The 55,716-nt window shown below is 51.5% G+C and carries 67 protein-coding genes, 1 pseudogene and 1 other annotated feature (1 of these 69 only partly in view); of the genes and pseudogenes, 67 read left to right on the forward strand and 1 reads right to left on the reverse strand.

Annotated elements, in window-relative coordinates; translation table 11 throughout:
* The first annotated feature begins 164 nt into the window (after positions 1 to 164).
* The 8 genes from G5B47_RS23565 to pssA all read left to right on the forward strand — a co-directional run bounded on the left by G5B47_RS23565 (position 165) and on the right by pssA (position 9,702).
* Positions 165 to 1,340, forward strand: coding sequence for a GNAT family N-acetyltransferase (locus G5B47_RS23565; RefSeq protein WP_165103708.1), 1,176 nt, complete (start codon positions 165 to 167; stop codon positions 1,338 to 1,340).
* A gap of 302 nt (positions 1,341 to 1,642) precedes the next feature.
* Positions 1,643 to 2,104 carry a CtsR family transcriptional regulator gene (locus G5B47_RS23570; protein WP_025336706.1) on the forward strand — a complete coding sequence of 154 codons (462 nt, stop codon included), beginning with the start codon at positions 1,643 to 1,645 and terminating at the stop codon, positions 2,102 to 2,104.
* A gap of 29 nt (positions 2,105 to 2,133) precedes the next feature.
* Complete coding sequence (locus tag G5B47_RS23575; RefSeq protein ID WP_165103711.1) at positions 2,134 to 2,658, forward strand: UvrB/UvrC motif-containing protein; 525 nt, start codon at positions 2,134 to 2,136, stop codon at positions 2,656 to 2,658.
* Between the two features lie 29 nt (positions 2,659 to 2,687).
* Positions 2,688 to 3,752, forward strand: a complete 1,065-nt coding sequence (locus G5B47_RS23580; protein ID WP_165103714.1) for a protein arginine kinase — start codon at positions 2,688 to 2,690, stop codon at positions 3,750 to 3,752.
* 35 nt (positions 3,753 to 3,787) lie between these two features.
* The gene (clpC, locus tag G5B47_RS23585; protein ID WP_165103716.1) at positions 3,788 to 6,241 is read left to right on the forward strand and encodes an ATP-dependent protease ATP-binding subunit ClpC; all 2,454 of its coding nucleotides are present in this window, start codon (positions 3,788 to 3,790) and stop codon (positions 6,239 to 6,241) included.
* A gap of 202 nt (positions 6,242 to 6,443) precedes the next feature.
* Positions 6,444 to 7,811 (forward strand): DNA repair protein RadA, encoded by a 1,368-nt coding sequence (radA, locus tag G5B47_RS23590; protein WP_025336702.1) that lies wholly within the window; start codon positions 6,444 to 6,446, stop codon positions 7,809 to 7,811.
* A gap of 11 nt (positions 7,812 to 7,822) precedes the next feature.
* Positions 7,823 to 8,896: a DNA integrity scanning diadenylate cyclase DisA gene (gene disA, locus G5B47_RS23595; protein ID WP_025336701.1), complete on the forward strand. Its 1,074-nt coding sequence runs from the start codon at positions 7,823 to 7,825 to the stop codon at positions 8,894 to 8,896.
* 65 nt (positions 8,897 to 8,961) lie between these two features.
* A complete protein-coding gene (pssA, locus tag G5B47_RS23600; RefSeq protein WP_165103719.1) occupies positions 8,962 to 9,702 on the forward strand; it encodes a CDP-diacylglycerol--serine O-phosphatidyltransferase in 741 nt (246 codons plus the stop codon).
* Between the two features lie 106 nt (positions 9,703 to 9,808).
* Here the strand turns inward: pssA and G5B47_RS23605 are convergent, their stop codons facing one another.
* Positions 9,809 to 10,204, reverse strand: coding sequence for a nucleoside triphosphate pyrophosphohydrolase family protein (locus G5B47_RS23605; protein ID WP_025336699.1), 396 nt, complete (start codon positions 10,202 to 10,204; stop codon positions 9,809 to 9,811).
* Positions 10,205 to 10,461: 257 nt separating this feature from the next.
* Here G5B47_RS23605 and G5B47_RS23610 point away from each other — a divergent pair, with 257 nt between their 5' ends.
* The 59 genes and pseudogenes from G5B47_RS23610 to rplM all read left to right on the forward strand — a co-directional run.
* The gene (locus tag G5B47_RS23610; RefSeq protein ID WP_025336698.1) at positions 10,462 to 11,550 is read left to right on the forward strand and encodes a PIN/TRAM domain-containing protein; all 1,089 of its coding nucleotides are present in this window, start codon (positions 10,462 to 10,464) and stop codon (positions 11,548 to 11,550) included.
* 146 nt (positions 11,551 to 11,696) lie between these two features.
* Positions 11,697 to 12,359: pseudogene (gene ispD / locus G5B47_RS25780) on the forward strand (2-C-methyl-D-erythritol 4-phosphate cytidylyltransferase); the annotation flags it as partial.
* A gap of 33 nt (positions 12,360 to 12,392) precedes the next feature.
* Positions 12,393 to 12,875, forward strand: a complete 483-nt coding sequence (ispF, locus tag G5B47_RS25785) for a 2-C-methyl-D-erythritol 2,4-cyclodiphosphate synthase (protein ID WP_226991843.1) — start codon at positions 12,393 to 12,395, stop codon at positions 12,873 to 12,875.
* 56 nt (positions 12,876 to 12,931) lie between these two features.
* Positions 12,932 to 14,395: a glutamate--tRNA ligase gene (gene gltX / locus G5B47_RS23620; protein WP_165103725.1), complete on the forward strand. Its 1,464-nt coding sequence runs from the start codon at positions 12,932 to 12,934 to the stop codon at positions 14,393 to 14,395.
* A 542-nt stretch (positions 14,396 to 14,937) separates the two neighbouring features.
* Positions 14,938 to 15,630 (forward strand): serine O-acetyltransferase, encoded by a 693-nt coding sequence (cysE, locus tag G5B47_RS23625; protein ID WP_165103727.1) that lies wholly within the window; start codon positions 14,938 to 14,940, stop codon positions 15,628 to 15,630.
* Positions 15,631 to 15,685: 55 nt separating this feature from the next.
* Entirely contained in the window at positions 15,686 to 17,092 is a 1,407-nt protein-coding gene (gene cysS, locus G5B47_RS23630; RefSeq protein WP_165103730.1) for a cysteine--tRNA ligase, read from the forward strand.
* A complete protein-coding gene (locus tag G5B47_RS23635) occupies positions 17,089 to 17,499 on the forward strand; it encodes a Mini-ribonuclease 3 (protein ID WP_165103733.1) in 411 nt (136 codons plus the stop codon). Before cysS ends, G5B47_RS23635 begins: the two co-directional genes overlap by 4 nt.
* A gap of 17 nt (positions 17,500 to 17,516) precedes the next feature.
* Positions 17,517 to 18,287, forward strand: coding sequence for a 23S rRNA (guanosine(2251)-2'-O)-methyltransferase RlmB (gene rlmB, locus G5B47_RS23640; RefSeq protein ID WP_165103736.1), 771 nt, complete (start codon positions 17,517 to 17,519; stop codon positions 18,285 to 18,287).
* Positions 18,284 to 18,805, forward strand: a complete 522-nt coding sequence (locus tag G5B47_RS23645) for an NYN domain-containing protein (RefSeq protein WP_165103739.1) — start codon at positions 18,284 to 18,286, stop codon at positions 18,803 to 18,805. Before rlmB ends, G5B47_RS23645 begins: the two co-directional genes overlap by 4 nt.
* 167 nt (positions 18,806 to 18,972) lie before the next feature.
* Complete coding sequence (sigH, locus tag G5B47_RS23650; RefSeq protein ID WP_025336691.1) at positions 18,973 to 19,617, forward strand: RNA polymerase sporulation sigma factor SigH; 645 nt, start codon at positions 18,973 to 18,975, stop codon at positions 19,615 to 19,617.
* Between the two features lie 491 nt (positions 19,618 to 20,108).
* Complete coding sequence (gene rpmG, locus G5B47_RS23655) at positions 20,109 to 20,258, forward strand: 50S ribosomal protein L33 (protein WP_081755001.1); 150 nt, start codon at positions 20,109 to 20,111, stop codon at positions 20,256 to 20,258.
* Between the two features lie 21 nt (positions 20,259 to 20,279).
* Positions 20,280 to 20,471 carry a preprotein translocase subunit SecE gene (secE, locus tag G5B47_RS23660; protein WP_025336690.1) on the forward strand — a complete coding sequence of 64 codons (192 nt, stop codon included), beginning with the start codon at positions 20,280 to 20,282 and terminating at the stop codon, positions 20,469 to 20,471.
* A 21-nt stretch (positions 20,472 to 20,492) separates the two neighbouring features.
* On the forward strand, positions 20,493 to 21,026 hold the full coding sequence (gene nusG / locus G5B47_RS23665) for a transcription termination/antitermination protein NusG (protein WP_165103741.1): 534 nt from the start codon (positions 20,493 to 20,495) through the stop codon (positions 21,024 to 21,026).
* Positions 21,027 to 21,095: 69 nt separating this feature from the next.
* Positions 21,096 to 21,521, forward strand: a complete 426-nt coding sequence (gene rplK, locus G5B47_RS23670) for a 50S ribosomal protein L11 (protein ID WP_025336688.1) — start codon at positions 21,096 to 21,098, stop codon at positions 21,519 to 21,521.
* Positions 21,522 to 21,605: 84 nt separating this feature from the next.
* Positions 21,606 to 22,298, forward strand: coding sequence for a 50S ribosomal protein L1 (gene rplA / locus G5B47_RS23675; protein WP_025336687.1), 693 nt, complete (start codon positions 21,606 to 21,608; stop codon positions 22,296 to 22,298).
* Positions 22,299 to 22,367: 69 nt separating this feature from the next.
* Positions 22,368 to 22,518 (forward strand) — a sequence feature (ribosomal protein L10 leader region).
* 63 nt (positions 22,519 to 22,581) lie between these two features.
* The gene (gene rplJ / locus G5B47_RS23680; RefSeq protein ID WP_165103744.1) at positions 22,582 to 23,085 is read left to right on the forward strand and encodes a 50S ribosomal protein L10; all 504 of its coding nucleotides are present in this window, start codon (positions 22,582 to 22,584) and stop codon (positions 23,083 to 23,085) included.
* Positions 23,086 to 23,135: 50 nt separating this feature from the next.
* Positions 23,136 to 23,498, forward strand: a complete 363-nt coding sequence (gene rplL / locus G5B47_RS23685; RefSeq protein WP_165103746.1) for a 50S ribosomal protein L7/L12 — start codon at positions 23,136 to 23,138, stop codon at positions 23,496 to 23,498.
* A 126-nt stretch (positions 23,499 to 23,624) separates the two neighbouring features.
* Positions 23,625 to 24,230: a class I SAM-dependent methyltransferase gene (locus G5B47_RS23690; protein ID WP_165103749.1), complete on the forward strand. Its 606-nt coding sequence runs from the start codon at positions 23,625 to 23,627 to the stop codon at positions 24,228 to 24,230.
* A gap of 438 nt (positions 24,231 to 24,668) precedes the next feature.
* Positions 24,669 to 28,217, forward strand: a complete 3,549-nt coding sequence (gene rpoB, locus G5B47_RS23695; protein WP_025336683.1) for a DNA-directed RNA polymerase subunit beta — start codon at positions 24,669 to 24,671, stop codon at positions 28,215 to 28,217.
* Positions 28,218 to 28,422: 205 nt separating this feature from the next.
* Complete coding sequence (gene rpoC / locus G5B47_RS23700) at positions 28,423 to 32,037, forward strand: DNA-directed RNA polymerase subunit beta' (protein WP_025336682.1); 3,615 nt, start codon at positions 28,423 to 28,425, stop codon at positions 32,035 to 32,037.
* Between the two features lie 165 nt (positions 32,038 to 32,202).
* A complete protein-coding gene (locus tag G5B47_RS23705) occupies positions 32,203 to 32,451 on the forward strand; it encodes a ribosomal L7Ae/L30e/S12e/Gadd45 family protein (RefSeq protein ID WP_025336681.1) in 249 nt (82 codons plus the stop codon).
* Between the two features lie 142 nt (positions 32,452 to 32,593).
* Positions 32,594 to 33,013: a 30S ribosomal protein S12 gene (gene rpsL, locus G5B47_RS23710; RefSeq protein ID WP_025336680.1), complete on the forward strand. Its 420-nt coding sequence runs from the start codon at positions 32,594 to 32,596 to the stop codon at positions 33,011 to 33,013.
* A gap of 42 nt (positions 33,014 to 33,055) precedes the next feature.
* Entirely contained in the window at positions 33,056 to 33,526 is a 471-nt protein-coding gene (gene rpsG, locus G5B47_RS23715) for a 30S ribosomal protein S7 (protein ID WP_025336679.1), read from the forward strand.
* A gap of 47 nt (positions 33,527 to 33,573) precedes the next feature.
* Positions 33,574 to 35,652: an elongation factor G gene (gene fusA / locus G5B47_RS23720; protein ID WP_025336678.1), complete on the forward strand. Its 2,079-nt coding sequence runs from the start codon at positions 33,574 to 33,576 to the stop codon at positions 35,650 to 35,652.
* Positions 35,653 to 35,759: 107 nt separating this feature from the next.
* Positions 35,760 to 36,950, forward strand: coding sequence for an elongation factor Tu (gene tuf / locus G5B47_RS23725; protein ID WP_025336677.1), 1,191 nt, complete (start codon positions 35,760 to 35,762; stop codon positions 36,948 to 36,950).
* Positions 36,951 to 37,289: 339 nt separating this feature from the next.
* The gene (locus G5B47_RS23730; protein ID WP_268958534.1) at positions 37,290 to 38,639 is read left to right on the forward strand and encodes a globin-coupled sensor protein; all 1,350 of its coding nucleotides are present in this window, start codon (positions 37,290 to 37,292) and stop codon (positions 38,637 to 38,639) included.
* A gap of 226 nt (positions 38,640 to 38,865) precedes the next feature.
* On the forward strand, positions 38,866 to 39,174 hold the full coding sequence (rpsJ, locus tag G5B47_RS23735; protein WP_006676490.1) for a 30S ribosomal protein S10: 309 nt from the start codon (positions 38,866 to 38,868) through the stop codon (positions 39,172 to 39,174).
* Positions 39,175 to 39,213: 39 nt separating this feature from the next.
* A complete protein-coding gene (rplC, locus tag G5B47_RS23740) occupies positions 39,214 to 39,831 on the forward strand; it encodes a 50S ribosomal protein L3 (RefSeq protein ID WP_025336675.1) in 618 nt (205 codons plus the stop codon).
* A gap of 25 nt (positions 39,832 to 39,856) precedes the next feature.
* On the forward strand, positions 39,857 to 40,480 hold the full coding sequence (gene rplD / locus G5B47_RS23745; protein ID WP_025336674.1) for a 50S ribosomal protein L4: 624 nt from the start codon (positions 39,857 to 39,859) through the stop codon (positions 40,478 to 40,480).
* Complete coding sequence (rplW, locus tag G5B47_RS23750; protein WP_025336673.1) at positions 40,480 to 40,773, forward strand: 50S ribosomal protein L23; 294 nt, start codon at positions 40,480 to 40,482, stop codon at positions 40,771 to 40,773. Before rplD ends, rplW begins: the two co-directional genes overlap by 1 nt.
* Positions 40,774 to 40,801: 28 nt before the next feature.
* The gene (rplB, locus tag G5B47_RS23755; protein WP_042208395.1) at positions 40,802 to 41,632 is read left to right on the forward strand and encodes a 50S ribosomal protein L2; all 831 of its coding nucleotides are present in this window, start codon (positions 40,802 to 40,804) and stop codon (positions 41,630 to 41,632) included.
* Positions 41,633 to 41,707: 75 nt separating this feature from the next.
* Positions 41,708 to 41,986 carry a 30S ribosomal protein S19 gene (gene rpsS, locus G5B47_RS23760; RefSeq protein ID WP_025336671.1) on the forward strand — a complete coding sequence of 93 codons (279 nt, stop codon included), beginning with the start codon at positions 41,708 to 41,710 and terminating at the stop codon, positions 41,984 to 41,986.
* 34 nt (positions 41,987 to 42,020) lie between these two features.
* Entirely contained in the window at positions 42,021 to 42,353 is a 333-nt protein-coding gene (gene rplV / locus G5B47_RS23765; RefSeq protein ID WP_025336670.1) for a 50S ribosomal protein L22, read from the forward strand.
* A 13-nt stretch (positions 42,354 to 42,366) separates the two neighbouring features.
* Positions 42,367 to 43,032 (forward strand): 30S ribosomal protein S3, encoded by a 666-nt coding sequence (gene rpsC / locus G5B47_RS23770; protein ID WP_025336669.1) that lies wholly within the window; start codon positions 42,367 to 42,369, stop codon positions 43,030 to 43,032.
* Between the two features lie 2 nt (positions 43,033 to 43,034).
* Entirely contained in the window at positions 43,035 to 43,469 is a 435-nt protein-coding gene (gene rplP, locus G5B47_RS23775) for a 50S ribosomal protein L16 (protein WP_025336668.1), read from the forward strand.
* Positions 43,459 to 43,659, forward strand: a complete 201-nt coding sequence (gene rpmC, locus G5B47_RS23780) for a 50S ribosomal protein L29 (protein WP_025336667.1) — start codon at positions 43,459 to 43,461, stop codon at positions 43,657 to 43,659. The genes rplP and rpmC overlap by 11 nt, the downstream gene beginning before the upstream one ends.
* 37 nt (positions 43,660 to 43,696) lie before the next feature.
* Positions 43,697 to 43,963 (forward strand): 30S ribosomal protein S17, encoded by a 267-nt coding sequence (rpsQ, locus tag G5B47_RS23785; protein WP_025336666.1) that lies wholly within the window; start codon positions 43,697 to 43,699, stop codon positions 43,961 to 43,963.
* Between the two features lie 39 nt (positions 43,964 to 44,002).
* Entirely contained in the window at positions 44,003 to 44,371 is a 369-nt protein-coding gene (gene rplN / locus G5B47_RS23790) for a 50S ribosomal protein L14 (RefSeq protein ID WP_019908234.1), read from the forward strand.
* Positions 44,372 to 44,487: 116 nt separating this feature from the next.
* A complete protein-coding gene (gene rplX / locus G5B47_RS23795) occupies positions 44,488 to 44,841 on the forward strand; it encodes a 50S ribosomal protein L24 (protein ID WP_081754722.1) in 354 nt (117 codons plus the stop codon).
* Between the two features lie 31 nt (positions 44,842 to 44,872).
* Entirely contained in the window at positions 44,873 to 45,415 is a 543-nt protein-coding gene (gene rplE / locus G5B47_RS23800; protein ID WP_025336664.1) for a 50S ribosomal protein L5, read from the forward strand.
* Positions 45,416 to 45,464: 49 nt separating this feature from the next.
* The gene (locus G5B47_RS23805; RefSeq protein ID WP_010348808.1) at positions 45,465 to 45,650 is read left to right on the forward strand and encodes a type Z 30S ribosomal protein S14; all 186 of its coding nucleotides are present in this window, start codon (positions 45,465 to 45,467) and stop codon (positions 45,648 to 45,650) included.
* A gap of 33 nt (positions 45,651 to 45,683) precedes the next feature.
* The gene (gene rpsH, locus G5B47_RS23810) at positions 45,684 to 46,082 is read left to right on the forward strand and encodes a 30S ribosomal protein S8 (protein ID WP_025336663.1); all 399 of its coding nucleotides are present in this window, start codon (positions 45,684 to 45,686) and stop codon (positions 46,080 to 46,082) included.
* 31 nt (positions 46,083 to 46,113) lie between these two features.
* Complete coding sequence (gene rplF, locus G5B47_RS23815; RefSeq protein WP_025336662.1) at positions 46,114 to 46,656, forward strand: 50S ribosomal protein L6; 543 nt, start codon at positions 46,114 to 46,116, stop codon at positions 46,654 to 46,656.
* An 85-nt stretch (positions 46,657 to 46,741) separates the two neighbouring features.
* Entirely contained in the window at positions 46,742 to 47,110 is a 369-nt protein-coding gene (gene rplR / locus G5B47_RS23820) for a 50S ribosomal protein L18 (protein WP_165103755.1), read from the forward strand.
* 27 nt (positions 47,111 to 47,137) lie between these two features.
* On the forward strand, positions 47,138 to 47,635 hold the full coding sequence (rpsE, locus tag G5B47_RS23825; RefSeq protein ID WP_025336660.1) for a 30S ribosomal protein S5: 498 nt from the start codon (positions 47,138 to 47,140) through the stop codon (positions 47,633 to 47,635).
* Positions 47,636 to 47,649: 14 nt separating this feature from the next.
* Complete coding sequence (gene rpmD, locus G5B47_RS23830; protein WP_025336659.1) at positions 47,650 to 47,835, forward strand: 50S ribosomal protein L30; 186 nt, start codon at positions 47,650 to 47,652, stop codon at positions 47,833 to 47,835.
* Positions 47,836 to 47,876: 41 nt separating this feature from the next.
* The gene (gene rplO, locus G5B47_RS23835) at positions 47,877 to 48,317 is read left to right on the forward strand and encodes a 50S ribosomal protein L15 (RefSeq protein WP_165103758.1); all 441 of its coding nucleotides are present in this window, start codon (positions 47,877 to 47,879) and stop codon (positions 48,315 to 48,317) included.
* Positions 48,317 to 49,618, forward strand: coding sequence for a preprotein translocase subunit SecY (gene secY, locus G5B47_RS23840; protein ID WP_165103761.1), 1,302 nt, complete (start codon positions 48,317 to 48,319; stop codon positions 49,616 to 49,618). Before rplO ends, secY begins: the two co-directional genes overlap by 1 nt.
* A gap of 100 nt (positions 49,619 to 49,718) precedes the next feature.
* Complete coding sequence (locus G5B47_RS23845; protein ID WP_165103764.1) at positions 49,719 to 50,363, forward strand: adenylate kinase; 645 nt, start codon at positions 49,719 to 49,721, stop codon at positions 50,361 to 50,363.
* A 4-nt stretch (positions 50,364 to 50,367) separates the two neighbouring features.
* The gene (gene map, locus G5B47_RS23850; RefSeq protein WP_165103767.1) at positions 50,368 to 51,120 is read left to right on the forward strand and encodes a type I methionyl aminopeptidase; all 753 of its coding nucleotides are present in this window, start codon (positions 50,368 to 50,370) and stop codon (positions 51,118 to 51,120) included.
* Positions 51,121 to 51,130: 10 nt separating this feature from the next.
* Entirely contained in the window at positions 51,131 to 51,439 is a 309-nt protein-coding gene (locus tag G5B47_RS23855) for a KOW domain-containing RNA-binding protein (protein WP_165103770.1), read from the forward strand.
* 2 nt (positions 51,440 to 51,441) lie between these two features.
* Positions 51,442 to 51,657, forward strand: a complete 216-nt coding sequence (gene infA / locus G5B47_RS23860; RefSeq protein WP_006212898.1) for a translation initiation factor IF-1 — start codon at positions 51,442 to 51,444, stop codon at positions 51,655 to 51,657.
* Between the two features lie 134 nt (positions 51,658 to 51,791).
* Complete coding sequence (gene rpmJ, locus G5B47_RS23865; protein WP_003322638.1) at positions 51,792 to 51,905, forward strand: 50S ribosomal protein L36; 114 nt, start codon at positions 51,792 to 51,794, stop codon at positions 51,903 to 51,905.
* 19 nt (positions 51,906 to 51,924) lie between these two features.
* Complete coding sequence (gene rpsM, locus G5B47_RS23870) at positions 51,925 to 52,293, forward strand: 30S ribosomal protein S13 (protein WP_165103773.1); 369 nt, start codon at positions 51,925 to 51,927, stop codon at positions 52,291 to 52,293.
* Between the two features lie 19 nt (positions 52,294 to 52,312).
* Positions 52,313 to 52,708, forward strand: a complete 396-nt coding sequence (gene rpsK / locus G5B47_RS23875; RefSeq protein ID WP_025336652.1) for a 30S ribosomal protein S11 — start codon at positions 52,313 to 52,315, stop codon at positions 52,706 to 52,708.
* Positions 52,709 to 52,837: 129 nt separating this feature from the next.
* The gene (locus G5B47_RS23880) at positions 52,838 to 53,782 is read left to right on the forward strand and encodes a DNA-directed RNA polymerase subunit alpha (protein WP_025336651.1); all 945 of its coding nucleotides are present in this window, start codon (positions 52,838 to 52,840) and stop codon (positions 53,780 to 53,782) included.
* Positions 53,783 to 53,815: 33 nt separating this feature from the next.
* Positions 53,816 to 54,181 carry a 50S ribosomal protein L17 gene (gene rplQ, locus G5B47_RS23885; RefSeq protein WP_025336650.1) on the forward strand — a complete coding sequence of 122 codons (366 nt, stop codon included), beginning with the start codon at positions 53,816 to 53,818 and terminating at the stop codon, positions 54,179 to 54,181.
* A 337-nt stretch (positions 54,182 to 54,518) separates the two neighbouring features.
* Entirely contained in the window at positions 54,519 to 55,298 is a 780-nt protein-coding gene (gene truA, locus G5B47_RS23890) for a tRNA pseudouridine(38-40) synthase TruA (RefSeq protein WP_165103776.1), read from the forward strand.
* Positions 55,299 to 55,515: 217 nt separating this feature from the next.
* Positions 55,516 to 55,716 carry the 5' end (the start) of a 50S ribosomal protein L13 gene (gene rplM / locus G5B47_RS23895; RefSeq protein WP_165103779.1) on the forward strand. Its footprint extends 237 nt past the window's final position, so the window shows 201 of its 438 coding nt (coding positions 1-201); its start codon is at positions 55,516 to 55,518; the stop codon falls past the right edge of the window.

The raw sequence follows: 55,716 nt of genomic DNA on the forward strand, positions 1-55,716 counted from the left end.
TTTTTCTATAGGTGCGCCACGAAGAAAGCTGTTCCGATTTATCTTTAACGATAAGGGAACGGCTTTTTCAATGCAGTTAAATGAGGCATCGCTTCATTTCCGATTTGACAAAGACCCTGGCGTCTGACAAACTCATGATAACCTATTGATATTGAGGTGAGTGTATGGAAATCCGTCAGCTCCGCCCGGAAGAGTTTGACGCAAGTCTGAGTCTTTCCGAGTATGCGTTTCAATACAAGCTTTCGGCCGAAGCCCGGGCGAAGGCGCTGGAGAGATTTAAGCCCGAGCGTGTTTGGGGGATTTTTGACGATAGCGGTCTCGCCGCCAAATTTACGCTGCTGCCGTTTCAATCCTACATACAAGGCCGTCCGCTGCTTATGGGGGGCATCGCCGGAGTGGCGACATGGCCGGAGAATCGAAGACAGGGTCTGGTGGCCAAGCTTTTGGCCCATGCGCTGATTAAGATGAATGAAGCCGGTCAGATGCTGTCCTGTCTGCACCCGTTCTATGTTCCTTTTTACCGTAAGTTTGGTTGGGAAGTGTACTGTGAGTACAAGAAATATACGATTCCTTCCGGTAAATTTCCGGAGAAGGTTCAAGTGGAAGGACGGGTTAAGCGGGATGAGGGGAAACTAGATGTCCTGGATGATCTGTACCGAAAGTTTGCTTCCAAATATAACGGAACTCTAGTAAGAGACAAGGAATGGTGGGAGAAATCCGTGCTGGATGATGACGGTCATAGTGCCGTTTATTATTCGCAGGAGGGCGAAGCGGAAGGCTATGCGCTTTATAAAATCCAGAACCGGGAATTGGTCATCGATGAATTCGTGTATGCCAACGGGCGCGCCCGCAGCGGGCTGTGGAACTATTTTGCCAATCATGATTCGATGGTGACTCAAGCACATTTAAAAATGGTGCCGGCTGACGACGATCTGCCATTCCTGCTGCCAGATCCGCGGATTACGCAAGAAAATCATCCTTATTTTATGGCCCGCATTGTGAACGTTAAGGCATTTGTTGAACAATTGTCATTCGTCGCCACCAGCAGCTTAGGAAGCATAACTCTTTCGGTCGTGGACAGCCTTGCGCCGTGGAATAACGGATTCTGGACTCTCAGCGTAGATGGCCAAGGAAAGCCGTCACTTCAGGCACTCCAAAGTGAGCCCGGAGGAGAAGAAACGGCAGCCTGTGGCATCGGAACGTTAACCACCATGCTGCTTGGATACAAAAGACCGATGGACATGTATCAAGCCGGACTGCTTACGGGTAATATATGTTCAGTATCCTGGTTGGAGGAACGGATTCCGAGGGCTCAAACAGCATTGTTTGATTTTTTCTGATCAAAGACTTGGCTTTCTGAAAAAATATGCTATAATAAGGTATAAGTCAAAGAAAGTCAAAGTCAACAGAGCATGCAGCAGGTGATTACTTATTCGTTCCCGTTTGTTCTTTTTCAAGTATGCGGTGTACAGATTAGGCCACACTAGTAGAGCTTGAACAGAATCTAAATCCAGGCTTGCCAGCCGGTTTTACGCGGGATTCGGCTCTTTGCACTTTGGTTAAAGTTCCTTTAGAGGTCAAGGCCAGTAATGGAACGGTGCCATCGGCTGCATCTGCAAGCTCTGAATCTGGAGGATGAGTGATGCGTAATATCTCTGATATCATTGAACAATATCTGAAGAATATTTTGCATGAAAGTCCCGAAGGCACAGTCGAAATTCAACGCAACGATCTGGCGGACCACTTCTCCTGTGTACCCTCCCAGATCAATTATGTAATCAGCACCCGCTTTACCCTTGAGAAAGGCTACTTGGTGGAGAGCAAACGCGGCGGTGGCGGATATATCCGCATTCAGCGTATTGAGCTTCCCCAGCATTCGGCGCTGCATACGCACCTTAACCAAACGATCGGCTCGGGGATCGACCAGAGTACGGCTGAGGGGCTTATATATCAGCTCGAAGAAGCCGGCTTTTTGACCCGACGCGAAGCCTGCCTTATGCGCGCCGCCATTTCGCGAGAATGCCTTGCGATCAAGCTCCCCCATCGGGACGAGATTCGTTCCAAATTGATGAAGGCGATGCTGATCTCATTGCTTAGCAAATAAACCGGTGTGAGAAAGAAGGTTTCGTATACATGGTTTGTCAAGAGTGCGGTGTAAGACCGGCTACGCTTCATTTCACCAAGATCGTGAATGGAGAGAAGACGGAATTTCATATTTGCGAGAGCTGTGCAAGGGAAAAAGGAGAGCTGATTCCCGGTACGTCAGGCGGTTTCTCCATTCATAGTCTGCTGTCCGGGCTCTTGGATCTGGAGGGGGCAGGCAAAGGGAAAACCGCGGCCGCTTCGACGGCCCAAAGCGTTCGGTGTGAGGAATGCGGCATGACCTACGGGCAGTTCAGCAAGCTCGGACGCTTCGGATGCAGCTCCTGCTACAAATATTTTGACAAGGGGCTCGACCCGCTCTTCAAAAGAGTGCACGGCAGCACTGCCCATGTCGGCAAGGTTCCTAAACGCGCCGGCGCGAAAATTCAGTTCAGACGCCAAATCGATGAACTGAAGGGGCAGCTGCAGCAGGCCATCGAGCAGGAGGAGTTCGAAAAAGCGGCTGAATTCAGGGATCAGATCCGCAAACTTGAAAAAGAAATTGCACAAGAGTAAAGTCTTAAGATATATAGGGGGAATGCCTGATGTCAAATCTCCGGTTTACCGAACAAGCGCTCAGCGAATGGATGCGCAGCGGCGGCAGCCACTCCGAGATTGTAATCAGCAGCCGTGTGCGCATCGCCCGCAATATACAGCATCACCCTTTTCCTCTTCTGGCAACGCAGAATCAGGCCGAGGAAGTCATGAATGTGCTCGCTCCGGTAATCGATCAGGGCAAGGAGACGGGATTTGGCACGTTTCATCTGCTAAAGCTTGATGATCTGGAGGAGCTGGACAAGAAGGTGCTGGTTGAAAAGCATCTGATCAGTCCTAACCTGGTTAATGACTCCAGAGGCGGGGCGGTGCTGCTGAATGAAGACGAGTCGGTCAGCATCATGATCAATGAAGAAGACCATCTTCGGATTCAGTGTTTGTTTCCCGGATTTCAGGTCCGTGAGGCCTGGGAACGGGCTACCGCAATCGATGATATTTTCGAGGCGTCGATCGATTACGCTTTTGACGACAAAAGAGGCTATTTGACCAGTTGTCCGACCAATGTCGGCACAGGCCTCCGCGCTTCGGTTATGGTGCATCTTCCGGCGCTTGTCATGACTCAGCAGATCAATCGTATTCTCTCGGCTGTCAATCAGGTGGGGCTTACGGTAAGAGGCATTTACGGGGAAGGCAGCGAAGCCGCCGGGAATATCTTTCAGATTTCCAACCAGATTACACTGGGGCAGACCGAAGCGGAGATTATCGACAACTTGCACAGTGTGGCTATCCAGATTATCGAGCATGAACGCAATGCGCGCCAGCGGCTGCTGACGGATTCCGCACTGCGGATCACGGACCGAATCATGCGGTCATACGGTATTTTGTCATATGCGGCCGTCATGGATCTAAAAGAAGCTTCCCAGCGTCTGTCGGATGTGCGGCTTGGCCTGGATTTAGGAATTCTGAAAGCTCCATCCATCTCGGTGCTTAATGAGCTGAACGTCAAGACGCAGCCTGGATTTTTGCAGAACCTCTTTGGCGAAAAGCTGAGCTCAACCGAATGTGATATGTACCGGGCAAAGCTGCTCCGGGAAACGTTGGGGACCACACATTAATTATAAATATTTATTACTTATGGAGGTGCAGACTTATGATGTTTGGCAGATTTACGGAACGCGCGCAAAAAGTGCTGGCGCTGGCACAGGAAGAAGCCGTCCGGCTGGGACACAATAATATCGGCACAGAACATATTTTGCTCGGACTTATCCGCGAGGGCGACGGTATCGCCGCCAAAGCCTTGATCGCTCTTGGTCTCGGTCTTGAAAAAATTCAGGACGAGGTTGAAACGCTGATCGGCAGAGGACAGGAGCAGCCGACAAACATTGCGTACACTCCTCGCGCCAAAAAGGTTATCGAGCTGTCCATGGATGAAGCTCGCAAGCTGGGCCACACTTACGTTGGCACGGAGCACATCTTGCTCGGACTTATCCGCGAGGGAGAAGGCGTAGCGGCACGCGTCCTGAACAACCTTGGCATCAGCCTGAACAAGGCCCGCCAGCAAGTTCTGCAGCTGCTCGGCAGCAGTGAGTCCACTTCGAGCCACAGCGGCGGTCCTTCCAATGTAAGCACACCGACCCTTGACGGATTGGCCCGCGACCTGACGGCCTATGCCAAAGACGGACATCTTGACCCGGTTATCGGGCGCAGCAAAGAGATTGAACGCGTTATTCAGGTGCTGAGCCGCCGGACGAAGAATAATCCGGTGCTGATCGGTGAGCCAGGGGTAGGTAAAACAGCAATCGCCGAAGGCTTGGCACAGAAGATTATCAATAACGAGATTCCGGAAACGCTGCGCGACAAGCGTGTAATGACGCTGGATATGGGCTCGGTCGTTGCTGGCACCAAATATCGCGGTGAATTTGAAGATCGTCTCAAAAAGATCATGGATGAAATTCGTCAGGCGGGCAACATTGTGCTCTTCATCGACGAATTGCATACGCTGATCGGTGCAGGCGGGGCTGAGGGCGCCATTGACGCCTCCAACATTCTGAAACCTGCGCTGGCCCGCGGCGAGCTGCAATGCATCGGCGCGACAACGCTGGATGAGTACCGCAAATACATCGAGAAGGATGCGGCTCTGGAGCGTCGTTTCCAGCCCATCACGGTGGATCAGCCTACTCCGGACGAAGCCGTTCAAATTCTTTACGGATTGCGTGACCGGTACGAAGCCCATCACCGTGTAAAAATTACGGATGAGGCGATTGTGCAGGCCGTAAAACTGTCCGACCGCTATATCACCGACCGGTTCCTGCCGGACAAAGCGATCGACCTGATCGATGAAGCCGGCTCGAAAGTAAGGCTGAACTCTTACACGATTCCGCCGAATCTGAAAGAGCTGGAAACGCGTCTGGACGATATCCGCAAGGAAAAAGACGCCGCCGTTCAAAGCCAGGAGTTCGAGAAAGCGGCAGCCCTTCGCGATACGGAGCAAAAGATTCGCGAAGAGCTGGATACAACGAAGAATCAATGGAAAGAGAAACAAGGCCGTACCGATTCCGAGGTTACGCCTGAAGATATCGCTCAAGTGGTGGCAAGTTGGACCGGCATTCCGGTCAACAAGCTGAAAGAGGAAGAAACGGAACGCCTGCTCAATATGGAAGCTCTGCTGCATGATCGTGTTATCGGCCAGGATGAAGCCGTCAAAGCGGTCAGCCGGGCCATCCGCCGGGCTCGCGCGGGTCTGAAAGATCCGAAGCGTCCAATGGGCTCCTTTATCTTCCTCGGCCCGACTGGGGTTGGTAAGACGGAACTGGCACGTGCGCTTGCCGAAGCAATGTTCGGAGACGAGAATGCCGTTATCCGTATCGATATGTCGGAGTACATGGAGAAACACTCCACTTCCCGCCTTGTAGGGGCGCCTCCGGGATATGTAGGCTATGAAGAAGGCGGACAGCTTACCGAGAAAGTACGCCGCAAACCTTACTCCGTGGTCCTGCTTGATGAAATCGAGAAGGCTCACCCTGAAGTATTCAACATCCTGCTGCAGGTGCTGGAAGACGGCCGTCTGACCGATTCCAAAGGACGCGTTGTCGATTTCCGCAATACGCTGATTATTCTGACCTCGAACGTTGGCGCTCAAGCGATCAAACGCAACTCCACGCTCGGATTTACGGCGGTACAGGATGCTGGCGCCGAGTACTCGAGCATGAAGGGCAAGGTCATGGATGAGCTGAAGAAGAGCTTCCGTCCGGAGTTCCTGAACCGGATCGACGAAATCATCGTGTTCCACTCGCTGGAAGAGAAACACATCGCCGAGATCGTTACGCTGATGTCCGAAGAGCTGCGCAAGCGGCTGCGTGAATACGCCGTCGATTTCGAACTGACGGACAATGCGAAAGCTTTCCTGGCGAAAGAAGGATTTGATCCGGCCTTCGGCGCACGTCCGCTGCGCCGCGCGATCCAGAAGCATATCGAGGACCGTCTGTCCGAAGAGATGCTGAAAGGCAATATTTCCAAAGGCGATTTGCTCAAGATTGACGAAGAGAACGGCGAACTGTCCGTGCGCAAGAAAGAGCCGGTATCGCTGGAGAAGGACGCAGAATAAATTTACAGCCTGAAGTGATAGATAGGTAACCAGAAGGAGAGCCTGCTTCCGATTGAGGAAGCGGCTCTCCTTTTTAATTGAGGCGGGCCATTTTCCAATTGCTCTTTCGTTCACAGCCCTTAAATGGTAAACTTTGAATGACAGGAAAATATCCGCGATTTGAAGGAATTGCGGCATGCTTCATCTGTCCGAAGGAGAAATTATGGCTAAGACAAAAACTAAATTTTACTGCGCCGAATGCGGATATGAGTCTCCGAAGTGGCTCGGCAAATGCCCAGGCTGCCAGGCTTGGAACAGCATGGTCGAAGAAACAGAAAGCGTAGTCAAAACCCAGGGAATGAATACCCCCGTTTTTCATAGTAAAGAAAAGCCCCAGTCCATCATAAATATAGAAAGTAATCAGGAACCCCGCATCCTAACCGGCATTGGTGAGCTTAACCGGGTGCTGGGCGGAGGGATTGTGCCCGGCTCCCTCGTGCTTGTCGGCGGCGACCCCGGCATTGGCAAATCGACGCTTCTGCTGCAGACCTCCCATGCGCTGACTACGCAGGGACTGCGCGTGCTGTATATCTCGGGAGAGGAATCGGTACGCCAGACAAGGCTGCGGGCGGACCGGCTTGGAGCCTTGTCCTCGGAGCTGTATGTGCTGTGCGAGACGAATATGGAGGCGATTGAGGAAGCGATTGAGGCCATCCAGCCTCAGTTCCTGGTTATCGACTCCATTCAGACCGTGTTTCTTCCTGAAGTAACGAGCGCGCCGGGAAGTGTATCGCAGGTTCGTGAATGTACGACAAGATTCATGAGAATCGCCAAAATCCGCGGCATCGCCACTGTGCTTGTCGGTCATGTGACGAAGGAAGGCGCAATTGCCGGGCCACGGATGCTGGAGCATATGGTAGACTGTGTGCTCTATTTCGAGGGCGAGCGCCATCACACATACCGGCTGCTGCGTGCGGTCAAGAATCGTTTCGGTTCGACGAATGAGATCGGCATATTCGAAATGGGCGAAATCGGCTTGTCGGAGGTTGAAAATCCGTCCGAGCTGTTCCTGTCCGAGCGGCCCCTCGGCGTTGCCGGCTCCACGGTCGTCGCCAGCATGGAAGGTACGCGGCCGGTACTGGTCGAGCTGCAGGCACTCGTTGCCGCTACGCATTTTCCTTCTCCGCGGCGTATGTCGACAGGGCTTGACAACCAAAGGATGGCGCTTATCATTGCCGTCCTGGAGAAGCGGATGGGCATGTTCTTGCAGAATCAGGACGCTTATCTGAATGTCGCGGGCGGAGTCAAGCTGGATGAGCCGGCCATTGATCTGGCGGTTGCGATCAGTATTGCTTCCAGCTTTCGCGATATCCCGACAAAGCCTTACGATGTCTTTTTCGGAGAGGTCGGACTGACAGGTGAAGTTAGAGGCGTCTCGCGTGCGGAAACGCGGGTCAGGGAGGCGGCCAAACTGGGATTCCGGCGGGTCATTTTGCCCGAGAAAAGCCTGAAGGGCTGGAAGCATCCGAAGGATATCCAGATTATCGGAGTAAATACTGTGGCAGACGCATTAGCGGTCGCGTTAGATTAGGGGGCAGAAGAATGAAAGACCACCAATTGGAAAATATGAACGAACTGCTCAGGCTAGCCGCACCGGGCACATCGTTTAGGGAAGGGTTGGAAAATGTGCTCCGGGCCAAGACGGGCGCGCTGATCGTCGTAGGCTACAGTCCCGAGGTCATGGAGGTGGTCGAGGGGGGATTTTCCATCAATTGCGATTTCTCGCCGAACTATTTATACGAACTGGCCAAAATGGACGGCGCGATTATTCTAAGCGAAGATTTGAAACGGATTCTGTACGCCAACACCCAGCTTATTCCCGACTCATCGATTTCCTCGATCGAGACCGGCATCCGTCACCGGACGGCTGAAAGGGTCGCGAAGCAGACCGGAAAGCTGGTCGTATCCATTTCGCAGCGGCGAAATATCATCACGCTTTATCAGGGCTCCATCCGCTACGCGCTCAAAGACATCGGTGTTATTCTGACAAAGGCCAATCAGGCGATTCAGACGCTGGAGAAGTACAGGGCTGTGCTTACTCAATCGCTGACCAACCTGTCGGCTTCGGAATACGAGGGCATAGTCAGCCTGCCGGAAGTAATCGGCGTTATTCAGCGGGTGGAGATGGTGCTCCGGATCAAGACAGAAATCAAGCGCTTCATCATCGAGCTGGGCAACGAAGGGCGCCTGATTAGCATGCAGATGGAAGAACTGGTTGGAAATACAGAGGAAGAGGCATGGCTTTTGTACAGAGACTATGCCAAGGAAGAGGAAGAGGACAAAATCCGCGAAATCATCGCCGGACTGAAGCGGGCGAGCGACGACGAGCTGATGGACGATAATCATATTGCCCGGCTGCTTGGCTTTTCCGGTACTGCAGTGGCTTCAGAGGAGTCGGTTACGCCGCGCGGCTACCGCCTGCTGAATAAAATTCCGCGGCTGCCGAATGTCATTATTCATAACTTGGTGGAACGTTTCGAAATGCTGCCCAATCTGATGACAGCAAGCATAGCGGAACTGGATGAAGTCGATGGAATCGGGGAGGCTCGGGCCCGGGGAATTCAGGACGGATTGAAGCGGCTGCAAAAGCAAGTTCTTATTGACAGACAAATGTAAATAACATACAATCACGTAATGTTGGAGACATTGAGACTTTACCGAATAAATATAGAGGTGACGAAATGATACAAAAGTCGATTCCGAGTTTATTCACGTTGGGCAATCTGCTGCTCGGAATGTTTGGCATCATGATGGCGCTCGACGGTAAAATCGGCATGGCGGCGATTATGGTGATTATCGCAATGCTTGCTGATGGACTGGACGGACGCGTTGCCCGTGCCCTTGGCGCGGAGAGCGAATTCGGCAAAGAGCTGGACTCGCTGTCGGATGTCGTATCCTTTGGTGTCGCACCCGCTCTCATCATGTACGTGACCAGCCTGCACGATTTGAATAATGCGTTGGCCTGGCCGGTTACCGCCATTTTCCCCATGTTCGGCGCGCTTCGCCTGGCTCGTTTCAACGTCCGTCCGGGCATTCCGGGTTACTTTATAGGCCTGCCCATTCCGGCAGCCGGTGGCGTACTGGCTACGCTGTCCCTGTTCCACAAGGATGTATCCGCTCCTTTTATGGTTGTCGCAACGCTGCTGCTGTCGTACCTGATGGTCAGCACGGTGAAATATCCGAATTTTAAGAAAATCGGCTTGCCGAAAAAAGCGGTTGTCGGAGCTCCGGTTGTGATTGTTATCGCCGTCGCGGTTGCCGTTGTTTTTCCCGAGCAGATTTCCAAAATGATCTTCGGCCTGCTGGCCCTCTATGCCCTGTACGGCTTGAAGCAGAACTTTGACAGACTGGCAGCCAGACGCCGCCGCCGCAATCGAAGACATCGTTCCGACGAAGAGGCTTATCACTCGAAGAACGGATAGTTTGAATAAAAGAGCCGGTTCCACGCTTGAAATGGTGTGGCGACCGGCTCTTGTTTTATGTTTACGGCGGGTTGTATGTGAATAAAAGAACAGCATGATCTTGTCTTTACGACAAATTAAACAGTCCGAGCGTTGCGCATTTCTGGGATTCCTTCACGATAACCTCGTCCATATTGATGCCAAGCAAATTGCACATGGCCGACATGTAGAACAGCTCCCGGCCCAGTTCGGAACCGATTACCTCACGGCAGTTCTCGCACAGCTCTCCTTTAACGTGGGTTCCCGCCTTTTCCTTCGCTTCCTCCAGACTTACGCCGGATTCAAATACCTGCTTGGTGGCATGAAGCTCGATGCAGCCGCATTCCGTGATCGCTTTGACGACGGCGCGGTTGACCGAGGCGCTGCTCTGATCGTTCTTGGACAGCACGTCCAGCAGACTGCGGTGTCTAAGCAGCAGCTCCGAGACCTGGTCCTGAAAAGCCTGCAAACTTGGTGCGCTCATTTCCATTCCCCCCGTTTCATGAAGTATCAGCGTGAAACGGATGCCGCTCCTTCAAAAGACGGCACAGCCGTTCCTTCTTGAATGAGTTCATTATATGCTACCCAAAACCTCCTTTTCAACCGGGAAAAAAGCCGCAAATTCCGGCAAGCCGGTTCTTTGTCCCTCCCCGCTAAAAAAATAGGCCTGGCACGATTACCGTTCCGCAAATTGGAACATACTGGGGAATAGGGCGTGAGAATAAAGGAGGTGCGCAAATCATGTGGAAAAAGTGGATTTTACTATTTGCCGCATTATGCGGTGGCTGGACCGGCTATTCGCTGTACCAAGCTGCGGAGCGGGATTTTCCGGAAGGCATGGCCCGGCTCGGGAACAGCCTGCCGCTTGAAGGAAGTTTTATGTTTGCAGTGCTGGGTGCCATTATTTTTTTGATTGCGGTGGCGTTATGCGCAGATTGGGCGGAAGCTAGACTGCGGGAGACCGCGCTGTACTGTTCGCGGGTGCCAATGGATGAATTGGCTGCCGGGACGGCGGGGCTGCTCGGAGGATTGCTGCTGTCGCTGCTGCTCTATCCTTGCATGGCATGGCTTGGAAGGGCGGGCGACCTGCTTCAGGTGCCGGTTACGGCGGGCCTCGGGTATCTCGGACTGCGGATCGGCCTGGAAAAAAAGGGAGAGCTGGGCGCGCTGTGGGCAACCGGGCGGTTCGGCCCGGCAGAGGAGCCGGAAGGTCCGGCGCCGGAGGAGCATAAAATTCTCGACACCAGCGTCATTATCGACGGACGGATCGCGGATATCTGCAAGACCGGTTTTATTGAGGGAACGATCGTTATCCCAGAATTCGTTCTGGAGGAGCTGCAGCATATTGCGGACTCATCCGATCTGCTTAAGCGGAACCGCGGACGCCGGGGTCTGGATATCCTCAACAAAATCCAAAAAGAACTGGACGTTAAGGTGCTGATCTACGAAGGGGATTTCGAGGAAATCTCGGAAGTGGACAGCAAGCTGGTGAAGCTGGCCAAGGTGCTGCACGGCAAAGTCGTGACCAACGATTTCAATTTGAACAAAGTCTGCGAGCTCCAGGGCGTATCCGTGCTGAACATCAACGATTTGGCCAACGCGGTGAAGCCGGTTGTGCTGCCGGGCGAAGAGATTGTCGTCCAGGTCATCAAGGACGGCAAGGAGCACGGTCAGGGCGTCGCTTATCTGGATGACGGCACGATGATCGTCGTGGAGGGCGGCCGCGAATTCATCGGCACCACGATGGAGGTGCTGGTGACCAGCGTGCTGCAGACATCGGCGGGACGAATGATTTTTGCCAAGCCGAAGCTACTGGAAAAAGCGCAGTAATACCGGGGCGTTTGAACGGTGAACCGTTTGAACGCCTTGTTTTTGTTGGCCGGAGGTTGGGCCGCCAGTCTTGGAAATGCCCGTCAAACGCGTTATGATGGGGGTATAGTGAAATAACCCCACAAGCGGACAGGAGCATAAAAAGAATGGCAAACAGTGTCGGCGTCGTCGTTGTGGCGGCAGGCAGAGGAACGCGCATGGGAACGGCGGAGAGCAAGCAGTACTTGATGCTGCAGGGCAAACCGATTATCGTGCATACGCTGGAATTATTCCAGCGGCACGGTCTGATTTCCGAGATCGTGCTCGTTGCCGGAGCGGAGGATCTGGACCGCTGCCGGAATTGGACTGAAGCATACGGGCTGAGCAAGGTAAAAGCGATTGTTGCCGGAGGAACCGAGCGGCAGCATTCCGTATACCGCGGGCTGGGGCAACTGAGTACGGAATGGGTCATGGTCCATGACGGAGTCAGGCCCTTTGTGCGTCCGGCGGACATCGAGTGCTGCTACGAAGAAGCGGTGCGGACAGGAGCGGCGGTCCTTGCCGTTCCGGTGAAGGATACCATCAAGCAGGTGGACAACCGGGGCAGCGTGCTCTCGACGCCGGACAGGCGAAGTCTGTGGGCCATTCAGACCCCGCAGACTTTTCGTTTGTCCGAGCTGCTGGCGGCTTATGAAGCGGCGGACAAGGACGGCTTTGTAGGCACCGACGATTCCAGTCTCGCGGAGCGGGCGGGAATCGAAGTAGCGGTAGTGGAAGGAAGCTACGGCAACATTAAAATTACGACGCCTGATGATCTGGAATATGCGGAATTCACAGTAAGGCACAAGGAGAGAGGGACAGGCATGATTGCTGTAGGACAAGGGTTTGACGTGCATCAGCTGGTCGAAGGACGGCCATGCATCATCGGAGGCGTAACCATACCATACGAAAAGGGGCTGCTGGGCCATTCGGACGCCGACGTGCTGCTGCATGCGATCAGCGACGCCATCCTCGGCGCGCTGGGGCTTGGGGACATCGGACGGCATTTCCCCGACACAGACCCCGCTTTCAAGGATGCTGACAGCCTGAAGCTGCTGGAGCACGTCTGGGCGCTGGCCAAGGAGCGCGGCTACCGGCTGGGCAATGTCGATTCCACCATTATCGCCCAGAAGCCGAAAATGGCGCCTTATATTCCGCAAATGGCGGAAATTATCGCTCGGGCGCTGGAAGCGGAGCCGTCACAGGTCAACGTGAAAGCGACCACCACGGAGCAGCTTGGCTTCACCGGAAGAGGCGAGGGCATCGCCGCCCAATCTATTGTCTGTCTGCTCCAAAATATGCTATGATCATGAGATGACCGAGATTGAGAGATCAATCCAAATGAAAGAGCGGAGGAACGAAAATGGGAGATCAAGTCCGGGTGCGCTACGCGCCTAGCCCTACGGGACATTTACATATCGGCAATGCCAGAACGGCTTTATTTAATTATTTGTACGCCCGGAACCAGGGCGGCAAATTCATTATCCGGATCGAAGATACGGATGTGAAGCGCAATATTGCCGGCGGTGAAGAAAGCCAGCTGAAATATTTGAAATGGCTGGGGATGGATTGGGATGAAAGCATTGATGTCGGCGGCGAATACGGCCCTTACCGTCAGACGGAACGGCTTGATCTGTACCGCGTGTACTGGCAGGATCTGATCGACCGCGGTCTGGCTTACCGCTGCTACTGCACCGAGGAAGAGCTGGAAGCGGAGCGCGAGGAGCAGACTGCCCGGGGAGAGACGCCAAGGTATTCCGGAAAGCACCGCGATCTGACCGAGGAGCAGCGCGCCGCCTATGAACGGGAAGGACGCGTCGCCAGTATCCGCTTCCGGGTTCCGGAAGACCGTACGTACAGCTTCAATGATATTGTCAAAGGCCCGATTTCCTTCCAGACAACGGATATGGGCGATTTTGTTATTGTTAAGAAGGACGGCATTCCAACCTATAATTTTGCGGTGGCCGTCGACGACCACTTGATGAAGATTACCCATGTGCTGCGCGGCGAGGACCATATCTCCAACACGCCCCGTCAGCTTATGATTTATGAAGCGCTCGGATGGGAAGCGCCGCTGTTCGGTCATATGACCCTGATCGTCGGCGATGACCACAAGAAGCTCAGCAAGCGTAATGAATCCATTATCCAGTTCATCTCGCAATACGAGGATCTGGGCTACTTGCCGGAAGCGCTGTTCAACTTTATTGCGCTCCTGGGCTGGTCGCCGGAAGGTGAGGAGGAGATTTTCAGCAGGGAAGAGCTGATCTCCATCTTTAACGCCGACCGTCTGTCCAAGAGCCCGGCCGTATTCGATACGAACAAGCTGGCGCATCTGAACAACCATTACATCAAGCAGGCCGATCCCGTCCGGATTGCGAATTTGGCCATTCCTCATTTGCAGAAGGCCGGAAGACTGCCGGCGGAGCTCAGCGATGAGCAGCGGGCCTGGGCCGAAAGCCTTGTAGCGCTTTACCAGGAGCAAATGGTGGCGGCTTCGGACATTGTGAATCTGTCGGAAATCTTCTTCCGCACCCATCTGGAGCTGGAGGCGGAAGCGGCGCAGATTTTATTGGAAAGCCAGGTTCCCGAAGTGCTATCCGCCTTTTTGGCGAAAGTCGAAGCAGCTGAAGAGTTTACACCGGCCGCGATTGGGGCATTAATTAAAGCAGTACAGAAGGAAACGGGACACAAGGGCAAGGGGCTCTTTATGCCGATCCGTGTCGCCGTAACCGGACAGACGCATGGCCGCGACCTCAATGCGACGATCGCTCTGATGGGACGCAGCCGGGTCATTGACCGCCTCAAAGCGCAGATTAAAGGAGCCTAAAAGCTTAGGCCTTAGGCATATCCCCTTGTCAGTCCCGATTCTTTTCGCTAAGATAGAAGAAAATATCGAAAAAGCTGCGATCAGGAGAAGTACGCGTATAACAGCCATTTGCAGAGAGAATAACCGCGAAGAGGATCACCTTTTCAGGCTGGGAGTTATTCATGGCACACCGTGGAAGATGCGCCTGTGAGCTGTGCGGTTGAGCGGTTGCTTGATTAAGCGCCGTTAGGCCGCGCCGGAAACATCGCCGTTACGGATGCCAAGAGGGACGAAGAGCCTGCCGCTGATTCAGGCGCGGGTAAGGTTATTGTCCAAGCAGAGTGGAACCGCGCCTAGACGCCTCTGCAGCTTTATGCTGCAGGGGCGTTTTTTGTTGAAATATAAGAACTTGTAAGCTGAGCGCTTATCTATTTGTCTTATATTTCTACGGGAAGCCAGTGCAGCGATTCTTCTAGAAAAATAGAGAGAATACAGAAAAGGCGGATTATCTTCCTCGCACTGCCTGACGACAGGAGGCGAGGAAGCATGGAGGGGGAACCGCGATGCTTGAGCAAATCAAATCGGACATTCAGGCGGTGCTGGACAATGATCCCGCAGCCCGCAACCGGTTCGAGGTTGTTTTTACTTATGCCGGTTTGCATGCGATCTGGGCCCACCGGATTGCCCATCGCTTGTACAGACGCGAGTGGTTTACAGTGGCGCGCATGGTCTCGCAATTCAGCCGGTTTATGACAGGGATCGAGATTCATCCCGGGGCGCGTATTGGCAAAAGGCTGTTTATCGACCATGGGATGGGCGTGGTAATCGGAGAAACTTGCGAGATTGGCGACGATGTCATCATCTATCAGGGGGTCACTCTGGGAGGTACCGGTAAAGAGAAAGGAAAGCGCCATCCGACAGTTGGCAATAATGTGGTTATCGGCTCGGGGGCCAAGGTGCTTGGCTCGTTTCGGATCGGGGATAATTGCAATGTCGGCTCGAACTCGGTCGTGCTGCGTGAAGTGCCGGACAACAGTACGGTCGTCGGCAATCCCGGCCGCATTGTGAAGCGCAACGGGGAGCGGGTAAGGGACAGACTGGATCATACGAAGCTGCCCGATCCGGTCGTCGATTCCTTACGTTTTCTGCAAAAAGAGATCGAAGAGCTGCGTCAGCAAATCGGCGGAGAAGACGGGAAGGAAGCGGAACAGCGCCGGCTTGAAAGCGAGCAGTATTTCGGAGATTATGAAATTTAAACCAGGCAACTGGCAGAGGCCGGGCTAAGGCCGGAAGAGAAAGGATTGAGCAGTAATGGCGCTCTATATTTACAATACGCTGTCGCGGAGCAAGGAAGAATTTGTGCCGCTTGTTCCGGGCAAGGTTAAGATGTACGTGTGCGGACCAACCGTTTACGGGTACATTCATATTGGAAACGCGAGGCCAGTCATCGTGTTTGACATCGTTCGCAGCTATCTGGAGCAGATCGGCTACGAGGTCAATTATGTGGTCAACTTCACGGATGTGGACGACAAGCTGATCCGCAAGGCTGAGGAGATGGGCACGACCGTGCCCGAAGTAGCCGAGATGTTCATCGAAGCTTTCTTAAAGGACAACGAGGGACTCGGCGTACGGCCGGCAACCCGCAATCCGCGCGTGACGCAGAGCATGGATCTGATCATTGAGTTTATCAAGGAGCTCGTGGACAAAGGCTACGCCTACGAGAGCGGCGGGGATGTATTCTACCGTACGGCCAAGTTCGAGAGCTATGGCAAGCTGTCCCGCCAGAACCTGGAGGAGCTGCATTTCGGCATCCGCGTCGAGGTTGATTCGCGCAAGGAGAATCCCGAAGACTTCGTGCTGTGGAAGGCGGCGAAGCCGGGGGAGATTTTCTGGCACAGCCCGTGGGGCGACGGACGCCCCGGCTGGCATATCGAGTGCTCGGCGATGGCCCGCGAATTTCTGGGCGATACGATCGACATTCACGGGGGCGGACAGGATTTGACGTTCCCGCATCATGAATGCGAATGCGCGCAGAGCGAGGCGCTGACCGGCAAGCCGCTGTCGAATTACTGGATGCATAACGGCTTCCTTAACATCGGTGACGAAAAGATGTCGAAATCCCTCGGCAACGGCCTGCTAGTCAAGGATTTCCTCGGCCGCTACAAAGCGGAGGCCATCCGTTATTTCATGCTCTCGACGCATTACCGGAACCCGCTGAATTTCAGCGAAGAGGCACTGCAGTCCGCGGAGAAAAGCGTGGAGCGCATAGCGAGCGCCGTAGGGAACGTCAAGCACCGCATCAGTGTGGCGGGAGAAGGCAATCCGGATGAAGCAAGCGCAGAATTGAAAGCGAAGCTGGACGCCATTGTGAAGCAATATCACGAAAAAATGCAGGACGACTTTAACACGCCGGACGCGATTACAGCCGTATTCGAGTGGGTGAGCGCGGCGAATGTGGCGCTCTCGGACAACGCCCTGGCGCCGGCCGATCTGGCGGCTCTCCTGAAGGCGTTTGAAGAATTGAACTCCGTGCTGCGCCTCGTTCCCGAAGCGGATGAGGAGGACGCGGACGACGAAATCGAGCGCCTGATTGAGGAGCGCGCGGAAGCGCGGAAAGCGAAGAATTGGAGCCGTGCCGACGAAATTCGCGATATTTTGAACGGGATGGGAATTGTGCTGGAGGATACGCCGCAGGGAATGCGGTGGAAGCGTAAATGAGCGAAAGCTGGTTTCCCTATGAGCCATCCAAGCCGGTCAAGCTGATTTCGCCCGTTGTGCTGGCCTATATCGGCGACGCGATTTACGAGGTGGCGGTGCGGCAGTATGTCATTTCGCGTCCCAACCTGCGCCCCAATCACCTTCACCGGGCCGCGACCGGACTTGTGTCGGCCAAAGCGCAGAGCAAGCTGCTCGGCTTGCTTGAACCGGAGCTGACCGATGAGGAGAAGAACATTATCCGTCAGGGAAGAAACGCCAAGTCCGGCACCATACCTAAGAATGCCGATGTGCTGGAATACCGGCACGCCACGGCATTCGAATGCCTGATCGGGTATTTGTATTACACGGGTCAGCAGGCGAGAATGCAGGAATTGATCCACAGCGGCATTCAGCAAATGGAAAGATAGAACCGGGAGGAAACGACATGGTTGAAGAGCACGACAAGACAGAAGAGATACTGGCCGGTAAGCATTCGGTGCTGGAAGCGCTGCGAGCTGGCCGGACGCTCAATAAAATATGGATCGCGGAGAACGCGCAAAAAGCGCTGACGGCTCCCATCGTGGCCGAAGCCCGTCAAGCGGGCGTTATCATCCAGCACGTGGACAAACGCAAGCTGGACCAGCTCGCTCCCGGTGTGCAGCACCAGGGGGTAGTTGCCCAGGCGGCTCCTTACGCATACGCGGAAGTCGAAGATCTGCTGGCCGCCGCCGAAGCCAAGGGAGAGCCGCCGTTCCTGCTGCTGCTGGACGAGATCGAAGACCCGCATAACCTCGGCTCGATCCTCCGCAGCGCCGATTGCACCGGGGTGCACGGCGTTATTGTCCCCAAACGGCGTTCCGCTCAAATTACGGCGACGGTGTCGAAGACTTCCGCCGGTGCGGTGGAATATGTGCCCGTTGCGCGGGTGACTAATCTGGGGCAGACGATCGACCGGCTGAAGGAGCTTGGGATTTGGGTTGTCGGTACGGATGTCGATACGGATCAGGATTTGTTCGCCTCCGATATTTTTACCGGCCCTGTTGCGGTGGTCATCGGGAACGAGAGCAAGGGCATGGGCCGGCTGATCCGCGAAAAATGTGATATCCTGCTCAAGCTTCCGATGCTTGGCCGAATTAACTCGCTTAATGCTTCGGTTGCAGCGGGCGTCATTATGTACGAGGTGGTGCGGCGCCGTCGTTCGCTTTCACGGCAATGAAGGATTGGCGCGATGTGCTGCTGGTGGACGGATATAACATGATCGGCGGCTGGCCGGCGCTCTCCGCGCTCTCCCAGACAGATATGCAGGAAGCGCGCGACCGGCTTCTGAATATGCTTGCCGATTACCAGGCCTATTCCGGTCGGCGCGTCATCGCCGTATTCGACGCCTACCGGGTTCCCGGTCTCGGGCGCTCTTTTGTCCAGGGCAAAGTCCAGGTCTATTTCACCAAGGAAAAAGAAACGGCCGATGAATGCATCGAGCGCCTGGTGGGAGAGTACAGTCATCGCCGGAGGCAGATTTATGTCGCCACCAGCGATTCTACCGAGCAGCATGTCATTTTTGCCCAGGGGGCGCTGCGCGTTTCTGCCAGGGAGCTTCTGCTGGAAGTCGAAGAGATGCAGCGGGAAGTCAAGAAGACCATTGAACCCGGCAACGGCCGTTCATCAAGACACACTCTGGAAGACAAGCTGCCACCTGAAGTGCGTACCCGTCTGGAGAACTGGCGGAGACAATAAGAGGTCAGTAGCATATGTAAGCGAAGTTATAGGAAATTGTAATTTTATGCTATTGATGATGGTATTTGGGCAAACGCTGGTTGACGGTGTAAGGTTAAGTAATATATACTGTTCGTATATTTCACGAAGTAACGATGCGTCCTGCGTTGCAGCCGGGGGGATTCTTGGTGAGTGTCGACCTCAAGGAATTAATGCTGTCCGAGTATGATTTCATAAGCGATGAAGACATTGTCGAAGCTTTTCGGAGCGGTGACGGTGGCGCGCTGGAACATCTGATCAACAAATACCGCAATTTTGTGCGAGCCAAAGCCCGTTCCTATTTTCTGATCGGAGCCGATCGTGAGGACATTGTGCAGGAAGGCATGATAGGCCTCTACAAGGCGATTCGTGATTTCAAGGGCGATAAACTGTCTTCGTTCAAGGCGTTTGCCGAGCTGTGCATCACCCGGCAGATCATTACGGCCATCAAGACAGCCACGCGCCAGAAGCATATTCCGCTCAACTCTTACGTCTCTCTGGACAAGCCCATTTACGATGAGGATTCGGACCGTACTTTGATGGACGTCATCTGCGGATCGCAGGTGCTTGACCCCGAGGAACTGATTATCAATCAGGAGGAATTCATCGGGCTTGAGGACAAGATGGCTGAAATTCTCAGCGATTTGGAACGCAAGGTGTTAATGCTCTATCTTGACGGACGTTCCTATCAGGAGATTGCCGAGGATTTGAAGCGTCACGTGAAGTCAATCGATAATGCCCTTCAGCGGGTGAAGCGGAAACTTGAAAGATATCTGGAAGTGCGTGACAATTAGTGATATAATAAGACCCGGAAAGGCTCGGACACGAGTCTTTTTTTAATTGGACAGATTGGTTGAGTGTTTAGGTAAGGCGGATTTGCTTCATACTGGATATTGGACCAGCGGATTGTTGAAGATGGCAAGGCAAAGACACGCCCTCACGCCGGAGCGGCTATAATCGGTAACATAGGAATTATCGTTGACATTGGGCTTGACATTATGATAAAGTGTTTTAGGTAGGCCCAAATTCGCGGCTTTTTTTGAATTATAAACAAAGTGCCGGCTGTTTGACTGAATCTTTGATTATATTTTAAAAAAAGAGATGCCATTCACAAGTAGGACGGTTAGCTGTTTTTTCTTGAAATATAAGGAAGTGCAAGCTTCGTTTATGTTCGTCGAAGGAACGATACCTGTCTTTTGGGAGCGGCAGAACCCTTTCTCTTGGGATCAATTTTTGCGTCTTTCGGTTCTGCGAATCGGAAGAACGTCTTCGGGAGGTGCACAGCATGCGGGTAATTATCACTTTGGCTTGTACGAGCTGCAAGCAAAGAAACTACGCGACGACCAAAAACAAGCGTAATCATCCCGACCGCATGGAGTTGAAGAAGTTTTGCAAGTTTTGCAACGCGCAAACTCCTCATCGTGAAACTAGATAGTTTGTTGGAGGTGTAGTCGGCGTGAAGAACGGTTTTAAGTCTTTGTTTTCCTTTTTCACTGAGAGCTGGACTGAACTCAAAAAGGTTCGATGGCCCAGTCGTAAAGAACTGACAAACTATACTATGATCGTTCTCGGTACAATTATAGTAGTCGCGCTTTATTTCTGGGTTCTGGACATCGGTATTTCCGCTGTGATCGAAGCGATTATTTAGAGAGGTCCCAGGTGGCTTGATATGGAAAAAAGATGGTACGTCGTTCATACCTACTCTGGGTATGAGAACAAGGTCAAAGCCAATTTGGAAAAGCGCGTTGAGTCCATGGGCATGGAAGACAAAATATTCCGCGTTCTTGTTCCTATGGAAGAAGAAGTGGTAAACAAAGACGGCAAGAAGAAGTCTGTCATGCGTAAAGTTTACCCCGGATACGTTTTGGTGGAAATGATCCAGACGGATGATTCCTGGTATGTTGTCCGCAACACGCCGGGCGTTACCGGATTCGTAGGTTCGACAGGTTCGGGTTCCAAGCCGACCGCTCTGCTTCCGGAAGAGGTTGAACAAATTCTGAAGCATATGGGCATGGTTGAGCCGAAGCCGAAGATTGATTTCGAAATCAAGGAATCCGTACGCATCATGGTTGGTCCTTTTGCGAATTTTGTGGGCTCCGTGGAAGAAATTTTGGCTGACAAGAGCAAGATCAAGGTTCATGTTAACATGTTTGGAAGGGAAACCCCGCTGGAGTTGGATTTCACTCAAGTGGAGAAAATATAACACAAGGGTTTCTTGTGAACGGACGACTTGTCGTTCGTAGTCCAGTACTGCGTCAAGGAGGTGTCACTCATGGCTAAAAAAGTTATTAAAGTGGTGAAACTGCAGATTCCTGCAGGGAAAGCGAACCCTGCGCCTCCGGTAGGTCCGGCGCTCGGTCAAGCAGGTGTCAACATCATGGCATTCTGTAAGGAATTCAACGCCCGTACCGCCGACCAAGCCGGTCTCATTATCCCGGTTGAAATCTCGGTATTCGAAGATCGTTCCTTTACGTTCATCACCAAAACTCCTCCGGCTGCCGTTCTGCTCCGCATCGCTGCGAAAGTAGAAAAAGGCTCCGGCGAACCGAACAAGAAAAAAGTTGCAAAGCTGAACCGCGCTGCAGTGCGTGAAATCGCTGAGCAAAAAATGCCCGACCTGAATGCTGCATCCGTAGAAGCGGCTATGCGCATGGTTGAAGGTACTGCCCGCAGCATGGGCATCACGATCGAAGACTAATATTGGGTTTTCGTTCATACGGCCTTTCAAGGCCGCAATATGTGGGAGGATATTCCGCTAATACCACAAAGGAGGAACATTTTCATGGCTAAACATGGTAAGAAATACCTGGAAGCTGCCAAGCTGTTCAACAGCGAAGCAACTTACGAGCCTTCGGAAGCCGTTGAGCTTGTGAAGAAGGCGGCAACTGCCAAATTCGACGAAACCGTTGAAGCGGCCGTTCGCCTGGGCGTTGACCCTCGTAAACAAGACCAAGCCGTTCGTGGCGTTGTTGTCCTGCCTCACGGCACAGGCAAAACCCAACGCGTGCTTGTATTTGCGAAAGGTGACAAAGCGAAGGAAGCGGAAGCGGCTGGCGCTGATTTTGTTGGCGATCAAGATATGATCAACAAAATCCAACAAGGCTGGTTCGAGTTCGACGTCTGCGTAGCTACACCTGACATGATGAGCGAAGTCGGTAAACTGGGCCGTCTGCTCGGCGGTAAAGGCCTTATGCCTAACCCTAAAGCCGGCACGGTTACATTCGATGTTGCCAAGGCTGTTCAAGAAATCAAAGCCGGTAAAATCGAGTACCGTCTGGACAAAGCGGGTCAAATCCACGCGCCAATCGGCAAAGTGTCTTTTGACGCTGCTCAACTGAACGAGAACCTGAAAGCACTCATCGACGCGCTGAACCGTGCGAAACCGGCTGCAGCCAAAGGGGTATACCTCAAAGGCATCGCCATTTCTTCGACAATGGGACCAAGCGCTCGCGTGAACACAGCCGTTTACAGATAATTAGGGATTGACTCTCGGGGCAATCTTTGATAATCTATAACAGTTGTGACCATTTATGGGTTTTCGACTAAACTTTGAATATGCTTACCGTAGACAGTAGGTGCCGCAAGGCTTAATTTCCTACCGAGGTGTTATGATAGAAACAAAGGAAGCGGCGCGGCCGTGTACTTACCGTTTTATCAAGCCTTCGTGAATCTGCGGAGGCTTTTCTAATGCCTGCGTAGGATCCGGCGGAGCTTTTCCGTTAAAAGTACGCCGTATAAATTATCAGGAGGTGTAATCATTGGCAAATGCTAAAGTAATTGAAGCTAAACAGGAAGCGGTTGATGTCGTTACCGGCAAACTGCAAAACAGCATCACGACTGTTGTTGCAGACTACCGCGGATTGAACGTTGCCCAAGTGACCGAGCTGCGTAAACAGCTTCGCGAAGCGGGCGTTGAGTTCCAAGTCCTGAAGAACACGCTGCTTCGCCGCGCAACTGCTGCGGCTGAGCTGTCCGAGCTGGACGAAGTTCTGACAGGCCCTACAGCTATCGCTTTCAGTGAAAATGATGCGGTGGCGCCGGCCAAAATTTTGAACGATTTTGCCAAAAAGAACGACGCTTTGAAATTGAAAGGCGGCGTTGTAGAAGGTAAAGTGGTAAATGAGGCCCAAATTAAAGCACTGGCTGAGCTTCCTTCCCGCGAAGGACTGCTGTCCATGCTGCTTAGCGTTCTTCAAGCACCGATGCGCAACTTCGCGCTGGCAGTCAAGGCTGTTGCGGACAAAGAAGAGCAAAGCGCGTAACACAAACCGGAATTTCAATATAAAAATTTCAATATAATGGAGGTTTAATCATGAGTAAAGAAACAATTTTGGAAGAAATCAAGGGCATGAGCGTCCTGGAACTGAACGAACTGGTTAAAGCAATCGAAGAAGAATTCGGCGTAACTGCAGCAGCTCCTGTAGCCGTTGCTGGCGGAGCAGCCGTAGCAGCTGAAGCTGAGCAAACAGAATTCGACGTAATCCTGACAAGCGCTGGCGCTTCCAAGATCAACGTAATCAAAGTCGTTCGCGAAATCACTGGCCTGGGTCTGAAAGAAGCCAAGGAACTGGTAGACAACGCTCCAAAACCGATCAAAGAAAAAGTAAGCAAAGAAGATGCCGACGCTACGAAAGAAAAGCTGGAAGCAGCTGGCGCAGCTGTAGAAGTGAAGTAATTCGGCATTACAACTTTGGGAGCGAAGTGATTCCTTCCATCCATCGCAGCCCCTTGAACATGTTCAAGGGGTTTGCTGTATCCACGGGATGGGTAGGAGCGATCCAAAGGAAGAGGAGGAATGGGCATGTCCCAGCATTATTACTCGCGGAAGCCGGAGGTTCAGCATGACAGACGCACCCTCAGCGCGGTACTCCGGGGCCGAACGTTTCGTTTTACAAGCGATGCCGGTGTGTTCTCCAAAGGAGATGTGGATTACGGAAGCCGGGCGTTGATTGAAGCTATGGAAATTCCCGACGGATCCTCGGTGCTTGATGTGGGCTGCGGCTACGGACCGATCGGTCTTGCGGCGGCGCACTTGGCTCCCAAAGGCATAGTGACGATGCTTGATATCAACAGCCGGGCGGTTGAGCTTGCGCGTGAGAACGCTAAACTGAACGGAATTTCAAATGTCAAAATCCTGGAGAGCGATATATTCTCAGCGGTAGCCGGCCAGACCTTTGATATTATTTTGACCAATCCTCCGATTCGCGCCGGAAAAGCGGTAGTTCACCGGATTTTTGAAGAAGCCTATGAACATTTGAATGAAAACGGAGCACTCTGGGTCGTCATTCAAAAAAAGCAAGGGGCGCCGTCGGCCGCAGCCAGGCTGGAAGAGTTGTTTGGAGAGGTAAAGGAGATCGGGAAGGATAAAGGGTACCGAATTTTAAAGGCCGAGAAGATGACCCAATAAATTTGAATAAAATTTCTGAGGACATTATTGACAGCGAGTGTTGGTAGTGTTATTATTATAAAATGTCAGTATTAAAATAGGCTCCTTGTCTTTAGTTTGCTGAAATGTCAAGCGTCATTATTGTCGACGGCAGGCGCATGCCGAGTGGCAAGTTTGCGCGTAAAACGCCTTGAAAAGCCGTATTCCTTAAGAAGGTGAGGTGGTGGGGCGAAAGACGCATAAACACACGCTTGTTGACGTATATTATGTACGTTTTGGGCAAATCTACTGAAGATGGAGTACTACTACCCATGAAGAAGTGCGCTCTTTTTTCGAAGATTTCGATAAGGGCTTTTCTTTATTTGGGGGATGAATCCCTGCTGTATGGTTCCATTATACGGTTACAAACAGGGGTTCGCAATCAATTTTTAAGTAAGTAGACATGAGGGGTGAGTAAAGTTGGCAGGACATCTTGTTCAGTATGGTCGACGCACTCGGCGAAGCTATGCAAGAATTAACGAGGTACTCGAGGTCCCGAACCTGATTGAAATCCAACAAAAATCATACGATTGGTTTTTGGAGGAAGGGCTGCGTGAAATGTTCCAGGACATCTCGCCGATTCAGGATTTCACGGGCAACCTGGTGCTGGAGTTCATTGATTACAGCTTGGGCGAACCGAAGTATACGGTGGATGACGCCAAAGAACGTGACGTGACGTATGCGGCGCCGCTTCGGGTGAAGGTGCGACTCATCAACAAGGAGACCGGAGAGGTCAAGGAACAGGAAGTGTTCATGGGAGATTTCCCGCTGATGACGGAGACCGGTACGTTTATTATTAACGGTGCGGAACGGGTAATTGTCAGCCAGTTGGTTCGCTCTCCTAGCGTCTACTTTAGCACTAAAGTGGATAAGAACGGCAAAAAAACCTATACCGCCACAGTCATCCCGAACCGCGGAGCCTGGCTAGAGCTGGAGACCGACGCGAAGGACATCATGTATGTCCGGATCGACCGTACACGTAAAATTCCGGTTACCGTGCTGCTGCGTGCTCTCGGATTCGGCAGCGACGCCGAAATTCTGGATCTGCTTGGCAATGATGAATATATTCGCAATACCCTGGATAAGGACAACACGGACTCCACGGAAAAAGCGCTCATCGAAATTTACGAGCGTCTTCGTCCGGGCGAACCGCCGACACTCGATAACGCCAAGAGCTTGCTCGTCGCGCGTTTCTTCGATCCGAAGCGTTACGATCTGGCGAACGTGGGTCGCTACAAAATCAACAAGAAGCTGCACATCAAGAACCGTCTTTTCAACCAGCGTCTGGCTCAGCCTTTGGTGGATGAGTCGACCGGGGAGATTCTGGGCGAAACCGGTCAAATGGTCGACCGCCGTCTCCTTGATAAACTGCTGCCATACTTCGAGCAGCAGGATATGGCTGCGAAGACTTACCGCGTAAGTGGAGGCGTGCTCGATAATGAGGATATTCCTCTTCAGACGGTCGAGGTGTTCTCGCCGATTGAAGAAGGCCGTGTGATCAAGCTGATCGCTAACGGCAATATTGATAAATCGGTCAAGCATATCACCCAGGCTGATATTATCTCCTCAATCAGCTACTTTATTAATCTGCTTCACGGCATCGGCAATACCGATGATATCGACCATTTGGGTAACCGTCGTCTGCGTTCCGTGGGCGAGCTTCTGCAGAACCAGTTCCGTATCGGTCTTTCCCGGATGGAACGCGTAGTGCGGGAGAGAATGTCGATCCAGGACGCGAACGCGATCACGCCGCAGGCGCTGATTAATATCCGTCCGGTTATCGCGTCGATCAAGGAGTTCTTCGGAAGCTCCCAGCTGTCGCAGTTTATGGACCAGACGAATCCGCTTGCGGAGCTGACGCATAAACGCCGTTTGTCCGCGCTGGGTCCGGGCGGTCTGACACGTGAGCGCGCGGGCTTTGAGGTACGCGACGTCCATCACAGTCACTACGGCCGGATGTGTCCGATCGAGACCCCGGAAGGTCCGAACATCGGTCTGATCAACTCCCTGTCGACTTTCGCCCGCATTAACGAGTATGGCTTCATCGAAGCGCCGTACCGTTGGGTCGATCCGAAGACGGGACAGGTCACTGAACAAATCGATTACCTCACAGCAGACGAGGAAGATAATTACGTAGTCGCTCAGGCGAATGCCGAGTTGACGGAGGAAGGCGCGTTTGCGGATGAGATGGTTATCGTCCGTTACAACAAGCTGTCCGACAACATCACGACAATGCCGAGCAGCCGAGTAGATTACATGGACGTTTCGCCAAAACAGGTTGTATCCGTCGCGACGGCGCTCATTCCGTTCCTTGAGAACGATGACTCCAACCGTGCGCTGATGGGTTCCAACATGCAGCGGCAGGCCGTTCCGCTGCTCATTCCGAAAGCGCCGCTCGTCGGCACGGGAATGGAGCATAAATCAGCTAAAGATTCGGGCGTATGTATCGTTTCCAAATACGACGGCATCATCGAGCGCTCGTCGGCCAACGAAATCTGGCTGCGGCGCGTTGAGACCGTCGACGGCAAAGAAGTTAAAGGCGACATTGTTAAATATAAATTACACAAATTTATGCGTTCGAACCAAGGAACCTGCATTAACCAGCGTCCTCTGGCCAAGAGAGGCGATATCGTCAAGAAAGGCGACATCCTGGCAGACGGTCCTTCCACGGAAATGGGCGAATTGGCCCTGGGCCGCAACGTTGTCGTTGCGTTCATGACGTGGGAAGGCTACAACTACGAGGATGCCATCCTGCTTAGCGAGAAGCTGGTTAAAGAGGATGTATACACTTCGATCCATATCGAGGAATACGAATCCGAAGCGCGGGATACAAAGCTCGGACCGGAAGAAATTACGCGCGACATTCCGAACGTGGGCGAGGAAGCTCTTCGCAATCTGGATGAGCGCGGCATTATCCGAATCGGTGCCGAAATTAGCGCTGGCGACATTCTCGTCGGCAAGGTTACGCCAAAAGGCGTAACGGAGCTGACGGCGGAAGAACGTCTCCTGCATGCCATCTTCGGCGAGAAGGCACGCGAAGTGCGCGATACCTCCCTCCGTGTTCCTCATGGTAGTGATGGTATCATCGTCGATGTCAAAGTGTTTACTCGCGAGAACGGCGACGAGCTGCCTCCTGGCGTAAACCAGCTGGTTCGTGTCTATATCGCCCAGAAGCGTAAAATTTCCGAAGGCGACAAAATGGCCGGACGTCACGGCAACAAGGGTGTCGTAGCCCGTATTCTGCCTGAAGAAGATATGCCGTTCCTGCCGGACGGAACGCCGGTGCAGGTTGTGCTCAACCCGCTGGGCGTTCCTTCGCGGATGAACATTGGTCAGGTGCTTGAAGTTCACCTTGGCTTCGCGGCCATGCGCCTGGGTATCCACGTCGCAACGCCGGTATTCGACGGAGCGCGTGAGTACGACGTCTTCGACACGATGGAAGAAGCCGGAATGCAGCGCAACGGTAAGACCATCCTGTATGACGGACGGACAGGTGAGCGTTTCGAACGCGAAGTTACCGTCGGCGTCATGCACATGATCAAGCTGGCGCACATGGTTGACGATAAAATCCATGCCCGTTCCACGGGACCATACTCGCTCGTTACGCAGCAGCCACTCGGCGGTAAAGCCCAGTTCGGCGGACAGCGTTTCGGGGAGATGGAAGTGTGGGCGCTTGAAGCCTACGGTGCAGCCTATACGCTGCAAGAGATTCTTACGGTTAAATCCGATGACGTGGTTGGCCGTGTGAAGACCTACGAATCCATTGTCAAAGGCGAGAATGTGCCGGAGCCGGGCGTTCCTGAGTCCTTCAAAGTATTGATCAAAGAGCTTCAGTCTCTCGGTATGGACGTCAAAATCCTGAGCGGCGACGAGCAAGAGATCGAAATGAAGGAACTGGACGACGAGGATGAGACTTCAAGCGACAAGCTGAGCCTCAATCTGGAAGGTGCGGAAGTCGGAGTGGAATAAATAATCCTCATAAAGTAAACGGGTTCTTCAAAGGTGGTGTCAATTCCCCTGCGGAGCCCGCGAACGGTTGAGGATGACAATAAGCGGCGGCGCCATCCTGTGAGTAGGATGGCCTTCCGCTGTATGACCGCAGCTTCTCCCGCTGCAAGGAGTCGGGAGAGGAACGGCGACACCAAATCAGGATCAGGTTAAGGAGGGTTGCTCCTTGTTGGACGTTAACAATTTTGAATTTATGAAAATCGGGCTGGCTTCCCCGGAGAAGATTCGTTCTTGGTCCCGCGGAGAAGTTAAGAAACCGGAAACCATCAACTATCGCACACTCAAGCCGGAGAAAGAGGGTCTTTTCTGCGAACGGATCTTCGGACCGCAAAAGGACTGGGAGTGTCACTGCGGCAAATACAAACGCGTCCGTTATAAAGGCGTAGTCTGCGACCGCTGCGGCGTTGAAGTTACACGCGCCAAAGTGCGCCGCGAGCGTATGGGCCATATTGAGCTCGCCGCTCCGGTATCCCATATCTGGTATTTCAAAGGCATTCCGAGCCGCATGGGTCTGGCTCTTGATATGTCCCCGAGATCGCTTGAAGAGATTATTTATTTCGCATCCTATGTTGTAACCGACCCTGGCGATACGCCTCTGGAGAAGAAACAGCTGCTGTCCGAGAAGGAATACCGCAGCTACCGCGAGAAGTACGGTTACGGCTTCCAGGCGAGCATGGGCGCAGAAGCGGTCAAGAAGCTGCTTCAGGATCTGGATATCGAAAAAGAGCTGGAATTCCTTAAGGAAGAGCTGCGCACCGCCCAAGGCCAACGCCGCAACCGTGCGATCAAGCGCCTTGAAGTCATCGAAGCTTTCCGCAACTCCGGCAACAAGCCAGACTGGATGATCATGGACGTTCTCCCGGTTATTCCGCCGGAACTTCGTCCGATGGTACAGCTGGACGGCGGACGTTTTGCTACGTCTGACCTGAACGACCTGTACCGCCGCGTAATCAACCGCAACAACCGTCTGAAAAGACTGCTTGACCTTGGCGCTCCGGATATCATCGTGCAGAACGAGAAACGGATGCTTCAGGAAGCTGTCGACGCTCTGATCGACAACGGTCGCCGAGGCCGCCCGGTAACGGGTCCAGGCAACCGTCCGCTGAAATCGCTCAGCCATATGCTGAAAGGTAAGCAGGGCCGTTTCCGGCAGAACCTGCTCGGTAAACGGGTCGACTATTCCGGCCGTTCCGTTATCGTCGTAGGTCCTTACCTAAAAATGTACCAATGCGGTCTGCCCAAGAAAATGGCGCTGGAGCTGTTCAAGCCGTTCGTCATGAAAGAGCTGGTCAACAAGGGGCTTGCCCACAACATCAAGAGCGCGAAACGTAAAGTTGAGCGCGTAAGCCCGGAAGTTTGGGACGTTCTTGAAGAGGTAATCAAAGAGCATCCGGTTCTCCTGAACCGTGCCCCCACGCTTCACCGTCTCGGTATCCAGGCGTTTGAACCGATTCTGGTGGAAGGCCATGCCATTCGTCTTCACCCGCTCGTATGTACGGCGTACAACGCCGACTTTGACGGTGACCAAATGGCCGTACACGTTCCGCTTTCGGCTGAAGCGCAGGCGGAAGCCCGCATCCTGATGCTGGCGTCGGGCAACATTCTGAACCCGAAAGACGGTAAGCCGGTTGTTACCCCTTCCCAGGATATGGTTCTCGGTTCCTTCTATCTGACCATGGACAACAAGGAAGAAAAGGGCAGCGGCATGATTCTCCGTACCGTGAACGAAGCGGTTTCCGCTTACCAGCGCGGCACTGCAGGTCTTCATGCGCGTGTAGCCATTCCGGTCAAGGCGCTTAACAAGACCAGCTTCACCGAGAAGCAGCAGAATGCCATGCTGATCACAACGGTCGGCAAGATCATTTTCAACGAGATTTTCCCGGAAAGCTTCCCGTACATCAACGAAGCGACCCGTGACAATCTGCTGCAGGGAACGCCTGAGAGATATTTCATCTACGAAAAAGGCGCCAATATCCCTGAACTGCTCGATGCGGTTCCGATTGCGGGCGCTGTCGGCAAAGAATATCTGGGCTCTATCATCGCCCGTTGTTTCGAAATTTACCATACGACCAAAACATCGGTCATTCTTGATAAAATCAAGCAGCTTGGCTTCACTTACTCTACCCGTGCAGGTGTAACGATCGCCGTATCGGACGTAATCGTGCCAGAAGAGAAGAAAGCCATTCTGAAAGAGTCCGAAGAGAAGGTCGACATTGTTGCCAAGCAGTACCGCCGCGGTCTGATTACCAATGAAGAACGGTATGACCGTGTAATTGAAATCTGGTCCAAGACCAAAGACGATCTGACGAACGTCCTCATGAAGTCGATGGACCGTTTCAACTCCATCATGCTTATGGTTGACTCCAAAGCTCGGGGTAACAAGTCGCAGATCACCCAGCTGGGCGGCATGCGCGGACTGATGGCGACGCCGTCGGGCCGTATCTTCGAACTTCCGATCAAAGCGAACTTCCGCGAAGGTCTGACCGTCTTGGAGTACTTTATCTCCACTCACGGCGCGCGGAAAGGTCTGGCCGATACGGCGCTTCGTACCGCCGACTCCGGTTACTTGACCCGTCGTCTCGTCGACGTGGCCCAGGACGTAATCGTCCGCGAAGAAGATTGCGGCACGGATAAAGGCTTTACCGTCAGCCGCATTCAGGACGGCAAAGAGGTTATCGAGGATCTGTACGACCGTATTGAAGGGCGGTACTGCTTTGAGACGGTCCGCCATCCGGAGACGGGTGAAATCATCGTGCACCGGAACGATCTGATCGATTCTGACAAAGCGGAAGAGATCGTTAATGCCGGAGTAAGCAAGCTGCAAATCCGTTCTGTGCTGAGCTGCCGCGCCCGTCACGGCGTCTGCAAGAAATGCTACGGACGCAACCTGGCGACCGGCAAGCACGTTGAGATCGGCGAAGCCGTCGGCATTATCGCCGCGCAGTCCATCGGTGAACCCGGAACACAGCTTACCATGCGTACGTTCCATACCGGGGGCGTTGCGGGCGACGATATCACGCAAGGTCTTCCGCGTATTCAGGAGTTGTTCGAGGCCCGTAATCCGAAAGGCCAGGCGACAATCAGTGAAATCGACGGCGTGATCAAGGAAATCCGCGAAGCGAAGGACCGCCGCGAAATCGAGGTTCAAGGCGAAGCGGAATCCAAGGTGTACTCCATCACTTACGGTTCCCGCCTGCGCGTAAGCGAAGGCCAGGAGATCGAAGCCGGAGACGAGCTGACCGACGGCTCCATTGACCCGAAAGAGATGCTGCGCATCAAGGGTATCCGCGGGGTGCAGAACTACATTCTGCAGGAAGTACAGCGCGTATACCGGAACCAGGGCGTAGAAATCAACGACAAGCACGTTGAAGTCATGATCAAGCAGATGCTTCGCAAAATCCGGATCATCGACGCTGGCGACACGAATCTGCTGCCCGGATCGTTCGCGGATATCCATGAATACGAAGCGGCCAATAAGGAAGCGATCCTGTCCGGCAAAGAGCCGGCCGTGGCGAAGCCTGTGCTGCTGGGTATTACCAAAGCATCGCTTGAAACGGACTCCTTCCTCTCCGCGGCATCGTTCCAGGAGACAACGCGCGTGTTGACCGACGCCGCCATCAAGGGCAAAGTCGACCAACTGCTTGGTCTCAAAGAGAATGTTATTATCGGTAAGCTGATTCCTGCCGGAACGGGCATGAACCGCTACCGTAATGTAAAACTGATCAACCCGGAAGAAGAGCAGGATGAAGTGGAAGCTTTAGAAACGGTTCCTGCCGAATAAGCAGGGTCATACTGCCTGACTAATCGCGCCGAGACTTCTCATGAGTCCGGCGCGGTTGTCTGCAGTGAGATTTTTGGATTAGTTCTTGACAATGCATATTGTTGGTGCTAATATGTTAAAGGTGCGTGAGTATCCTTGTTATCTTTGTTCATTGGAGGGTTTATAATGACTGATGATAGAGGATTACGGGACGCTCAGATCAAGATCGGCACCAAGCAAACCGTCAAAGCGGTTGAGATGGGCCAAGCCGCAGAAGTCTATGTGGCGGAAGACGGAGATCCCAAGCTTACTTCCAGAATCGTGAGTCTTTGCAATAAGCACGGCGTCAAGTTGACTTATGTCGATACGATGCAGCAGTTGGGCAAGGCGTGCGGGATTGAAGTAGGCGCAGCGATGGCAGCCGTCTTAAAATAATAGCGTAAGGAACTGTTTTTGTGTCGAGGTGAGCTTCGGCGGCAAAAACTTTTCATTTGTTCTTTTATGAACCGCCTGGGTCTGTGGGCTTAACAAAGTGGTTTCTAAGAGATCATTATTAGAGGAAGGGGGTGGCACAACAATGCCAACTATCAATCAATTGGTTCGTAAAGGCCGTCAAGCCAAGATCGAAAAATCGAAATCGCCTGCACTGCAAAAAGGATTCAACGCCCTGAAGCGTGAGGCTACAGATTTGAGCGCTCCGCAAAAACGCGGTGTGTGCACTCGTGTAGGTACAATGACTCCGAAGAAACCGAACTCCGCACTTCGTAAATATGCCCGTGTTCGCTTGACGAACCGCGTAGAGGTGACGGCTTACATTCCGGGTATCGGACACAACCTGCAAGAGCACAGCGTGGTGCTGATCCGCGGAGGCCGGGTTAAGGACCTTCCGGGTGTTCGTTACCACATCGTTCGCGGCGCGCTGGATACAGCAGGCGTGAACAACCGGATGCAAGCTCGCTCCAAATACGGCGCGAAACGTCCGAAAGTTAAGAAATAATGAATGAACAAATAAGAACAATCTAACGAAAGGGGGATATCCATGCCACGCAAAGGTCCAGTTTCCAAAAGAGACGTACTGCCGGATCCGGTGTATAACAGCAAACTGGTTACTCGTCTGATTAACCGTGTAATGCTGGATGGTAAAAGAGGTGTCGCTCAAAGCATTCTGTACAATGCGTTCAAGTTGATTGAAGAACGTACGGGCAAAGACCCAATGGAAGTTTTCGAAGCGGCAATCAAGAACATCATGCCGGTTCTGGAAGTTAAAGCACGCCGTGTCGGCGGTGCCAACTACCAAGTGCCGATCGAAGTAAAACCGGAGAGACGTACTTCCCTGGGATTACGTTGGCTCGTTAACTACTCCCGCAACCGCGGTGAGAAGACGATGGAAGAACGTTTGGCGGCCGAGATCATCGACGCTTCCAACAACACAGGCGCTTCCGTTAAGAAACGTGAAGACACGCACAAAATGGCTGAAGCGAACAAAGCGTTTGCTCACTACCGCTGGTAGGATCAAGGTCAATCAAATAACTTCATTTTTGAAGGGAGACCCCATTCATGGCAAGAGAGTTCTCCTTGAAAAATACACGTAATATCGGGATCATGGCTCATATTGACGCCGGTAAGACAACCACCACGGAACGGATTCTTTTCTATACAGGCCGTACGCACAAAATCGGTGAGGTTCACGAAGGTGCGGCAACGATGGACTGGATGGAGCAAGAGCAGGAGCGCGGGATTACGATTACTTCCGCTGCTACCACGGCTGCGTGGAAAGGTCACCGCGTCAACATCATCGATACCCCGGGACACGTTGACTTCACCGTTGAAGTTGAACGTTCCCTTCGTGTATTGGACGGGGCAGTAGGCGTTTTCAGTGCAAAAGAGGGCGTTGAGCCTCAGTCTGAAACCGTTTGGAGACAGGCTGACCGTTATGGCGTTCCACGGATCGCTTATGTTAACAAAATGGATATCATCGGAGCGGATTACCTTAACGTAGTTAAGGATATGCGCGAGCGTCTGCAAGCAAATGCGGTTGCCATTCAGCTGCCGATCGGTGCCGAGAACGACTTTATCGGCATCATCGACCTGATTGAACAAAAAGCCCATATGTACAAAGACGATCTTGGCCGTGATATTGAAGTGACGGATATCCCGTCCGAATTCCTGGATCAAGTCGAAGAGCTGCGCAACGAGCTCATTGAGAAAGTTGCTGAACTCGACGAAGATCTGACCATGAAATACCTGGAAGGCGAAGAGATTACCATTGACGAAATCAAGGCTGCACTTCGCAAAGGCGTAGTGGACGTTAAGATTTTCCCGGTAATCTGCGGCTCTTCTTACCGTAACAAAGGGGTTCAGCTGATGCTGGACGCTGTTATCGATTTCCTGCCGGCTCCGATCGATGTTCCATCGATCAAAGGTCATCTTGAAGATGGCACGGAAGCAGAGCGTCACTCTTCGGACGAAGAGCCGTTCTCCGCGCTGGCATTTAAAATCATGACCGATCCTTATGTTGGTAAGCTGACGTTCTTCCGCGTATACTCCGGTATTCTGGAGTCCGGTTCTTACGTTCTGAATGCCACTAAAGGTAAACGTGAGCGTATCGGCCGTATCCTGCAAATGCACGCGAACAGCCGTCAGGAAATTTCCATCGTGTATTCCGGCGATATCGCTGCAGCCGTAGGTTTGAAAGACACAGGCACAGGTGATACACTGTGTGATGAGAAGAATCCGGTTATTCTCGAATCGATGAACTTCCCGGATCCGGTTATCGAAATCGCAGTTGAACCTAAAACGAAGGCCGACCAAGACAAAATGGGCGTTGCCCTCGGCAAGCTGACCGAAGAAGACCCGACGCTGCGCGCGCACACCGACGAAGAAACGGGACAAACGATTCTGGCCGGTATGGGCGAGCTTCACTTGGATATCATTATCGACCGTATGCGTCGTGAATTCAAAGTGGAGACCAATGTTGGTAAACCGCAGGTTGCTTACCGCGAAACGTTCAGAGCTCCGGCTCGCGTCGAAGGTAAATTCGTTCGTCAGTCCGGCGGTCGTGGTCAATACGGTCACGTATGGGTTGAATTTGAGCCTCTCGAGGCAGGTACTGGCAGCCAGTTCGAAAGTAAGGTTGTCGGCGGTTCCGTACCGAGAGAATACATCGCTCCTGCGCTTGCAGGTATTGAAGAGCAAATGAAGAACGGCGTTATCGCTGGCTTCCCGCTCGTTGATGTCAAAGCAACCATCGTTGACGGTTCTTACCATGATGTCGACTCCAACGAAATGGCGTTTAAGATTGCCGGTTCGATGGCGCTCAAAGCAGCTAAAGACAAGTGTAAACCTGTCCTGCTTGAGCCAATCATGAAAGTGGAAGTTACAGTGCCTGAGGAATACATGGGCGATGTTATGGGTATGCTGAACTCCCGCCGCGGACGGATCGAAGGTATGGATTCCCGCGCCGGTGCTCAAATTATCCGTGCGAAAGTGCCTCTTTCCGAAATGTTCGGTTATTCCACTACCCTGCGTTCCGGTACACAAGGCCGCGGCGTATTCTCGATGGAACTCTCCCACTATGAAGAAGTTCCTAAATCCATCGCGGACGAGATCGTATCCAAGAACAAGGGTGCAGAGTAATCCTAGTTTAACTTGCCGTCCGGTTGTTTCCCGTCAGTCATCCCAGAAGTAGCTTAAGATCGGGCGGCTCCAATAATAAGAACCCATATTAAGGAGGATTTGTTCAAATGGCAAAGGCTAAGTTTGAACGTACTAAACCGCACGTTAACATCGGTACTATCGGTCACGTCGACCATGGTAAAACGACTCTGACTGCTGCAATCACAACTGTATTGTCCAAAAAATACGGCGGTGCCGCTGTAGCATTCGACCAAATCGATAAAGCTCCGGAAGAGCGCGAACGTGGTATCACGATCTCCACAGCTCACGTTGAATATGAAACTCCTAACCGTCACTACGCACACGTAGACTGCCCTGGACACGCCGACTATGTTAAAAACATGATCACCGGCGCAGCGCAAATGGACGGCGCTATCCTGGTTGTATCCGCAGCGGACGGCCCAATGCCGCAAACTCGCGAACACATCCTGCTGTCCCGCCAAGTAGGCGTTCCTTACATCGTCGTATTCCTGAACAAATGTGACATGGTTGAAGACGAAGAGCTTTTGGAACTGGTTGAAATGGAAGTTCGCGACCTGCTGAATGAATACGAATTCCCGGGCGATGACACTCCGATCACTCGCGGTTCCGCTCGTGAAGCTCTGCAAAACCCTGACGGCGAATGGGCTGCCAAGATCGTTGAAATGTTCGAAACGATCGACACTTACATCCCGCTGCCAGAACGCGACACTGACAAGCCTTTCCTTATGCCTGTCGAGGACGTATTCTCCATCACTGGCCGTGGTACCGTTGCAACTGGTCGCGTAGAACGCGGAACAGTTAAAGTAGGCGACGAAGTTGAAATCGTTGGTATCCAAGAAGAAACGAAGAAATCCGTCGTTACCGGCGTTGAAATGTTCCGTAAGCTGCTTGACTCCGCTCAAGCTGGCGACAACATCGGCGCTCTGCTCCGTGGTGTTGACCGTAACCAAATCGAGCGCGGACAAGTGCTGGCTAAACCGGCTTCCGTTAAGCCGCACACTGAGTTCACTGCTCAAATCTACGTCCTGACCAAAGAAGAAGGTGGCCGTCATAAGCCTTTCTTTACTGGATACCGTCCTCAGTTCTACTTCCGTACAACTGACGTAACTGGTATCATCAACCTGCCAGAAGGTACTGAAATGGTTATGCCTGGCGACAACATCACAGTTACTGTTCAACTGATCTCCCCGATCGCTATCGAAGAAGGAACTAAGTTCTCTATTCGTGAAGGTGGCCGTACAGTTGGAGCCGGTACTGTAGCTTCTATCCAAAAATAAGTTCGATTCTTCTCTTTTGAGAAAGATCAGAACTTGCCGAACAAGGATTCTTCTGCGGAAGAATCCTTGTTTTTTTATGTCTCGAATATTAGCTGAGAACTCCACTCTATAGATCCCCAACTGAAGGATTTTCCACCAGATCAAAGAAAATAAAATTTTAAATATTAGAGTCACTTCTATTCACAAAAGAAATCAAATTACCGAAGATAAGGATATAAACGAATTTCAACATAATCTTCTCGAATTCGACAATAATCAACACAATTCTGTTACAGAATGCCTCGAATCCGATATCATTCAACAAAATTCTATTAGATACAGTCAAATGGGAGTGAAAGTATGGGAAAATGTCCGTTCTCTTTTTTACATGGTTTATCCCCAAAGCACAAGAAGCTAGTCTCCCGTGACAGCAATTCATTTATCCACAGTAACGGACAATCAGCGGCCTTAAGTTCTTTTCATAAGATAGAAGGCCGAGAAGAATTAAATGAACAGATGCGAATGATTGATTTGACAGAGGCTGATCTGGAGCTGCTGTTCAAGCTAAAACCCGCTATCGAGCGTAATATTGACAAGATTACTGATGGTTTTTATAATTCGGTGCTCGGTGTAGATAAGCTGGAGCAGATCATTCTGGAACACAGCAGCATTGAGCGCTTGAAGCAGACTTTACGCGACCATATCGTTGAAATCTTCGACGGCAGTGTTGATAGTCACTACATAGCGAAACGATTGACCATTGCCAAAATTCATAAAAAGGTTGGGCTTGAGCCCAAGTGGTATTTATCAGCTTTTCAAAATCTGCAAAACGAGTTTATCGGCGTGATCTATGATGAAGCTTTAGACGACAGGGAACGGCTCAAGATGGTGCGAACGGTTACCAAGCTTTTGAACCTGGAGCAGCAGCTCGTGCTCGAAGCCTACGAAAAAGAGAATATTCGGGAAAAAGAAGAGCAGTACGAAATGGTGAAGAATGAGCTGAAGCAGAAGATTGCCGAATTCAGCGGAGAGCTTATCGACCTTAGTATCGATACCAACGCGGCAGTCGAGCAGCTTGTGGCCAGCAGCAATGAAGTCAATGATACCTTCCGGCGCACCGCTTCTTCGGCTCTTGACTCGCAGGAAATGGCAAAAGGCGGCCGTGAGCTGCTAAGCAAGCTGAATGGGCAGATCGCCCATATTTTTGAGAGAACAACTGAAATGGAGCGCTCGGTTAGTGAACTTAGCCAATTCTCCAGACAAATTCAGAAGATCGTCGGCGCGGTGCAAGAAATTGCGGATCAAACAAAAATATTATCTCTCAACGCAACGATAGAAGCGGCCAGGGCCGGCGAGCATGGAAGAGGATTCAGCGTGGTGGCTCAGGAAGTCAATCGGCTGGCGGAGGATACGAAGAACACGGTAATACGCATAGGGGAGCTGACAGCTCAATCCGGCGGTTTAAGTGCCCAAGTAGTAAATGAAATTCGCAAAGTGCAGGAACTGACGGAAAGCGGCAAGCTGCAGTCGGATGAGACAAGCCAGCTGTTCTCCGACATTTTGGATACGATGCATAGCAGCACCCAAGAGATTGTAACCGCTCAGGAAGAAATCCGGACGCTGATTCATACAATAGAAGGAATCGGATCGACAACGGCTCAAACAGCAGCATCGGCGGAATATTTCAAGTCAGCAACAGCCAATTTATAGCATAGAGAAGTACACCGGAACAGCGCGTGAATAAAATCATGCGTTGTTTTATTTTATGCTTGCATTGGGCAAAAAGATTCTATATAATAATAAATGTTGTTCTGCGACGTTGCGATGATGTGAGAGGTTACTGACACACCCGGCTCCTTTGCCATGAAGCCTGTGGTCAGAAAATTTTCACGGAGTATGTCCGATAATAAATTGGGCGATAGAAGGAGGGACTAAAATGGCAAAGCAAAAAATTCGTATCCGCTTGAAAGCATACGACCACAGAATTCTTGATCAATCCGCTGAGAAGATTGTTGAAACAGCAAAACGTTCCGGTGCAGGTGTGTCCGGGCCGATTCCGCTGCCAACTGAGAAGCAAGTTATTACTATTCTCCGTGCGGTGCACAAGTACAAGGATTCCCGTGAGCAGTTCGAAATGCGTACTCACAAGCGTCTGATCGACATTGTGAATCCAACGCCTCAAACTGTGGATGCCTTGATGCGCTTGGACCTGCCGTCCGGTGTAGATATCGAAATTAAATTGTAATTCTTCTATTAGAAACAGGAAAAGAAAAGAGGTGTCAACATGAAAGGTATCTTAGGAAAAAAACTCGGTATGACTCAAGTGTTTACTCCTGAAGGTAACGTAATCGCGGTTACGGTTATCGAAGCGGGTCCTTGCGTCGTACTGCAAAAGAAAGACCTCAATACCGACGGGTATGAAGCAGTGCAGTTGGGCTTTTCCGATAAGAAAAACACCAACAAGCCTGAACAAGGTCACGCCCAGAAGGCAAATGCAACACCTAAGCGCTACGTTCGCGAAATTCGCGGTGTTGACCTCGGGGCACTCGAGGTTGGACAAGAGCTGAAGGCTGACGTCTTCGCAGAAGGCGAATTTGTTGACGTAACCGGAATTTCCAAAGGCAAAGGCTTCCAAGGCGTTATCAAACGCTGGGGACAAAGCCGCGGACCAATGGCTCACGGTTCCCGCTACCACAGAAGACCGGGTTCGATGGGTTCCATCCAGGCCAACCGTGTTCCTAAAGGCAAGCGACTGCCAGGACATATGGGCCATGATACGGTAACAATCCAAAAGCTCGAAATCATCAAGGTGGACACAGAGCGTAATGTGCTGCTGGTTAAAGGCTCCATTCCGGGACCTAAGAACAGCTTCGTGAAGGTTAAAGAAACCGTTAAGAAATAACTTTTGAAGAAAGGAGGAACATGAAATGCCAAAAGTAACACTTTTCAATATCAGCGGTAATGAAGTTGGTGAAGTTGAACTGAGCGACGCGATTTTCGGTATCGAGCCGAACACTCACGTGCTCAATGAAGCAGTTCTTCTGCAAAGAGCTTCCCTGCGCCGCGGTACACATAAAGTTAAAGGACGTTCTGAAGTTCGTGGCGGCGGACGCAAGCCTTGGAAACAAAAAGGTACAGGTCGCGCTCGTCAAGGCTCGATTCGTTCTCCTCAATGGAAAGGCGGCGGCGTTGTCTTCGGACCGACTCCTCGCAGCTATTCCTGGAAACTGCCTAGAAAGGTTCGTCGTCTGGCGATCAAATCCGCACTGTCCTCGAAGGTTATCGAGAGCAACATCATCGTGCTGGATAGCCTGACGCTGAATGCTCCGAAGACGAAAGAATTCGTAGCCATTCTGAACAACCTGAAGGTAGCTGAAAAAGCCCTGATCGTAGCTCCTAGCTATGACGACAATGTAGCTCTCTCCGCCCGCAACATCCCTGGAGTGAAGTTCCTGGCGGCTGATGGCATTAACGTTCTTGACGTGCTGACGCACGACAAACTGATCATCACCAAAGATGCAGTTTCTAAGGTAGAGGAGGTGTTCGCGTAATGAAAGATCCTCGCGATATCATCAAACGTCCGGTGATTACGGAACGCACATCCGACTACATGAGCGATTTGAAATATGCTTTTGAAGTGGACATTCGTGCCAACAAGACCGAAATCAAGCAGGCTGTAGAGGCCATATTTAAAGTGAAAGTCGTTGCTGTGAACACACTGCGCGTGCCTGGAAAGCTGAAACGGTACGGACGCTACTCCGGATACACTCCGGAATGGAAGAAAGCTATCGTTAAGCTCAGCCCGGACAGCAAGCCGCTCGAGTTCTTTGAAGCGGTAGAATAATATCCTGTAAAGCAAGGAGGGAAACAAAGTGCCAATCAAAAAGTACAAACCGACTTCCCCGGCAAGACGCGGAATGTCCGTGTCTACGTTTGAAGAAATCACAACAAATCAGCCGGAGAAATCGCTGCTGGCGCCGCTGAGCAAAAAAGCGGGCCGCAATAACCAAGGTAAAATTACGGTTCGTCACCATGGCGGCGGACACAAGCGTAAATACCGTATCATCGACTTCAAGCGGACGAAAGACGGCATACCAGGCAGCGTTGCTACGATCGAGTATGACCCGAACCGCACATCCAATATTGCCCTGATTCACTACGCTGATGGAGAGAAACGCTACATCATCGCTCCTAAAGGTCTGAAAGTTGGGGATAAGATCGAATCCGGTCCTGCAGCAGACATCAAAATCGGTAACACTCTTCCGCTGGCCAACATTCCTGTAGGTACAGTTATCCACAACATCGAGCTGAAGCCTGGCAAGGGCGGCCAATTGGTTCGCGCAGCCGGTACGGAAGCGCAGTTGCTCGGTAAAGAAGACAAGTACGTTTCCGTGCGTCTCTCTTCCGGTGAAGTTCGCAGAATTCTGAGCGTATGCCGCGCTACAATCGGTTCCGTTGGCAACGAAGACCACGAACTGATCAAGATCGGTAAGGCCGGACGCAGCCGCTGGCTGGGTCAACGTCCAGAAGTTCGCGGTGTTGTAATGAACCCGAACGATCACCCTCACGGTGGTGGTGAAGGACGTGCTCCGATCGGACGTAAATCGCCATTGTCTCCTTGGGGCAAACCGACCCTTGGCTACAAGACGCGTAAGAAAAACAAAGCTTCTGATAAATATATCATTCGTCGCCGCACGAAATAAGACGCTTCAAGGTGAGCTTGAACCCGCGAAGCGTCGAATCGCGGCTTGAACATTTGATGAAGGGAGGATTCATACATGAGTCGCAGTTTGAAGAAGGGGCCTTTTATCGACGGCTACCTGCTGAAAAAAGTTGAAGACTTGAACGTTTCGGGTAAAAAAGTAGTCATCAAGACTTGGTCCCGCCGCTCAACCATTTTCCCTCAATTTATCGGACATACGTTTGGCGTGTATGACGGCCGTAAACACGTGCCTGTATACGTAACGGAAGATATGGTAGGTCACAAGTTGGGCGAGTTCGCACCGACGCGTACTTACAAAGGCCACGCGGGTGACGATAAGAAAACGAGAAGATAATTACAGATTCTCTGCTTAGAGAGGAGGGAAAATAATGCAAGCAAAAGCGCATGCAAGATCGGTACGGATTTCCGCTCGTAAAGCGAAACTGGTTGTTGACTTGATTCGCGGCAAGCAAGTGGGAGAAGCAATCGCAATCCTTCGCCACACTCCGAAATCCGCTTCCCCGGTGGTTGAAAAGCTGCTGAACTCGGCGATCGCCAATGCCGAGCATAACTATTCGCTGGACGTAAACAAGTTGTTCATTAGCGAGGTTTTCGTTAACCAAGGTCCAACGATGAAACGGTTCCGTCCGCGCGCGATGGGTCGCGCAAGCCGGATCAACAAACGCACCAGCCACATTACTTTGGTGGTATCTGAGAAATAAGGAGGGATAACGTGTGGGTCAAAAGGTAAATCCAGTCGGACTGCGGATCGGTATTATTCGTGACTGGGAATCCAAATGGTATGCAGGAAAAGATTTCGGAACTCTTCTTCTGGAAGACGTCAAAATTCGGGAATACCTCAAAGGCAAACTGAAAGAATCCGCTGTTTCCCGCATTGAGATTGAAAGAGCGGCCAGCCGCGTGAACGTTACGATTCATACCGCTAAACCGGGTATGGTTATTGGTAAGGGCGGCGCTGAAGTTGAAGTACTTCGCAGCGCGGTTACTCAAATCGCAGGCGGCAAGAAAGTACACATTAATATCAATGAAATCAAACACCCTGAGCTGGACGCTATTCTCGTTGCCGAGAGCATCGCACAACAGCTGGAGCGTCGCGTATCGTTCCGCCGTGCGCTGAAACAAGCAATCCAAAGAACAATGCGTTCCGGAGCAAAAGGGATTAAAACCTCTGTCAGCGGTCGTCTTGGCGGCGCCGAGATCGCTCGTACGGAAGGCTATAGCGAAGGAACAGTTCCACTTCATACGCTTCGTGCCGATATCGACTACGGAACGGCTGAAGCTCATACGACTTATGGCCGCATCGGCGTAAAAGTATGGATCTATCGTGGAGAGGTTCTTCCTACGGCTAAGAAACAAGCTGCTCAGGAAGGAGGCAACTAATCATGTTGGTACCAAAACGCGTTAAACACCGCAAACAACAACGCGGTCACATGAAAGGTATGGCTAAAGGCGGCACCGAGCTGAACTTCGGCGAATTCGGTCTGCAAGCTCTGGAGCCATCCTGGATCACTAACCGTCAAATCGAAGCGGCTCGTATCGCGATGACTCGTTACATCAAACGGGGCGGTAAAGTTTGGATCAAGATTTTCCCTGACAAGCCGATTACTCAAAAGCCTCTCGAGGTTCGGATGGGTAGCGGTAAAGGTAACGTTGAGAAATGGGTAGCCGTAGTTAAACCGGGCAAGATTATGTTCGAACTCGGAGGCGTGTCGGAAGAAATCGCTCGTGAAGCGATGCGTCTTGCCGCTCACAAGCTGCCAATCAAGACTAAGTTTGTGAAACGTGAAGAATTGGGTGGTGAAGCAAATGAAAGCTAATGAACTTCGCAACTTGACCACTGCCGAGATTGAACAAAAGATTGCTGGCTTCAAAGAAGAGCTCTTTAATCTGCGTTTTCAACTGGCAACAGGCCAACTGGACAACCCGACTCGGATTCGTGATGTGCGTAGAGAAATAGCTCGTGCTAAAACCGTTATCCATGAAAGAGTACTTGGGATCGCTAAGTGAACGGATAGGATGATCTGTATCAGGAAGGAGGCTAATTATGAGCGAAGAACGCAACGCGCGTAAAGTGCAAATCGGTAAAGTTGTCAGCGACAAAATGGACAAAACGATCGTGGTTGCCGTTGAAACTTACAAAAAGCATGATCTGTACCACAAGCGCATCAAGTACACCAAGAAATTCAAAGCGCATGATGAGAACAATACCGCCCAAATCGGTGATACTGTGAAAATCATGGAAACTCGTCCGCTCTCCAAGGACAAACGCTGGAGACTGGTTGAAGTGGTGGAAAAAGCGGTTATCATCTAACGCGTTACCTGACCATTTTTCCGAAAGGAGGAAATAATAATGATTCAACCATTTACACGCTTGCATGTAGCTGACAACTCCGGTGCGAAGGAACTGATGTGTATCCGCGTACTGGGTGGTACTGGACGTCGGACAGCTGCTATCGGCGATCTGATCGTTTGCTCGGTAAAACAAGCAACACCAGGCGGCGTTGTCAAAAAAGGTGATGTAGTAAAAGCGGTGGTTGTGCGCACGAAGCGCTCTGTACGCCGTAAGGACGGATCTTACATCGCATTTGACGAAAACGCAGCAGTAGTTGTAAAAGACGACAGAAGCCCACGCGGAACACGTATTTTCGGACCAGTAGCCCGCGAACTTCGCGACAAGGATTACATGAAGATCGTTTCCTTGGCACCGGAAGTTATCTAATAGACTCCCCTAAAAGTGACGAGAAGCTCCGAAGCTGATTCCGGTACTTTTCGGGGGCCCCGATAGAGATCGTTTATAATCATGCTTGCAAAGGCTAGTCATAGGAGGTGTAACAAATGCCTAGAGTGAAAAAAGTTCTGGAATCCCATAACAACAAACTGCATGTCAAGAAAGACGACGTAGTTATGGTGATCAGCGGAAAAGACAAAGGCAAGAAAGGCCGCGTCATCGCTGCGTATCCGCGTAAAAACCGCGTACTGGTAGAAGGCGTGAACATGGTGAAGAAGCACCAGAAGCCTAACCAGTTGAATCCGCAAGGCGGCATCATTGAGCAGGAAGCTGCGATCCATGTTTCCAACGTTATGCACATCGATCCGAAGAGCGGCAAAGTAACCCGTATCGGTTACAAAGTGCTGGACAACGGCAAGAAGGTTCGTGTAGCGAAAAGATCCGGAGAGATCATCGACTAATAGAGTGCTTAAGAAAGGAGGTTAACTCTTCATGGCAGCAAGAATGAAAGAACGTTTTCTGAACGAGATTACGCCGGCTCTGATTCAGAAGTTTAACTATCAAACAGTTATGCAAGTGCCGAAAATCGAGAAGGTTGTTATCAACATGGGCGTAGGCGACGCTGTACAAAACTCGAAGGTGCTTGATTCCGCTGTGAATGATATGCAGCTGATCGCCGGCCAAAAACCGGTTATCACCAAAGCCAAGAAGTCTATCGCAGGTTTCAAACTGCGTGAGAACATGCCGATCGGCGTTAAAGTAACTCTTCGCGGTGACCGCATGTACTACTTCCTGGACAAATTGTTCAACGTAACGCTTCCGCGCGTTCGTGACTTCCATGGTGTATCGACTAAAGCCTTCGACGGCCGCGGTAACTACACACTGGGTCTGAAAGAACAACTGATTTTCCCTGAGATCGAATACGACAAGGTGGACAAAGTCCGCGGTATGGATATCGTAATCGTAACAACTGCAAAGACGGATGAGGAATCCCGCGAGCTGCTGGCTCAACTGGGAATGCCTTTCGCGAAGTAAGGTTCGGTCGTCCAATTCTCCGAAACTGTTTGGGAGGTGTCAGGCTAAAGTGGCAAAAACTTCGATGAAAGTTAAACAACAACGCGCGCCGAAATTCAAAGTTCGTGCATATACACGTTGCGAACGTTGCGGTCGTCCACATTCGGTACTGCAAAAGTTCAAAATTTGCAGAATTTGTTTCCGTGAATTAGCTTATAAAGGCCAGATTCCTGGCGTGAAAAAAGCAAGCTGGTAAGAAGTTTATATACGGGAAGGAGGTTAACACCAAATGACTATGTCTGATCCTATCGCAGATATGCTTACTCGTATCCGTAACGCCAACATCGTGCGTCACGAGACAGTAGAGCTTCCTGCATCGACATTGAAAAAACAAATCGCCGACATCCTGAAGCGTGAAGGCTTCATCCGCGATGCGGAGTTTGTTGAAGATAACAAACAAGGGCTTATCCGTATTTTCCTGAAATACGGCCCGAACCAAGAACGTGTTATTTCCGGTCTGAAAAGAATCAGTAAGCCGGGCCTGCGCGTGTACACGAAGAGCAACGAAGTTCCTCGCGTACTCGGCGGACTGGGCATCGCGATTATCTCCACTTCTAAGGGAGTTATGACCGACAAAGAAGCTCGTCAAGCTAAATCCGGCGGCGAAGTACTCGCTTACGTTTGGTAATCACGTCACAAGATAAGGAGGTGCAACACACATGTCTCGTATTGGTCGCAAACCAATTACAGTGCCTAGCGGTGTAGACGTGACGGTGAACAACACTGTCATTACCGTTAAAGGTCCTAAAGGTACTTTGACTCGTGAACTTCATAAAGACATGAAGGTTACGGTTGAAAATAACGAAATTCTTGTTGTTCGTCCTTCGGACAACAAATTGCATCGTTCTCTTCACGGCACGACCCGCTCCGTTGTCAACAACATGGTAAGCGGCGTGACCGAAGGTTTCTCCAAATCTCTGGAGCTGGTTGGGGTCGGATATCGTGCAAACAAATCCGGAGATAAAATCGTTCTGAACGTCGGCTACTCCCATCCGGTTGAAATCACTCCGGAACCGGGCATCGAGTTCGAAGTTCCTGCCAACACGAAAATTATCGTAAAAGGCATCGACAAAGAACGCGTAGGCGCTTATGCCGCGAAAATTCGTTCTGTACGCGAACCTGAGCCATACAAAGGCAAAGGTATTAAATATGAGGGCGAACGTATTATCCGTAAAGAAGGTAAAGCCGGTAAGAAGAAATAAGCCGGCTCGCCTTGAACATAAGATGCTTGCCGCGTCTTAACGTGAAGCTGCCTTAAGGCAAACTGAAGGGAGTGAAAAGGAAGTCATGATTACCAAAGAGGACAAAAACAAAGCTCGTGTGAAAAGACACCTGCGTGTACGTAAGAAAATCCAGGGTACTGCTGAACGTCCGCGCCTGAATGTGTTCCGTTCTTCGAAGCACATTTACGCTCAACTGATCGACGATGTGAGCGGCGTAACGATCGCATCCGCATCGACGCTTGATAAAGAACTGAAAGATTCCATCGGCAACGGCGGCAGCGTTGAAGCTGCAAGCAAAGTCGGCCAACTGGTCGCTGAGCGCGCCAAAGCAAAAGGACATACCGCTGTTGTATTCGACCGCGGAGGCTACTTGTACCATGGACGGATTCAAGCGCTCGCTGATGCAGCTCGTGAAGCTGGTCTTGAATTCTAGAAACATTCTTAAAAGGAGGTTAACGACTTGCGTGTAGATCCAAACACTTTAGAGCTGACAGAAAGAGTTGTCCACATTAACCGCGTTGCTAAAGTTGTAAAAGGCGGACGCCGTTTCAGCTTCAGCGCACTGGTTGTTGTCGGCGACGGCAAAGGCTGGGTTGGTGCGGGTATCGGTAAAGCCGGCGAAGTACCGGATGCGATCCGCAAAGGCATCGAAGATGCTAAGAAAAACCTGATCCAAGTTCCACTCGTAGGAACAACGATTCCTCACCTGGTCAACGGACATTTCGGCGCTGGACGCGTTCTGCTGAAACCGGCATCGCAAGGTACTGGTGTTATCGCGGGCGGACCTGTTCGCGCGGTACTGGAACTGGCCGGTGTAGGCGATATTTTGACAAAATCTTTGGGTTCTTCGAACTCCATGAATATGGTCAATGCAACTTTGGAGGGATTGTCCCGTCTGAAGCGCATTGAAGAGGTCGCGAAACTTCGCGGCAAATCTGTCGAAGAGCTTCGCGGTTAAGGAGGGGAACGTCAATGGCAAAACTGCAAATTACCCTCGTTCGCAGCTTAATCGGACGTCCGGAAACACAACGTGTGACCGTTAAGACGCTCGGCCTGCGTAAACTCAACTCGTCTGTGGTTCAAAACGATAGTCCTGCGGTTCGCGGAATGATCAAAAAAGTGAGCCATCTCGTATCCGTAACTGAAATTGAAGGCTAAGACGCCTTTACCCCATTAATAGACATAAGGAGGTGCAAACGATGAAGTTACATGAACTCGCTCCGGCTCCAGGATCCCGCAAAGAACGCAACCGTGTAGGTCGCGGTACTTCCAGCGGTAACGGCAAAACATCCGGCCGTGGTCATAAAGGTCAAAACTCTCGTTCCGGCGGTGGTGTACGTCCGGGCTTCGAGGGTGGCCAAAACCCACTCTATCGTCGTCTGCCTAAGCGTGGTTTCGTCAATCCTACCCGTAAAGAGTATGCGATTGTGAACCTTGAGGAACTGAACAGCTTCGCTGAAGGAACGGAAGTTACTCCTGCGCTGCTGGTTGAAACCGGCGTAGTGAAGAACACGAAGAGCGGCATCAAAATCCTCGGCAACGGTGAACTCACTGTAAAACTTACGGTTCAAGCAAACAAGTTCTCTCAATCTGCGGTAGAGAAAATCGAGGCTGCCGGCGGTAAAACCGAGGTGATCTAATGTTTAAGACGCTTAAGAATATATGGCATGTTGAAGATTTGCGCAAAAAAATTCTGTTTACCCTGTTCGTGTTTATCATTTACCGCATCGGTTCGTTCGTGCCGGTTCCCGGCGTGGACAAAACGGTGTTTGAATCGATGGGCAATGAGGCTGGCAATGCCTTGCTAAACTTGTTCAACACGTTTTCGGGCGGAGCGCTTAAAAACTTCTCCATCTTTGCGATCAGTATTTACCCATACATTACCGCATCCATTATCGTACAGCTTTTGTCGATGGATGTAGTCCCGAAATTTGCCGAATGGGCAAAGCAGGGTGAACACGGTAAAAAGCAGCTGGCGCAAATTACCCGGTACGGTACAGTAGTGCTGGCTCTGATTCAGGGTTTTGCAACCTCTATCGGTTTCAACCGAATGTATGGTACGCAAATGATGCCGAATGCAACGATTGCCGATTATCTGCTCGTTGCCATCATTTTGACGGCAGGCACTTCATTTCTGATGTGGCTTGGCGAGCAAATCACCGAGCGGGGTATCGGAAACGGGATTTCGATCCTGATTTTTGCGGGAATCGTCGCAGGCATTCCGGGATATTTTACGGCAACGGCACAATCGAGCTTTATCCAGCCGGGGCAGACTTTCCTGAATATTCTTAAAGTCGTGGTCGTTGCAATTGTAATTGTGGCGATTATTACGGGTGTTATCTTCGTACAGCAAGGAATTCGGAAGATACCCGTACAATATGCCAAACGCGTTGTCGGCAACAAAATGTACGGTGGACAAAATACGCACATTCCGCTTAAAATCAATGCGGCGGGCGTAATCCCTGTTATCTTTGCCGTATCGCTGCTTCAATTCCCGATTGTCATTGCCAACTTTTGGTCGACGCATTCCTGGGCGCAGTGGATTAGCACTCACCTCTGGTATGATAAGCCGCTCGGTATGGTCCTTTACGTGATCATGATCATCGGATTCACGTTCTTTTACACGTTTGTCCAGATGAATCCGCAGCAGATGGCCGACAATATGAAAAAGAACGGCGGTTACATTCCCGGCATTCGTCCGGGTAAGGCGACGGAGAAGTATTTGACCAGGGTAATGTCCCGTCTGACGATGTCGGGCGCGCTGTTCCTGGCCGTCATCTCTGTGCTTCCGGTATTCTTCGGCTCTTTGTCCGGTTTGCCGCGGTCGGTACAGATCGGCGGCACCTCGCTGCTTATTGTTATCGGCGTCGCACTGGATACGATGAAGCAGATCGAGAGCCAATTGATTAAACGCCATTACAAAGGCTTCATTAACAAATAGGCGATAGGTTCCGGTGAAGCGGCTCATCATTTGACTTCCCGGCGCCTATTGTGCTGTTTCTTGCCTGGTGGCGATTCTGTTAACTGGGGAGAGACGTAACGTGAACATCCTTTTCATGGGCCCGCCTGGGGCAGGCAAGGGAACACAAGCTGCTGTTATCGTAAAGGAACTGGGTATCCCGCATATCTCGACGGGAGACGCTTTTCGTCTCGCGATCAAGCAGGGGACTCCTGTTGGTCTCAAAGCCAAATCCTTTATCGATCAGGGCTTGCTTGTACCGGATGATGTAACGATTGGAATTGTGGAAGAGCGGCTGCAGCAGTCCGATTGCGAAAAAGGTTTTCTATTGGACGGCTTTCCAAGAACTCTTTCGCAAGCGGAAGCGCTGGATGAGCTTCTTGCCCGCATGAACACTTCTCTGGATCATGTCATCAATTTGAACGTGGACCGCGGTCTGCTGATGGCCCGTCTGACCGGACGGCGGATCTGCACGGTGTGCGGAGCCTCGTATCATTTGATCTTCAACCCGCCGAAGCAAGAAGGCGTCTGCGACATTGACGGCGGAGCGCTGTATCAGCGTCCGGATGACAATGAAGAAAGTGTAGGCAAACGCTTGGATGAGTATGACAACAAGACGGCGCCGCTGCTTCACTTTTATGAGAGTAAAGGTCTTTTGCGTCAGGTGAACGGGGAAAACGAAATCGACGTCGTTTCCGCCGAAATTGTGTCTTTACTGCGAGGTTAGTGTAATGATCATTTGTAAGTCCGAACAGGAACTTGCCTTTATGAGAGAAGCGGGACGAATTGTTGCCGAGACTCACCGTCTCATGGCGCAGGCCATTGAGCCTGGAATTACGACCGGAGAGCTCGATAGAATCGCCGATCAATACATTCGCAGTCAAGGTGCCGTACCGTCTTTTAAAGGCTACAACGGTTTTCCTGCCAGCATTTGCGCTTCAGTCAACGATCAGTTGGTGCATGGATTTCCCGGCAAACGCAAACTGGTGGAGGGCGATATCGTGTCGCTTGACATCGGGGCGCAGTACAAGGGATACCACGGCGACTCGGCTTGGACCTATGGGGTGGGACAAATATCCGAAGAAGCCCAGCGGCTCTTGGATGTAACGGAAGGCTCCCTGTACGCAGGCCTTGAGCTGATTAAGCCGGATGTGCGCTTGTTTACAATCTCCCACGCTATCCAAAAATATATCGAAGAAGCCGGATTCTCGGTGGTACGCGAGTATGTAGGTCATGGTGTTGGGGCAGAACTGCATGAAGAACCGCAAATTCCGAACTATGGCATAGCAGACCGCGGACCGCGGCTGAAGGCAGGCATGGTGCTTGCCATCGAGCCGATGGTTAACGCGGGCAAACGTTATGTCCGAACGCTGGAAGATAACTGGACGGTCGTGACGGTGGACGGCTCTCTGTGTGCTCACTTTGAGCATACGGTGGCGGTTACGCCGGACGGCATGGAAATTTTCACGAAACTGAATGCGTAGGTGATCTTTGTTGAATACCGAGAGCAGCCCGCAGGTCGGTCAATTGGTGAAAATACTCAAAGGCAAGGAAGCCGGAGAGATTGCCGTGGTCATCGCTATTTTGGACAGCAGGTTTGTGTATATTGCGGATGGGGACAAACGAAAGTTTGACGGGCCGAAGAAGAAGAATATTCTTCATCTCGAGTTCACTCCGATCATTAGCAGCGAGGTTGTGAACAGTCTGAAAGAAACCGGCCGGGTTACAAACGGAAAGCTGCGATATGCAGTGTTGGATTACATGCGTTCCGCCGGAATAAGCGCGATGAAGAAAGGAGAATAACTGTGGCTAAAGAAGATGTCATTGAGGTGGAAGGCACCGTCATTGAACCGTTGCCGAACGCAACGTTTAAGGTTGAACTCGAGAACGGCCATCAAATTCTTGCCCACGTATCAGGTAAGCTGCGGATGCACTTTATCCGTATTTTGACCGGGGACAAAGTGGTTGTGCAGTTATCGCCTTATGATTTAACTAAAGGCCGTATAACTTACCGTAAATAGATGGGAACTACGATTAAAGTTTGCTTTATGCGGAACGGTAGCGTATGCTTTTTAAGCCAGTTTTACTACAGGTAAAACTGAGCAGGAGCTTCAAAGCCAGTTTTACTGCGTAAAACTTTGAGGAGGTAATAAGCATGAAGGTAAGACCTTCTGTAAAGCCCATTTGCGAAAAATGCAAAGTCATCCGCCGCAAAGGGACTGTAATGGTAATTTGCGAAAATCCGAAACACAAACAAAAACAAGGTTAAGAAGGGGGTGTAGCGTAAAATGGCTCGTATAGCTGGTGTGGATTTGCCACGTGACAAACGCGTTGAGATCGCCTTGACTTATATTTTCGGAATCGGTAGAACGACTTCCTTGAAAATTTTGAAAGAAACAGGTATCGATGTTAACACACGTGTCCGTGATTTGACGGAAGATGAAGTGAGCAAACTGCGTGAAACGATCGACAAATCGGTCAAAGTGGAAGGCGACCTGCGTCGTGAAATTTCCTTAAATATTAAACGTCTTACCGAGATTGGCTGCTACCGCGGTGTTCGTCATCGTCGCGGCTTGCCTGTTCGCGGTCAACGTACCAAAACGAATGCCCGTACCCGGAAAGGCCCGCGTCGTACGGTAGCAAACAAGAAGAAATAATAAGGGGTGATAAGAGACAATGGCTAAACCTAAAAAAGTCGTACGTACCAAACGTCGCGACCGTAAAAATATCGAATCCGGAGTGGCACATATCCGTTCCACGTTCAACAATACGATCGTTACCATCACGGATCCTCACGGCAACGCTATTTCCTGGGCAAGCTCCGGCGGCCAAGGATTTAGAGGCTCCCGTAAGTCGACTCCGTTCGCAGCTCAAATGGCGGCAGAAGTTGCAGCCAAGGCAGCAATGGAGCATGGCATGAAGAGTGTTGAAGTTATGGTTAAAGGACCGGGCGCGGGCCGCGAGGCAGCCATCCGTTCCCTTCAAGCCGCTGGTCTTGAAGTTAACCTCATTAAAGACGTCACTCCGGTTCCGCACAATGGATGCCGTCCGCCGAAACGTCGCCGCGTATAGTGAATCAGCGATGTAAATGTGGTATAAAACCGGCACCATCTGCTAATAATGGTTGTTTAGGCATACTACATGATACACCTGATGGGGTGACAGTTTCATATAGGAGCGACGTTGAAGGAGGGTACACTCGTGATAGAAATCGAAAAGCCGAAGATTGAGACCGTAGAAGCCAATGATGAAGGAACCTATGGGAAATTCGTAGTAGAACCGCTGGAACGTGGATATGGCACGACTCTGGGGAACTCGCTTCGCCGGATCCTGTTGTCCTCCCTTCCGGGAGCCGCAGTGACCTCGGTCCAAATTGACGGCGTTCTGCATGAGTTCTCCACCGTTCCCGGCGTAATGGAAGACGTGACCGAAATCATTTTGAACCTCAAAGCTCTTTCCCTGAAGATTCATTCAGACGAAGAGAAAGTGTTCGAGATTGATGCTGAAGGGGAAGGCGTCGTAACCGCAGGCGACATTCGTGCGGATAGCGATGTTGAGATCCTCAACCCGGACCTTCATATTGCAACACTGGGACCAGGCGCGAGACTTCACATGCGTATATTTGCTGGCCGTGGTCGCGGCTATGTCCAAGCGGACCGTAACAAGCGCGAAGATCAGCCGATCGGCGTGATTCCGGTTGATTCCATTTACACTCCAATTTCCCGAGTGAACTACACCATCGACAACACTCGTGTCGGTCAAGTGACCAACTACGACAAGTTGACACTGGAAATCTGGACGGATGGCAGCATCAGACCGGAAGAGGCAGTCAGCCTTGGAGCCAAAATTTTGAATGAGCATCTTGTTTTGTTCGTAGGCCTTACGGATGAAGCGAAGGATGCCGAAATTATGGTTGAGAAAGAAGAAGACAAAAAAGAAAAAGTGCTTGAGATGACAATCGAAGAGCTGGATCTTTCGGTCCGTTCCTACAACTGTCTCAAACGTGCCGGCATCAACACGGTGCAGGAGCTTACCACGAAAACGGAAGAAGATATGATGAAAGTCCGCAACTTGGGCCGCAAATCTTTGGAAGAAGTACAGGAAAAGCTCGAAGAGCTCGGTTTGGGTCTGCGTACCGAAGAATAAGCGATAGATTGACGAAGTAGAGGAGGGAAAAACATGGCATACCAAAAGTTGGGCCGTGATTCCAGTGCGCGTAAAGCATTGTTCCGCGACTTGGTAACGGACCTGTTCTTATATGAGCGCATCCAAACAACGGAAGCGAAAGCGAAGGAAGTTCGTTCCATCGCCGAAAAACTGATTACGAAGGCTAAGAAGGGCGATCTGCATGCCCGCCGTCAAGTCGCTGCATTCGTGCGTCGCGAAACTGCTGACGGAGAGCAAGACGCAATTCAAAAGCTGTTCGCTGAAATCGCACCGCGCTACACAGAACGTGCAGGCGGATACACTCGTATCCTAAAGCTCGGACCTCGTCGCGGCGACTCGGCACCTATGGTTTATCTTGAACTGGTAGACCGTGCCTAGTAAAGGCAGCAAGCATTGATTTCCCGATTGCCCCCTGTGCCCGTTCTCCTTTCGGGGATGGATGGAATGGGGGATGATCCGTGTTATTGTATCAGTGGAATATGGCCCGCTTCTTCTTTCGGCTTGCTTTAACAAGACCCTGCTTTGGGAAGCTCTTTATTGAGCATTGTTACAAGCTGAGAGAGACGGCGTCATGTCCCGGCTCCTACCGACGGCGTGATCTACCGGATATCTGCATAGGTGTCCGCCAGTCGTGCAGTAAACCGCGGAAATCCGCTTGTTCAATGGAAGGAGCTCCCGAAGGGGCTTCTTTTTTTTGAGAAGGAAGGAGTACCGAATGCGCAATCTATTCATGAAAGTCACCTATGACGGTACGAACTATGATGGCTTTCAGACCCAGCCCGGAGGCAATACGGTTCAGGATATGCTCGAACGGGCTATTACCCACTTGACCGGCGAAGTAGTGAAGATTATCGCTTCCGGCCGTACGGACGCCGGTGTGCATGCCTATGGGCAGCCCTTTAATTTCGAAACGACCTCGCTTATACCGCTGGAACGCTGGTGCCTGGCATTGAATGCCCGTCTGCCGGAAGATATCGTCGTTACAGAAGCGCATGAAGTGCCGCTTACCTTCCACTCCCGCCGGGGAGCCAAGCGGAAGACTTATCGCTATACTATCAATGGCAACCGGTTCCCGGACCCTTTTCAGCGGCGCTATCAGTTTCATCATCCGGTAGCGCTCGATGTGAAGGCGATGGAGCAGGGACTTAAGCCTCTGATCGGAACTTACGACTTCACTTCCTTCGCCTCGCGCAAATCGACCAAGGCCTCTCATGTCCGTACGATTTACGAGGCGCATATGGAGATTGACCGGAGCATGTGCCGGCCGGACTCGACCGATCAGGGGGTCATTCATACTTATATTACAGGCAGCGGTTTTTTGCAGCATATGGTCCGGATAATCATGGGTACGCTGATTCAAGTGGGAGAGGGCAAGCGCAGACCGGAGCAGATTGCGGATATTCTGGCAGCATGTGACCGGGCGGCTGCGGGACCGACGGCGGTGGCCAAGGGCCTGGCTCTTTGGAATGTCAGTTACGAGGATGCCGGGAATTGACGGCTAATTTATTAGCGAAAAAAAGTTACTAAACCGCCGAATAATCCCTTGCACTCGTTATGTTTATCCTGTAAAATAAAAGTTGTGTTTTCTTGATGGCTATCCCACAGCCCCGATCAAGATAACCCCAAAATTGCTTTACCCAACAATTAAAATGTACTTTCGATGAGAAATCAGATATACGAGATTTTCGTACGAGAACGAGGAGGAAATATTCATGCGTACCACCTACATGGCGAAGCCGAACGAAGTAGAACGCAAATGGCATATTATCGATGCCGAAGGCAAAACACTCGGCCGTCTGGCAAGTGAAGTTGCTGCTCTGATCCGCGGCAAACACAAACCGCAATTTACACCTCATGTTGATACTGGCGACTTTGTTATCGTTATCAACGCTGAGAAGATCTACCTGACTGGC

Source organism: Paenibacillus apii (assembly GCF_011043685.1).
GTDB lineage: Bacteria > Bacillota > Bacilli > Paenibacillales > Paenibacillaceae > Paenibacillus_AQ > Paenibacillus_AQ sabinae.

Coding starts and splice junctions, on each gene's coding strand:
- cysS (WP_165103730.1), top strand. CDS start 15,686: ATGGCGCTCTATATTTACAATACGCTGTCGCGGAGCAAGGAAGAATTT.
- rplL (WP_165103746.1), top strand. CDS start 23,136: ATGAGTAAAGAAACAATTTTGGAAGAAATCAAGGGCATGAGCGTCCTG.
- rplC (WP_025336675.1), top strand. CDS start 39,214: ATGAAAGGTATCTTAGGAAAAAAACTCGGTATGACTCAAGTGTTTACT.
- clpC (WP_165103716.1), top strand. CDS start 3,788: ATGATGTTTGGCAGATTTACGGAACGCGCGCAAAAAGTGCTGGCGCTG.
- rpsG (WP_025336679.1), top strand. CDS start 33,056: ATGCCACGCAAAGGTCCAGTTTCCAAAAGAGACGTACTGCCGGATCCG.
- G5B47_RS23730 (WP_268958534.1), top strand. CDS start 37,290: ATGGGAAAATGTCCGTTCTCTTTTTTACATGGTTTATCCCCAAAGCAC.
- rplQ (WP_025336650.1), top strand. CDS start 53,816: ATGGCATACCAAAAGTTGGGCCGTGATTCCAGTGCGCGTAAAGCATTG.
- rpmJ (WP_003322638.1), top strand. CDS start 51,792: ATGAAGGTAAGACCTTCTGTAAAGCCCATTTGCGAAAAATGCAAAGTC.
- rpsJ (WP_006676490.1), top strand. CDS start 38,866: ATGGCAAAGCAAAAAATTCGTATCCGCTTGAAAGCATACGACCACAGA.
- disA (WP_025336701.1), top strand. CDS start 7,823: ATGAAAGACCACCAATTGGAAAATATGAACGAACTGCTCAGGCTAGCC.
- rplO (WP_165103758.1), top strand. CDS start 47,877: ATGAAGTTACATGAACTCGCTCCGGCTCCAGGATCCCGCAAAGAACGC.
- rplA (WP_025336687.1), top strand. CDS start 21,606: ATGGCTAAACATGGTAAGAAATACCTGGAAGCTGCCAAGCTGTTCAAC.
- rplW (WP_025336673.1), top strand. CDS start 40,480: ATGAAAGATCCTCGCGATATCATCAAACGTCCGGTGATTACGGAACGC.
- rplR (WP_165103755.1), top strand. CDS start 46,742: ATGATTACCAAAGAGGACAAAAACAAAGCTCGTGTGAAAAGACACCTG.
- rplP (WP_025336668.1), top strand. CDS start 43,035: ATGTTGGTACCAAAACGCGTTAAACACCGCAAACAACAACGCGGTCAC.
- rpsM (WP_165103773.1), top strand. CDS start 51,925: ATGGCTCGTATAGCTGGTGTGGATTTGCCACGTGACAAACGCGTTGAG.
- gltX (WP_165103725.1), top strand. CDS start 12,932: ATGGGAGATCAAGTCCGGGTGCGCTACGCGCCTAGCCCTACGGGACAT.
- G5B47_RS23635 (WP_165103733.1), top strand. CDS start 17,089: ATGAGCGAAAGCTGGTTTCCCTATGAGCCATCCAAGCCGGTCAAGCTG.
- G5B47_RS23565 (WP_165103708.1), top strand. CDS start 165: ATGGAAATCCGTCAGCTCCGCCCGGAAGAGTTTGACGCAAGTCTGAGT.
- G5B47_RS23610 (WP_025336698.1), top strand. CDS start 10,462: ATGTGGAAAAAGTGGATTTTACTATTTGCCGCATTATGCGGTGGCTGG.
- rpmD (WP_025336659.1), top strand. CDS start 47,650: ATGGCAAAACTGCAAATTACCCTCGTTCGCAGCTTAATCGGACGTCCG.
- rplN (WP_019908234.1), top strand. CDS start 44,003: ATGATTCAACCATTTACACGCTTGCATGTAGCTGACAACTCCGGTGCG.
- rpmG (WP_081755001.1), top strand. CDS start 20,109: ATGCGGGTAATTATCACTTTGGCTTGTACGAGCTGCAAGCAAAGAAAC.
- ispF (WP_226991843.1), top strand. CDS start 12,393: ATGATTGCTGTAGGACAAGGGTTTGACGTGCATCAGCTGGTCGAAGGA.
- secY (WP_165103761.1), top strand. CDS start 48,317: ATGTTTAAGACGCTTAAGAATATATGGCATGTTGAAGATTTGCGCAAA.
- G5B47_RS23690 (WP_165103749.1), top strand. CDS start 23,625: ATGTCCCAGCATTATTACTCGCGGAAGCCGGAGGTTCAGCATGACAGA.
- rpsS (WP_025336671.1), top strand. CDS start 41,708: ATGAGTCGCAGTTTGAAGAAGGGGCCTTTTATCGACGGCTACCTGCTG.
- G5B47_RS23705 (WP_025336681.1), top strand. CDS start 32,203: ATGACTGATGATAGAGGATTACGGGACGCTCAGATCAAGATCGGCACC.
- rplD (WP_025336674.1), top strand. CDS start 39,857: ATGCCAAAAGTAACACTTTTCAATATCAGCGGTAATGAAGTTGGTGAA.
- fusA (WP_025336678.1), top strand. CDS start 33,574: ATGGCAAGAGAGTTCTCCTTGAAAAATACACGTAATATCGGGATCATG.
- tuf (WP_025336677.1), top strand. CDS start 35,760: ATGGCAAAGGCTAAGTTTGAACGTACTAAACCGCACGTTAACATCGGT.
- nusG (WP_165103741.1), top strand. CDS start 20,493: ATGGAAAAAAGATGGTACGTCGTTCATACCTACTCTGGGTATGAGAAC.
- rplK (WP_025336688.1), top strand. CDS start 21,096: ATGGCTAAAAAAGTTATTAAAGTGGTGAAACTGCAGATTCCTGCAGGG.
- pssA (WP_165103719.1), top strand. CDS start 8,962: ATGATACAAAAGTCGATTCCGAGTTTATTCACGTTGGGCAATCTGCTG.
- rpmC (WP_025336667.1), top strand. CDS start 43,459: ATGAAAGCTAATGAACTTCGCAACTTGACCACTGCCGAGATTGAACAA.
- G5B47_RS23570 (WP_025336706.1), top strand. CDS start 1,643: ATGCGTAATATCTCTGATATCATTGAACAATATCTGAAGAATATTTTG.
- truA (WP_165103776.1), top strand. CDS start 54,519: ATGCGCAATCTATTCATGAAAGTCACCTATGACGGTACGAACTATGAT.
- rpsL (WP_025336680.1), top strand. CDS start 32,594: ATGCCAACTATCAATCAATTGGTTCGTAAAGGCCGTCAAGCCAAGATC.
- G5B47_RS23580 (WP_165103714.1), top strand. CDS start 2,688: ATGTCAAATCTCCGGTTTACCGAACAAGCGCTCAGCGAATGGATGCGC.
- G5B47_RS23605 (WP_025336699.1), bottom strand. CDS start 10,204: ATGAGCGCACCAAGTTTGCAGGCTTTTCAGGACCAGGTCTCGGAGCTG.
- radA (WP_025336702.1), top strand. CDS start 6,444: ATGGCTAAGACAAAAACTAAATTTTACTGCGCCGAATGCGGATATGAG.
- map (WP_165103767.1), top strand. CDS start 50,368: ATGATCATTTGTAAGTCCGAACAGGAACTTGCCTTTATGAGAGAAGCG.
- rplF (WP_025336662.1), top strand. CDS start 46,114: ATGTCTCGTATTGGTCGCAAACCAATTACAGTGCCTAGCGGTGTAGAC.
- rpsH (WP_025336663.1), top strand. CDS start 45,684: ATGACTATGTCTGATCCTATCGCAGATATGCTTACTCGTATCCGTAAC.
- rpsK (WP_025336652.1), top strand. CDS start 52,313: ATGGCTAAACCTAAAAAAGTCGTACGTACCAAACGTCGCGACCGTAAA.
- rplX (WP_081754722.1), top strand. CDS start 44,488: ATGCCTAGAGTGAAAAAAGTTCTGGAATCCCATAACAACAAACTGCAT.
- rlmB (WP_165103736.1), top strand. CDS start 17,517: ATGGTTGAAGAGCACGACAAGACAGAAGAGATACTGGCCGGTAAGCAT.
- cysE (WP_165103727.1), top strand. CDS start 14,938: ATGCTTGAGCAAATCAAATCGGACATTCAGGCGGTGCTGGACAATGAT.
- G5B47_RS23575 (WP_165103711.1), top strand. CDS start 2,134: ATGGTTTGTCAAGAGTGCGGTGTAAGACCGGCTACGCTTCATTTCACC.
- rpsQ (WP_025336666.1), top strand. CDS start 43,697: ATGAGCGAAGAACGCAACGCGCGTAAAGTGCAAATCGGTAAAGTTGTC.
- G5B47_RS23645 (WP_165103739.1), top strand. CDS start 18,284: ATGAAGGATTGGCGCGATGTGCTGCTGGTGGACGGATATAACATGATC.
- rplE (WP_025336664.1), top strand. CDS start 44,873: ATGGCAGCAAGAATGAAAGAACGTTTTCTGAACGAGATTACGCCGGCT.
- rplV (WP_025336670.1), top strand. CDS start 42,021: ATGCAAGCAAAAGCGCATGCAAGATCGGTACGGATTTCCGCTCGTAAA.